Consider the following 50,411-nt stretch of genomic DNA (forward strand, 5'->3'; position numbering starts at 1 on the left):
CGCCCACGAACAACTGGGACGAGTTCTTCACCGGCGACGACACGCTGCTGTGCACGCTGGACCGCCTGTTCGACCGAGCGTCGGTGTTCGTGATGAAGGGCGCCAGCTTCCGCGGCGCCGAACTTGAGATATTCTCGGTGGAGACGACGCCGATGGCGATCAAGGCGACTTCCTAGGGTGGCAGCAAGCGGAGATAGATCGCAATCGCAACACACTGGCGTATTGGCGAAATTACTTTGACCAGGATTGGCGATTTATCTCCGACTTAGGTGTGGTTGAATTAACCCGACTCTAACAACAATTCGAATATGTAGGCTCGGATAATAGCTGGCAGAGTGGTACCAAGCTTGGACAATTCCGTGCCTTCTAAAGGAAAAACGTGAATACGCTCAACGCTGAGCCTTCCACGTCGGTAGGGCATGGAGCCGGTTGAGTGGCGATGCTGCGCGATTGAAGAACGCCTATCGAGATGAGAGGGGCGATAGCTCAAGAGAGCATGCCTCTAGCGGCCTCTTCACGAAAATGCGAGTTTTCCTTTCCGGTGTTCAACTCTGACAGTAGGCAGCACGGCGATCTTAGGGTACGTGAAATGGTCGACGATACGCTGACGGGCGATCTCGTGGATCGGGAGGCGCTCTTAGCGAAGACAAATGACGCAGCAGTTTCAACGATACGACGATCATTGAGAGGCTAACTCAGCGCTTTGCCAATGGGTCGATGCCCAATGTCGCGACGGTGAGGTTTGATTTGATTCAAATCTCATGATTGAGGTCCCGATCCCATACTTTTCGACATGGAGAGTTGGGTGCAGCGACATGGGAACTATCAGAAAACGTCCTTCTTGGGAAAAGCGAGAAAGCAAAGCGTTGTGGAAGCCGAAATGATCGTAAGGCATAGTATGGGACAAAACAGAAACTCATTAAACGGTGCTTCTATCATAGTGAAACGTTCGCTCATAGCAAAATTGCCAAGTAGGAGTGCATTGCAAGAATAGGAGGATAGCACGGCGTATAGAATGTTTGCCACTACGCCGATAAGAGGAGAAAGCAGCAGCGAAAATGCAAACGAACAGAATCCGAATGTAAAAAGGACAAGAACTGTGTTCAGGATAAATGACAAATTGCGGCATGTTTCCATTTGACAGTTGCCATCGAGAAAAGACAGCACCGAGAGACCTTCAGCAACACTCAGGTAAGCGACAACGTCCAAAGAGAGCACTGAAGTGACCCAGAGCATTTTTGCAATGAGCCAAGAAAGCCAAGAGCTGGCGCGTGTTACGGATTGCGAACCCTGTTTTTTCAAGTCGAAGCTTGGGTAGAAGGCCACCGAAAAAACAGGGCACATAAGCAGTCCGAGCCAGTCGAGGGGGACATGAAATGGGGTGTTTGGCGTAGGGAGAGCGGCGCCAAAAAAAAGCAACGAGAAAGCTCCACCAAACGATTGAGTTGGCGCAGATGCGACTGCAGAAACCGCTATTGCGAGAGTGAAAGCAGCTATAATCGAGAGAGCCATGTGCTGGCTCCCTGCTTTCAGATCTCTTATGAAGCAGCCAATAATCGTGCTCAAGATAAATAGTCCTTCCGAGATGCCAAGAGAAGGCCAAAGCCTATTACGCCTATGGCTAGTCCGCAAAAGATCAATGCCTGATCGGGTACTAGGGGTCCAAAATCTTGTCCTGCGCGTATAAACGAGGTGGGTGCTAGGGAGTACCAAGAAGTGCGGCTTGTAAAACTTGCAAGAATGGTGCACAGAACGAACGGAAAGCAAATAACGACGTACTTATTAGACAGTAAAAGCGATGCGGGAAAGCACAGGCATCCCATAAGGCCGGCGGCAATAAACGAGATGGTGAGATACGTGCCGAGATAGGCAAGCGGATTTTCGAAGAAAAGGTCGCCCATAAAGTACATCGGGAGAACCATGAAGCTGCCGATACCCGTTACGTGGGGCGTTATGAGGGGAAGAACGCAAGCGGTTCCCAGGAAATTAATGATCAAGGGCGCGATGACAGCGACGCCCGCACTTGCAAAGGACGCAAGCACCTTTGCAAGGAAGAACTGCCATCGTCTCGCTCTGGTAAAAACTTGATTCGCGTAGCCCGAGTTCCAGTCAGTCGAGAATGACCAGCCAAACGGCAGAGCAGCGAGAAGGGGGGAGACAAGATAGAAGAGATCGGGATGCACGGGATAGCTCCAACCTCCTATCCATCTGGTGAAAGCGCTCGCCGGAAAGTCGTAGATGTAGGCTGATTCCTCGATAGAGGTAGGGATTACGAATTGAAAGATATGAGCGACAGCAATGCCAATCCCCAGTGCAAGCGACAGAAAGAAGAATTTGTTGCCGAACGCTCGGTAAAGTTCTGCTCGAAGCATTAGCAGCCTTCAATCAAGTTCAACGGTTTTGTGTACAGATTCGGGAAATCGACGACAACTAAACTGAATCGGCCTTGACTGAATGCATCCCAGTCAGAGCTTTTTGGATATCCGCTACGAAGAGCTCGGAATGCAACTGAAATTGTCTTTGTCTCTCCCGGTTCGATATAGTAGTCCTCCTCGCCGTGTTCGTTGTAGAGCGGCGTAAGATACGAGGCAAATCTCTGAGGGATCGAGTTGCGATAGATCTCAAATTCGAAAAGCTCAATGCCGACGGTTTTGTCGCCATGGTTCTGGAATGTCATAGGTAAAAAGAGAATTCGAGTATTCTGTTGATTGTCGAACTCGGCATATTCTTCAGGATAAGTAACCTCGGATGCTACCTGATCGTAGGACTTTATGGCCAAGTCGCCGAATGATACTGTAAGGTTATCAGCTATCTGGCCAGGGAAAAGAGTGCTAGGAACGCGCCAAGACTCTGATGGAAGGGTCGTTTCGTTGAGAGTCCAGACAAATGGGACGCCAGAAGGCGCGTAGGTACTTTCGCATTGAGCGCTAACACTCGCAATGCGGCTGGTTGTCGCGATGAGTGCGCAAGCAGCAACTAAGGTGATGACCAGAAATCTGTTCATGAGGTCAATCCTTTGCTAAAGGTGAGCGGGTTGGCGGTAGCTGCGCCGCCGCCAACCCAGAGAACGCTATCGAGTGTCAGGACGCCATATTCCTCTGCAGGTGACGCTTTTGCTTCCGCCGGAGTCGAATGCAAGTTTGGCGTAGGAGTAGCCCCGCTCGTTGATGTAATTGACGATGCTCTTCTCGGTTCCGGTCCAATTCACGTACGTGCGATTTCCGCAATGGATTGCCGTTCCACTTTGAGGAATGTATGCATTGGGCGACACGTAATAGCCCGTCGTGCTTGGGGTCACTCCGATAGAGGAGTCAGTTGTTTTTGCGCGATGGTCATTGGTGAAGACTGTACCACCATTGGCAGTAACATTATAGGCATACGGAGAGTTAGCCGAATTGCCCGCATAGGCAAGCGTTGTTAAGCCGAAGGAGGCAACAGCGATTGCGCAAATGAATGCAATCGCTCCTCCTTTCAATATATGTCGTCTTTGATTCATGATAGGCCTTTCCCTTTTCGTGATATACAGTGCAGCAGCGGCGCCTGCTGTCGTGATTATTTTGCTAAAATTATTATAATATAACAAGTATTGAAGTAGAGAGAAAATTATTATATTATGATAAGGTCATGGAAGAAGGAAGAAGATGGAAATAGACATACGAGAGTATACAAAACGGATAGGAAACACCGTTGTTCTAGACACGGTGTCGCTGTCTCTTGTTTCCGGTCGAATCTACGGTCTCCGAGGGGCCAATGGTTCAGGCAAGACGATGCTCATGCGCGCCATATCTGGTCTTATCCATCCTGATGGGGGGTTTGTCAGCATTGACGGGAAGGTTGTCGGGAAAGATATCGCTTTTCCTCAGAGTCTTGGATTGCTTTTAGAGACTCCGTCCTTTCTGGATCCATATAGCGGAATAGAAAACCTCCGTCTGCTTGCCCGGATAAAAGGAGTGCGCGACGAAAGGTCCGTCCGGAGCGTCATGGAACGAGTTGGCTTGGATCCGAATGATAAACGTCCGTTTAGAAAGTACTCGCTAGGAATGCGTCAACGGCTGGGGGTAGCTTGCGCTTTCATGGAGGATCCTCGCGTTGTGCTTCTCGACGAGCCGTTTAATGGACTCGATCCTGATGGCGTCAATCTGGTTGGGAGTGCGATCCTGGAATATCGCCGCAGCGATCGGGTGATGGTGATAGCATGCCATGATGCTTCAGAATTGAATAGTATTGCCGATGAAATCATAGTGATGGAAAAGGGGAGAGCATACGTTCGTCAGTGACAAGCCGGTGCCTCGGATGGCTCTGGAGCGGGCAAGCATGGGGTTGTCAGCGGTTTTGTGACGCGAAAGCTAGTAGACTGTTGCTTCCTGCCGCTCTCTTTGCCTTTGTTGCGATATGTACGTTAGTGATATTGTCCTGCGGGATGCCTTGAGTCGGCCTCGAAGCCATTGCGAAAGGCCGCTCCTGCGGTTGCTTTCTCGCGCTCATTGTGTTTTGGGTATGGGCAAAACGTCGTGTTGCGGCCATCGGCTTGGCGCTCGCTACTCTTTTCAAGGGCATTGCGCTCTTCTTGCATGCAATAGTGGTTCGGGCGGATCTTCAAGAATGGAGCGTTTGTTTTCTTTTGGGTTTCTGCTCTTTCCGGGTTTCGCGAACATGGGGTCAAGAGCGCAAATTCCCTCTTCTCATTCTCCAGCAGTGACGAGAACCTCTGCCTCGGATAGCAGTTCTTGGCAAGCCTCCGCAATTGATTGCTAATCCTATTCAGGGAAAGAGCACGAAATCGAGCTGCTCTGATTCGGTGAGCCTTTAAGGCTCATAGCCATGTGGAGCGGCAGGTAGTTTATCTTTCCGTCGATCCCCGTGTTGCGTCGGCAGAGCGCGATGCCCCGTTCGCCTGCGACTCCTTGTTCTGTCGCGCCTTTTCGCAATGCGTGTTATTCGTAGCAGAAGCTTGGTAAGTGCAGCTGTAACAAAATCGGGCGATTCGCAATTCAAATTAATGTTTTCGCTGTACTAGAAGAAGATCATGAGCATGCCGAGCGCCAGGCCGACCATGACGGCGAAGGCGGGCAGCTTGCTGCGGTAGATGAGATAACTCTCGGGCATGATCTCGCCGAACACCACGTACAGCATGGCACCCGAGGCGAAGCCGAGCGACAGGGTGAGGCCCAAGGGCCCGATATCGCCGAGCCAGAAGCCGAGCCACGCGCCGAGCAGCGTTGGCAGGCCGCAGGCCGCCGTGATGAGCGTGGCCTTCACGCGCCCGGTGCCGCCCGAGATAAGCGGCACGGCCACGGCCATGCCCTCAGGGATGTTGTGCAGGCCGATGAGCACGGCCATGATCATGCCGGTGCCCCACATGAGGTTGTCGGACACGGCGAAGCTCGCGCCGATAGTCATGCCCTCGGGAATGTTGTGCAGGGCGATGGCGCAGGCCATGACGACGCCGGCCACGAACAGCGACAGCTTGGAATCGTTGTGGCGCTTGTGCATGTTCAGGTGGTCGGCATGCACCAGCTCGTCAATGTTGTCGTGGGTGTCGGGGTGCGTCGCGTCGGCGGTGTGCGACACCTCCGTGCGCGTCTTGCGGTCGATAAGGTGGTTCAGCAGGTACACCACGGCCACGCCCAGAGCCACGGCGAGGATGACCAGAAGCACGCCGTGCTCGTACACCTGGTTGGCGGCCTCCTCGGCCTCGGCGAGCAGGTCGAAACACACCATGGCGGTCATGACGCCGCCGGCAAAGGCCAGAAGCAGGCTGATGGTGCGGTTGCTCTCGCTCTTGAACAGCGCGCCGATAAGGCCGCCGAGCCCCGTTCCCCCGGCACCGGAGATGAGCGTGACCAACGTAATGAACGCGAACGGCGATAGTGCTTCCATGATTTGCAGGCTTCCTTACACCCCAAGGTTTCACACAGTGCCGCCTATTGTGCGCCAACTCCGGTGCGCGAAATGGCGCTGGCCGTGCAAACGTTAGTCGAAGGTAACATTTCCCACGGCAACGGCGCACCCACGAATGGTCCGCCGGCGAGGATGCTAAAGGTTGTCGGTGTCTAGGCAGAGGGTGAAGGGACCGCGGTTTACCAGCTCCACGTCCATCATGGCGCCGAAGATGCCCGTGCCCACCTGCGGCACATCGCGCCGTGCGAGGGAGACGAAATACTCGTAGAGCCGCTTTGCCTCGGCAGGCGCGGCAGCATCGGTGAACGAGGGGCGGTTGCCCTTTTTGCAGTTGGCGAAGAGCGTGAACTGGCTGACCACGAGCACATCGCCTCCGATATCGGCTAGACTTAGATTGGTCTTGCCGTTTTCGTCCTCAAACACGCGCATTTTGCGAATCTTCTCCCACAGCCGTTCTGCCTGGGCCTCGCCATCGCCGTGTCCCACGCCCAAAAGAATCAGATACCCGCGCCCGATGCGGCCGACCTCGGCCCCCTCAACGCTCACGCTCGCTTCACTAACACATTGAACAACGGCTCGCACAGGCTTCCTTTCTGCGGAGGTGGACTGGTAACTTGCATTTCGCGAGTATGGCAAAAAGTGGGAAGAAAAGGGCGCTTTTCGTAGTATTTTGCTGAAAAGAATAGACGATCCCCTGTGTTTGCCCAGGTGAAAATAGAGCAGAAGACGAAAATGGACTTTCAGGACTACGAAAAACGCTCATATCATCCCAGAAAGCGTTTCAGCGATGCGCCGCTTGTCGGTGGAGTTTTGACGATTCTTCGCATTCTGAAAGCAGTTTCGTTGACATATACGCGTGTGCGGGTGAAAATGCAAAAGTTCGCTTTCAAAAGCCCCGTAAACGCATGGCTTCAATGAGGCGCACTCGCCGAGGGAGTCCAGGCCCGAAGCACCGCGCGTCGGCGTAGGAAACCGGCATCGGAGAAGCGTGCACTTTTGAAAACAAACACCTCTGGCGGACGGTTCCGCCCCCGGCTGCGCGGCTGCCACGCCGTCGCGGGGGAGGAGGCTTCACCCGCCCGACAGAACCTGCAATCTATTGGAGGAAAACAGTGAAGACGTATCATGCAAAGCCCGGTGAGGTTGAGCGCGAGTGGGTCATCATCGACGCTGAGGACCAGGTCCTCGGTCGTGTCGCGACCCGCGCTGCTCAGATTCTGAAGGGCAAGCACAAGCCGCAGTACACCCCCCATGTGGACACGGGCGACTTTGTCATCATCATCAATGCTGACAAGATCAAGGTCACCGGTACCAAGGCTGCCACCAAGACCTACTATCGTCACAGCGGGTTCCCGGGTGGGCTCAAGCAGGAGACGTTCACCGAGGCCATGACCAAGCACCCCGAGCGCGTCATCGAGCATGCCGTCAAGGGCATGCTGCCGAAGAACACGCTTGGCCGTGCGATGGGCAAGAAGCTGAAGGTGTACGTCGGCTCTGAGCATCCCCATGCCGCTCAGCAGCCCCGCAAGATCGATCTGGAGGGTTAATCATGGCAGATGAGGCTTTGTACTACGGCACTGGCCGCCGCAAGAACGCGGTGGCGCGCGTCCGTCTCGTTCCCGGCACCGGCAAGGTGACCATCAATGGTCGCGACGGCCAGGAGTACTTCGGTCGCGAGGCGCTGTTCAACTACGCGATGACCCCCTTCAAGGTGACCGACACCGCTGGTCACTTCGACGTGAAGGCCAACATCGACGGTGGCGGCGTGTCCGGCCAGGCCGGCGCTCTGCGTCACGGCATCTCCCGTGCGCTGCTCGAGGCTGGCGACTATCGCGCCGAGCTGAAGAAGGCCGGTTACCTCACCCGCGACGCCCGTATGGTGGAGCGCAAGAAGTACGGTCTGAAGAAGGCCCGCAAGCGCCCGCAGTTCTCCAAGCGCTAAGTTCAAAGGCGCGCATCGGATACCGATGCAGCGAGATATTGCATGCAGAAAGCCCGCTGTTCGCAGCGGGCTTTTTCGTGCGCGGAGGCAGGGGGTCGGCGGGGCTCGCGGCAAAGAGCGCGGGTTGGCGCGCGGAACCCATGGAGCGGCGGGTTGGCGCGCGAGCCCCGTGACGCGAGGTGCGGCTAGGCGTACGAGACCCGCGCCACAGGTCGCGAGAGCTGGCGGCTAGCGGCGGCTCCTACAGGAGACGGCGCGGGTGGGACAGTGCTCGGTGCAATCGAGGCACAGCGTGCAGTCCTCCAAGTCGCGGGCGTCGGCGGTGGCGGCGCTGATGTTCTCGGGGCACACGGTGGCGCAGACGTTGCAGCCCTGGTCGTGGATGCAACGGTTCCTGCGTACGCGTGGGCCGGGCAGAAACGGCAGGCGTTTGCGCGCGCTTGCGAGAACACCGAAGAAGAAGCCGAGCGGGCAGATGGCCGCGCACCAGCGTCGGAGCAGGAACACCTCTGCCAGCAGCATGAGGGGGAACACGATAAGCTCCCAGCCCGGCTGCCATGTGACGAACAGGCGGCTTACGGCGAAGAGCGATCCGAAGACAAGCCCGATGGGGCAGACGAGGCAGAACACGGGGAAGTGCACGATGAGCGAGACCGCCAGAAGGGCGGCCAGCACGATGCCCTGAGCCCTTAAGTTGCTGTGCTCGCGGGCGTCGTTGGGGTTGACGGTATTCGGCCTGTCCGCCGCATCGTCAGCGCCTGGGGCTTTCCCCTGTTGCGCGTCGGCAGCTTCAGGCTCTCCGCAGCCCGCGCTGCAGCCAGCGCAAACACCCGTGCGACCCGTGAGGCCGCGGGGCGCACGTCCGCCGAAGATATTGCGCAGAAGGCTCGTCGGGCACACCCAGGAGCAGAACGCGCGACCCAAGAGGAACACGATGGCAAGCAGCACCAGCACGCCGGGCAGCAGCGCCCACGGGACGCCGCCGCCGGCCGCGACGATCTCGGCGAAGCCCACCGGGCACAGCGCGCACAAGGTGCCGATGGGGATGTGGAGGGCGACACCGCCCGCCACGAGCGCGATCGCGCCGGCGGCCACCCCTATGCGAAGATAGCGCATCTTATTCACGGCCGGCCTCCTTTCCCGCGGCGCTCTCGAACTGGGCCGAGGTGAGGGCGCCGGATGCAACCGCCGCCTCGCTGGCGCGGCTCGCCACGTAAATGCCCTTGGGCAGCGTGGCCGGGTCGTAGGCGCGCAGCGACGGCGCGGGACACACGAGCTCGCAGAGCCCGCAGCCGTCGCAGAGGTCCTCGCTCACATGGGGTCGCCCGCGCTCGTCCAGCGTAATGGCGCCCTCGACGGGGCATTCGTCGGCGCAGACGGTGCATCCGCCCCAATCCCAGGCAACGCAGGAGTCGCTGATCACTTTGGCCACGCCGATGTTGTCGGCGGTGGGCGCCTCGAACGAGAGCGCCCCGGTGGGGCAGACCTCCACGCACTTCATGCAGAAATCGCAGTAGCCGTTCTTGAACAGCAGTTCGGGCGTCCCCGTGGTGGGGAAATCCACGGTGAGCGGCCGTGGCTGCACCAGGTCGTAGGGGCAGGCCTGCACACAGCGCTGGCAGCGGTCGCAGTGCGCCAGCAGGTGCGTCTCGCTGACGGCTCCCGGTGGTCGCAGATACACGGTGCCCTGGGCGTTTTGGAACGCGCCGGCTCCGGCCAGGCCTACGAGCACGGCCGCCGTGCCACCCGCAGCGCAGAACTGCCGACGTGTTATCCCCTCGCCACTCACAGCATCTCCTCCAAAAGCGCGGCGTCGCCGGCGACGAAGGCTGCCGTGAAGCGCGCGAGGGCGGCGTAGAAGCCCTCTTCCCCATCGGGCGCGGCGGCTGCCTCCAGCTCGGCGCAGAAGCGATCGATCCAGTTCAGCAGGTGCGCGCGGGCGAAGGCGAGGGATTGGCGCACCGTCTCCTCGGCGGCCTCATCGGCCGCCCCGTCGCCCGTGCCCAGGAAGGCCACGGTCCGGTCGGCAAGCGTGGCCATGAAGGCCAGCTCCACGGCCAGGTGGTCCTCGGGCTCGGTGAAGGAGGCGTCTTTGGCCAGCGCCTGCTCGCGGTAGGTGCGGGCGACTTGGGTGTAGGCTTCCTGCATCATGATGCCGCGGTCGGAGGTATACACCGACTCGTAGGGGAAGGCGTGGCGCGCGGTGAGCGGTCCCATGCCGAAGAAGACGCGGTCGAAGGTGACGGCCAGAAGCTCAAGGGCCTGCTCGTCGCCGGCCGCGACGGCCGCGGCGCGCTTCATGGCCGCGAGAGCCTCCATCAAGGCCGCATCGTCGCTTTCGAACGCAAACGCTTCGGCGATATCGCAGGCCAAAGCCTCATCGACTTCGCTGCGGAAACAGCGCGAGAGCAGACGATACACATTGGCGCGGCTTTCCATGAGGGCCGCAAGGCCGCTGCGGGTCTCCTCGTCCAAAAGAACATCCGACATAGGTTCTCCTCTCCTCGAATCGAGCGCTTCGACTACGTTGGAAGGGCTCGGAGGAGGCGACTTCAGTGGCTGGCGGCTGAAGTCGCCTCCTCCGAGCCCGCCGGACCTTCATTAAGAGGGAAGGGAAGGCCCGGCGGGATGCGGAAGAAAGGAATTGCTCCTCGAAGATTGCTAGTAAATCAGCGACTCAACCGAGGTGGCGACGGCGTACATGATGGTGCGCAGCACCACGCTGCCCACGACGAGGCAGGCAAGCGCGACCCACAGGTAGCCGGCGGTCTGCTTGAGCGTCGCCGCTCCCTCGGCGGTGGCGCCGGCCAGGGCCGGCTTGTTGCCGCCCTTCTTCACGGCCAGACCCACGAGCACGGCGGGAAGCAGAATGCCCGCGACCACCACCCCAAGCCAGAACTCCATAGCCAGGCTGCCGCTGAACAGACGGTCGATGGAGCGGCTCTCGTGAGCGAAGGGCGCAAAAGCAATCCAGGCCACGTAAGCCACCACCGTTACGATGGAGAGCACCACGCCGATGAGCGCCACCTTAAGCGCCAGCGGCGCTTCCTTGGCATCGCCCATGACGCACGCGAGTGCCGCAGCGAGCACGAATCCCATGCCCAGGCCAGTACCCAGGTACATGAGCGGCAGGGTGAGGCTGTCCCAGGCGGGGCGGGCAGGCATCATGAACGAGGCGCCGGCCACAAGCGGCAGCACGATGCCGGCGATAAGGGCGAGGATGCCCACCACCTTCGAGGCGCCGGGGTAGTCCTTGCGGGCCAAAATGGCGCTCGCCAGAGCCACGATGCCGGCGAAGGCCACGGCGAACAGCTCGCGGGAAAGCCCCGAGCTCATGTTGCCCAGAATGTGGAACGCGCGGTCGATGTGTCCCAAATGGAACGTGGAGGCGACACCTCCCACGCCCAAAAGAACGAGGGCCGTGAGCGCCAGGGCGAACCGCACCTTGTGGAACGTGCCCTTAATCTCGCCGATGCCGACGAAGACGAGCAGGCCGGAGCCCATTCCCAGAAGTATGCTGAAAATCAGCAGGGGCCACTGTGTTTCCATGGTTACTTACCGCCCTTCCACTCGCACTTGTCCAGCCCATAGGTCACCGAAGGCGCGTTGCCCACGTCGGTGAGCTTGTGGGTCTGCTTCTTCGCGATCATCTTGCTCACGTCGCTTTCCGGGTCGTCCGCGTCGCCGAACAGGCGCGCCTGGCCCGGGCAGTGCCGCACGCAGGCCGGCACCTTCCCGTCGTCCACCAGATGCGCGCACAGGGTGCACTTCTCGATGACGCCCTTGTCGCGGTCGTTGTCGTAGGCGCGCACGCCGTAGGGGCACGCCATCACGCAGTACTGGCAGCCGATGCACTTGGCGTGGTCCACGAGCACGATGCCGTCCTCGCGCTTGTAGCTGGCGCCGGTGGGGCAGACGGTCACGCACTGAGGGTTGTCGCAGTGCTGGCAGGCCACGGGCAGGTAGTACATCTCCAGGTCGGGGTAGGTGCCCGACGGGCCGATGGTGAGCACCTTGCTGTAGAAGGTGCCCAGGCCCACGTTGTTCTCCTGCTTGCACACGACGGCGCAGGAGTGGCAGCCGATGCAGCTGTCCAAATCGATGGCCATGGTGTAACGGGTCATGTTAGTTCCCTCCCTTCACGGGCATGGCCACGCCGTCGTTCTGGCCGTCTTGGGCCAGCTCCTCGCGGGTCAGCGGCAGGAAGATGCGCAGATCTTCGCTGGTCATGCAGATATTGTCGGGCGCGCCCTCTTCGGCTTTGTACACCTTGCACAGGCCGCCGAAGTTGTCAGTGCCCACGGCCGGGTCGTAAGGGCCGTTGTTCTCGAACAGGATGTTGCAGTTGGCATCCAGCGCTCCGTGCAAATCGTCGGTGGCGGCGCGCTCGGGGAACCACCAGTCGTGCTCCACGTGGATGGTGTCGGGCTTGATGGCCTCGGTGAGGTTCGCGCGCTGGCGGATGCGGTCCACATAGGTCTCGATCCAGCACCAGTCGTCCTGCTCGATGCCCAGCTTGGCGGCGGTGGCGGGGTTGATGTCCATGGTGGGGAACATGTGCACCTCGCGCATCCACGGCGAGTTGCGGTACTCGGTGTGGAAGAAGGCGTGGCTGCGGCCGCCGGTGATGAGGGTGAAGGGGTACTCGCTGGTCAGATCCTCGCGGGACTTCTTCGTGATGGGCGGCTCGATGTACATGGGCAGAGGCCCGTTGCCGTACAGCAGCAAGTCCTCGCTCCACAGCTCCATCTTGCCGTTGTCCGACTGCGGATGCGGCGGAATCACGGTGCCGTCGGGCAGCTCGGTGCCGGGGAAGCGGTAGACCGAGCCCATCTTGTTGCCGCGGTACATCGTGTTGAAGCCGGGGCGGAAGTCGCTCGTCTTGCGCATGAAGCCGGTCTCGTACTTCGGGGCGTTGCGCACGGTGGTCATCTCCACGCCGGTGACGGAGATGCGCTCGCGGAACTCCTCGAAGCTTGAGCAGGACAGCTCGGCCGGCAGGGTCTCGGGGCCCTTTACCATGTAGTCGAAGAACTCGTACTTGTCCTTCCAGTACATGTCCACGCCCATGTACTCGGCGAACTCGAAGCAGATGTCCATGTCGTCTTTGGCCTCGCCGAGCGGCGCGTGGAAGGGCTGGCGGATGAGGTAGGTGTGGCTCGTGGGGTAGCCGTGGCCCGAGTGGGCCCATTCCACGCGGTCCACCTCGTTGGGGTGCGCGGCCGGCAGGATGATGTCGGCCAGCTCGCCGGAGGGCGTCATGAAGATGTCCACGTTCACGAAGAAGTCCAGGTTCTTGAAGCCCTCGATGATCTCCTTGCCGCCCTCGATGGACAGGATGGGCTCGCTCGTCTGCTGCCAGTAGCCGTGAATCTGGAAGGGGTCGCCCTTCGCCATGGCCTTGGTGGTCACGGCGCCGAAGCCGCCCTGCTGGCCGTAGATGACCTGGCCGCCGGAGTTCTGGGTGACCTCCACGAGCTCGCCGGTGGCGTTGTCGGCCTGGAGGATCTGCTGGTAGCCGGTGTTCTGGCACACCGACAGCTGCTTGATGTTCATGGCCGTCTGCTTGCGGCGCTCGCCCATGCGGCCTTCCTTATTCGGCACGACGTCGAACATGAAGGAGTCGTACCCGGTGGCGGGCTCGCGGCCGATGTTCTGGCCGCCCTTCGAATCGAAGTTGCCGGCCAGGGCCATCATGATGGTGAAGGCCTGGGAGATGCCCGAGGTGTTGATGGAGAACTCCACCTTCTGGCCGCGGGTGAAGCAGGCGTGCGGGCTCGCGGCGATGTAGATGTCGATGGCCTCGCGGATCTTGTCGGCGGGCAGCTCGCAGAACTCGGCGGCGCGCTCCACGGTCCAGGGGGTCACGTGCTCGAGCAGGATGTCCCACACGGTGCGGTAGGTCTTGCCCTCGATCTCGCGGCCCGCCCCGTCGGGCGTGGTGAGCGCCGGCTTCGCGTCGGGCACGATGTTGCCGGCCTCGTCGAGCCACTGGAAGGCCTTCGGACCACCCACGCCGGCGGTGTTCTGCCAGTCGCCGGACCAGTAGATGAGCTGGTCGTGGGCCTCGTCCCAGGCGGGGTAGAGCTCCACGTTGCCGCCCTCGCGCATGATGGACTGGCGCAGCTGGTAGCCGGTGCCCTCCTCGTCGATGAAGAACGGCGCGTTGGTGTACTGGCGGGCGAAGTCGGTGGCGCACTTCTCGGAGTGCATGATCTCGTTGATGAAGGCCAGCACGAGCGCCATGTCCGAGCCGGGGCGGATGGGCAGCCACAGGTCGGCCTTGCTGGCGGTGCAGGTGAAGCGCGGATCGACGCAGACCACCTTGGCGCCCCGCTCCTGGGCGCGCTTCACGGTCAGCCAGTCGTAGTAGCCACGGCTGCGCTCCTGGCGGCACCAGATGACGATGCAGTCGGTGTTGTTGCCGTCCCAGCCGGTGTACTGGGTCTCGTCGCCGTAGAGGCGCTGGCTCGTGAAGTAGCTGCCCACCCAGCACAGGTTGCCCACGCCGAAGGTGGCGGTGCTTCCCAGCTCGAGCCACAGCTTGTTGATGGCCTGGAACTGTAGCATGTCGCGGCCGGTGCCGTACTGGTGGGCGATGGTGTGCCAGCCGTACTGCTCGCCAATCTCGGTGAACTTCTTCGCGGCCTCCTCGTAGGCCTCTTCCCAGGTAATGCGCTTCCACTGCCCGGAGCCTTTCTCGCCCACGCGGCGCTGGGGGTAGCGCACGCGGGTGGGGTTGTACATCTCCTGGGGAATGGCGAACGCTCGGCCGCACAGCGTTCCCTCGCTGAACAGATCGGGGTTGCCCTCGATCTTCGTCAGGCGCCCGTTCTCCACGGTACCGAACAGGGCGCAGCGCCCGTAGCACTGGCGGCAGGCGCTGGGAATGACCTTGACGTCGTCGCCCGCGGTCGCGCCATCGGCGGCCTCGTCGGCGAAGGACGCCTCGGCGGCTCCCAGCACCATGGCCGATGCCGAAGCCACGGCCGTGGCCTTCACGAAGTCGCGGCGGCTCAGCTTCAATGACATGGTCCTCTCCTCCTCTTTCGTTGTCGTCCTCTTCTTCTCTCTCGCAAGTTGTTAGCTAACCAATAATTAGCTATGCAACTATTGATGTTGCAATAGTAACACCTGTAACAAATATTGCAAGGGGGTGGGAAAAGAAAGAAGCGCCCCGTAGGGCGCATGCAAGAAGGTGCTGGCTGGGGCTCGGCGGGCCCGCGAGGGGAGGAGCCGCTTCGGGCGGGCCTAGGCGCGCCGCTGACCGTGCTCGGCGAGCAGCCGCTGGGCGTTTGCCTCCACCTGTTCCAGTACGTCGAAGAAAGTGTCCAGATCGCTTTCGGAAATGCCCTCGGCAATCTGCTCGTGGCGGCGGGTGACGGCAGGCTCAATCTCGGAGAGCAGGCTTGAGGCCGCTGGCGTTACCTCCACGATGTTGGCGCGGCGGTCGCTGGGGCTCGGCGTGCGCTTCACCAGGCCGCGCTGCACGAGCCGCTCGATGGAGCGCGCGATGGTGGCGGGCTCCTTCTGCAGGCGCTCGGCCAGCTGCTTTTGGGTCATGGCGCCGTGCTCCTCCAGCTGGTTTAAGGCGTTCCATTGGCCGGGAGTCAGGTTGAAGGGGGCCAGGCCCATTTCCAGGCTGCGGTACAGGGCGCGCTGGGTGGAGTACACGCGGTACCCGATGTATTCGCGGTGCCGGTGCTTCTGGGGCATGGTCCCTTCCTTTCGGGCGGTACAGAGTTGAGCGGATTTGTCAAGGCGATCATACCGCTTCCAGGGGCCCGGAAGGTCCGTTGTTCGCCAAAGTTGACATATTGTCCGCCACTGGCGCCGCAGGGCGACGGCTCGCGGCTGCGTGACGCTTCGCAGAGGAGGTGCTCGACTGCGGCGAAGCGACAGGGCGGACGTGCGTGACTTTGTTCCTTACCCATGAGGTCATTGTTGTTGATTTGTTACAGCCGCGCACCTCTTTTGGAGTGTGGGCTCGCGTGGAGCAAACAGCTGTTACACTGTGCGGCGCATTGTTCGTCGATTGAGTATTTCCCCCGTTCAACGCTGAGAAATACTCTCATAGATAGGAATGGGATATGGCGCAGGAAGCGCTTGGTGTGAGAGCCGACTGCTACGCGGCCGTGGATATCGGGGCCTCGTCGGGGCGCGTGGTCGTGGGCTATGTGGAGGACGGCCGCATCCGACTTGAGGAGGTGCACCGGTTCGACAACCGTCAGGTGCGCCGGGGCGGCCACGACTGCTGGGACTTGGAGCTGCTTTCCAGCGAGCTCGTGCGCGGATTGGCCCGCTGCAGGGACGAGGGCTTTGCGCCCAAGTCGGTGGGCATCGATACCTGGGGCGTCGATTTCGTGCTGCTCGATGCCGAGGACAACCTGGTGGGCGATGCGGTGGCCTATCGCGATGCGCGCACGGGCGGCATGTACGAGGTGGCCGACGCCATCATGGCTCCCGAGGAGCTGTACCGCCGCACTGGCATTCAGCGCCAGCCCTTCAATACAATCTATCAGCTCCTGGCCCTGCAGCGGGAAAACCCCGAGCAGCTGGAGACAGCCGATGCGTTCCTGATGATTCCCGACTACCTGAACTTCCTGCTCACAGGCGTGAAGGCTGTGGAATACACCAACGCGTCCACCACGGGGCTGTTGAACGCGGAAACCGGCGCCTGGGACGAGACGGTGATGGAAGCCTTCGGCATCCCGCGGCGGCTGTTCCCGAACGTGACCCACGCCGGCGCGTGCCTGGGTCCCGTGCGGCCCGAGGTGGCCCAGGCCATCGGGTATGACACCCGCGTGGTGTTGCCGGCCACCCACGACACCGGCAGTGCATATCTGGCCGTGCCCGCGTGCGAGCCGCCGGCGGTGTTCCTGTCGTCGGGCACATGGAGCCTGCTGGGCGTCGAGAACCGCAGCCCCATCTGCGCGGAAGGCGCCTTCCGCGCGAACTTCACCAATGAGGGCGGCTACCATTTCCGCTATCGCTTCCTGAAGAACATCATGGGCTTGTGGATGATCCAGTCCATCCGCCGCGAGTTGAACGGCATCACCTACGTGGTGGACGAGAAGGCCATCCGCAAGGGGCGCCTGCACCAGTACATGCGTGTGGAGGGCCTGGGGCATGAGATCGATTTTCCTGATCTCATCAAGGCTGCCGACGAGGCCGAGGCCGCCGGGGTGGTGGCGTCCATCGTGAACGTGAACGACGACCGATTCCTGGCGCCTGACTCCATGATCGAGGAGATCTGCGCGGCGTGCGAGGAGTCGGGCCAGCCGGTGCCCGAGACGCTGGGCGAGCTCATGCTCTGCGTGTACGAGAGCCTGGCGCGCTGCTATCGCGACGCCGTCGAGGGGCTCACGGCGCTCGCGGGCCACGGCTACGCCTCCGTCAACATCGTGGGCGGCGGCTGCCGTGACGACCACCTGAACCGCCGCACCGCCGAGTTGTGCGGGCTGCCGGTGTACGCCGGTCCCGTGGAGGGCACGGCGCTGGGCAACCTGGCGGTGCAGATGCTCGCCGACGGCGTGTTTCCGCATTTAAGAGCCGTGCGCGCCGCCATTGCGGAATCCTTCGACGTGCAGAAGGTGGAGCCGTGATGCGATTCCCTGCATCCGACATGCTCGCGCGTGGCGGCTTGCGCTTGATCGGTGACAGAAAGTGATGTTGAAATGCAGAAAAGTCGAGATATATAGACAAAGGAGGACGCGAAAGAATGCGGAAAAGCCTATATAAGTCGAGAAATATGCAGGAACGTTCAACGAGTGTCTATATATCTCGACTTTTCTGCACGAACGAGTAGTTTCTTGGCACGGCAACCGAATTAATGGATCCAGCCCGACAGAACGAACCAAGCAACGGAAGCAACAGAAAGGAAGCCTGATGACTACTATGTACGATTTGGCCCGCGAGGAGTACGCCGCCCTCGGTATCGACACCGAGGCTGTCATGGAAAAGCTGGCCGCCAAGCCGATTTCCGTGCACTGCTGGCAGGGCGATGATGTGCTCGGCTTCGACCAGGAGGGCGGCCTGTCCGGTGGCATTCAGGCCACCGGCGATTACCCGGGTCGCGCCCGCACCTTCGAGGAGCTCACCGCCGACTTCGAGGCCGCCATGGCGCTCGTGCCCGGTGCCAAGCGCATCAACCTGCACGCCTCTTATGCCGTATTTACCGACGAGAACCCTTGGGTCGACCGCGACGCGCTGGAGTACAAGCACTTCGAGCCCTGGGTGATATGGGCGCGTGAGCACGGCTTCGGCATCGACTTCAATCCCACCATCTTCGGTCATCCCATGATGAACAACGAGCTGTCGCTGTCCTCGCCCGATAAGGCCACGCGCGACTTCTGGATCCGCCACTGCAAGGCCTGCCGCAAGATCTCCCAGCAGATTGCCGAGGCGCTCGACGACCAGACGTTGTGCAACATCTGGATTCCCGACGGCTTGAAGGACGTGCCCGCCGACCGTTTTGGCCTGCGCGAGCGTCTGCGCGACTCGCTCGACGAGATTTATGCCGAGAAGTACGACCGCGTCATCGACTGCTGCGAGTCGAAGGTGTTCGGCATCGGCCTTGAGTCCATGACCGTGGGCTCCAACGAGTTCTACCTGGCCTATGCCGCCACGCACCCGGGGGTGTACGACCTGCTGGATCTGGGCCATTTCCATCCGACGGAGAACGTGGCCGACAAGCTTTCGGCGCTGCTGCTGTTCTTCGACAAAGTGCCGCTGCACGTGACCCGTCCCGTGCGCTGGGACTCCGACCATGTGATTCTGTTTGATGACCCCACCAAGGAGATGGCCATGGAAATCGCCCATGCCCCCGGCGCTTGGGAGAAGGTCATCATCGGCCTGGACTTCTTCGACGCCTCCATCAACCGCGTGGGTGCCTGGGCCACGGGCACGCGCGCCATGGAGAAGAGCCTGCTGTACGCGCTGCTGCAGCCGGCCGCCCGCCTGAAGGAGCTGCAGGACACCTACCAGTTCACCGAGAAGATGATTCTCGGCGAGCAGGCGAAGTCGATGCCCTTCGGCGCCGTGTGGGACGAGTACTGCCGCCGCCAGGGTTGCCCGCTCGACGGTGGCCTTTTCGCCGAAGTAGCCGCCTACGAAGCCAAGGTGCTGCCCCAGCGCCAGTAGGGCTTTGTCCGGCGGGGGCCAGGAGGCATACCTCCATGCTCAGACAGTCCTCGCTCGGCGGAACAGTCCACTGGACTGTTCCGTTCGCTGCGGAACTGCGCGTGGAGGCACACCTCCTGTCCCCCGCCTGCTCAACCATGGTTGAGTGAAGCGGAAACGGCGGGTGCCTTGACCGAGCGAGTTCCGCAGCGACTGAAACAGCCCAGTGGGCTGTTTCACAAAGCGAGGACTGTCTGAGCGAATCAAGGTACCCGGCGGTTCCGCCCCCGGAGAGTTTCAAACAAGGAGTAAAGATATGGCATTTTTAGATCAAGCACAGGAGATACTCTCGCAGGGCTTCGATACGGCCCGCGGGGCGGTGTCGGGCGTGGCGGTGGAGCAGCTCGGCTTCGTGCGCGGCTTCGTGCGCCTGTGCGACGACGGCTGGGGCCAGGGCTGGCACGAGCGCAACGGCGGCAACCTCACCTACCGCATGCGCGACGAGGACGTGGCGGCCGCCCGCCCCTTCTTCAATCCCGAGCCCGGCCCATGGGCGCCCATGGGAGTGCAGGCGGCTGACCTGGGCAGGGCCTTCTTCCTGACCACCGGCTCGGGCCGCTACATGCGCAACGTGGCGGGCGATCCGGCCCATAACATCGGCATCGTGGAGATCAACCCCGAAGGCGACGCCTGGCGTATCGTATGGGGCCTCACCGACGGCGGCAAGCCCACCTCCGAGTTCCCGAGCCACTTCATGTGCCATGCCGTGCGCATGCGCGCCACCGATGGCGCGTCGCGGGTGCTCTACCATGCGCATCCCAACAACGTCATTGCCATGACCTTCGTGCTGCCCCTGGAATCGCGCACCTTCACCCGGGCGCTGTGGAAGGCCATGACCGAGTGCGTGGTGGTGTTCCCGGCCGGCGTGGGCGTGGTGCCCTGGATGGTGCCGGGCGGCGCCGACATCGCGCGTGAGACGGCGGCTATGATGGAAACCTTCGACGCCGTCATCTGGGCGCAGCACGGCCTGTTCGCGGCCGGCCCCGATTTCGACACCACCTTCGGACTCATGCACACCGTGGAGAAGGCCGCCGACATCTACGTGCGCGCCCGCGCCATCAACGGCGGCTCCGACGAGTTTTTGAACACTATCACCGACGAGGGCCTGCGTGCCATCGGCCGCGAGTTCGGCATCAAGGTGAACGAGGCCATGCTCGGCTTCCCCGTGGCTTTGGAAAACGATTAGGCGCGGTTTGCGGGCGGGCTGAAGACCGCCCACGCAGGGCATCAACCAAGAAAGGTAACCAAGGGTTATGGCACTGTCACAAGAGAAAAAGGGCACCATTGCGGTCTCCCTCACCAACTTCCTCGACTCGGGCTGCATTGTGGCCTCGTCGGTTGCGCTGGCCGCATGGGCCATCGCCTTCAACTTCAGCAACGTGTGGGTGTCCATCTTGGGCGCCGTGGGCGCGAACGCCTTCGGCGCGGCGGTGGGCGCGCTCATCGGCGGCTTTCTGGCCGACCGCTTCGGGCGCAAGTTCATCTACACCTACAACCTGCTCGTGTACGCCACCGGCGTGTTCCTCATCATGTGCGCGGTGAACCTGCCCATGCTGTGTGCGGGCATCGTCATCTCGGGCCTGTCGGTGGGCGCCGGCGTGCCGTCGTCGTGGAGCTACATCTCGGAGATGTCGTCCTCCACAAGCCGCGCCGCCAACATCGGCATCAGCCAGTTCGCCTGGTCCTGCGGCCCGGCGGTCATCTTCCTCATCGCGCTTTTGTTCTCGTTCGTGTTCCCCACCTTCGGGGCGGACGGCGCGCTTCTGCCCGCGGGCACCTACGGGCCCTTCGACGGCCTGTTCGGCATGAGGCTTCTGTTCCTCATCCTGTTCGTGGTAGCGCTCGTGGCGTGGAACTTGCAGCGCAAGCTGGAGGAGTCGAAGGACTGGACGGAAAAGCAGCAGGCCGGCGCGCCGCGCGACACGTTCGTCCAGATGATGCGCCGTGCGCTTACGAACTCCGTGAACGTGAAGTCCATCGTGTTCCTGGTGGCGGTGTACCTGACCTGGAACATCGTGGCCGGCACCATGGGCCAGTTCATGCCCTACATGTACGCGGCGGCCGGGCATTTGGACGACACCACCATCTCGCTTCTGCAGGCGGTCATGTGGGTGCTCACGGCGGTGGGCTCGCTCGCCATCTTCTCGAAGTTCGGCGACAAGATTCCGCACCGCATTCTTTTCGCGGCCACGGCCGTGATGGCGCTCGCGGCCTGGGTGGTCATGGTGTTCTTCGGCATGCAGCTTAAGGCCGGCGCGGCCGACAGCTGGGGCTGGCTTCTGTGGGTGTTCGTGGCGCTGTGGGGCATCTCGGCCGGCTTCTCGGCCCAGTGCTTCTACGCGCTGTGGTCCACGGAACTGTTCCCGACGCTGTACCGCGGCGGCGTGCAAGGCATCATGTTCTTCCTGGTGCGCGGCGTGCTCGGCATCTGGTCGCTCGTGGCGGTGGCGGGCCTTGGCGTGGAAACGCCCGCGGGCTTCGTGACAGCTGGCATCATCATGTGCGGCTTCCTTTTGGTGTCGCTCGTGGTGGGCGTGGTGTGGTGCCCCAACACCCAGGGCCGCACCCTGGACGAGATCACCGAGGAGCGCTACGGCAAGCATATCGACTAGCGCTGCGGCAAGCGCATCGATTGGATTTGCGACGCGGCCGGTGGCTCCTTCTTCATCGGCGGCCCCTGCTCCGGCGGGGGCCGTTTTCATTTTTTTGCCCGATGATGCAGAAAAAAGTGCGATTGTGCGAGTTCGAACGTTCTTTTTCGGGGCTTCGTGCAACAAAAAGTGCGATTGTGCGAGTTTTGAGTCTTGAAAAACTCGCACACTCGCACTTTTTGTTGCACGAAGCCCCGAAAAAGAACGTTCGAACTCGCACAATCGCACTTTTTGTTGCACGAAGCCCCGAAAAAGAACGTTCGAACTCGCACAATCGCACTTTTCTCTGCAAAAAAGCCCGCTCGAGGAGAATGCGGTTCGTGCCCGGGGCGCCACTTCGGTTATCGACTTCATCTGGAATAGGGTCGCCTCTTTTTCTCGGCCGGAAACCTTCCCGACACAATGCGCCTTTAATTTGGTAAACGCCCGATCATCGGCGGAGGAGCGGCCGCGTCGTGGTATCTTATTCCGATCATCGGCCCGAGTGAGGAGCGAAGCCGTTATGTCGAAAGTGACCGATATCTACGGATCTATGGTGTTCAACGAGCACACGATGCAGGAGCGCCTGCCATCTGCCACCTACAAGCAGCTCATGCGCACCATCAAGGGCGGCGAGCCGCTCGACATCGACGTGGCCAACGTGGTGGCGCACGCCATGAAGGAGTGGGCCATCGAGAAGGGCGCCACGCACTTCACGCACTGGTTCCAGCCGCTGACGGGCATCACCTCCGAGAAGCACGACAGCTTCATCGACCCCACGCCCGACGGCCGCGCCATCATGACCTTCTCGGGCAAGGAGCTCATCCAGGGCGAGCCCGACGCCTCCAGCTTCCCCTCCGGCGGCCTGCGCGCCACCTTCGAGGCCCGCGGCTACACGGCGTGGGACCCCACCTCCTACGCCTTCATCAAGGACGAGGTGCTCTGCATTCCCACCGCCTTCTGCAGCTACACCGGCGAGGCGCTGGACAAGAAGACGCCGCTTTTGCGGTCCATGAAGGCCATCGAGCGCCAGGCAAAGCGCGTGCTGGCCCTGTTCGGCGAGACCGGCGAGCGCGTGACCACCACGCTCGGCGCCGAGCAGGAGTACTTCCTCATCTCCGAGAAGGACTACGAGCAGCGCCTCGACCTCATGCTCACCGGCCGCACGCTCTTCGGCTATTCCCCCTGCAAGGGCCAGGAATTGGAAGAGCACTACTTCGGTGCCATCCGCCCGTCGGTGAACGAGTTCATGAAGGAGCTCGACGACGAGCTGTGGGCGCTCGGCGTGTCGGCCCGCACGAAGCACAACGAGGTGGCCCCGGCCCAGCACGAGCTGGCGCCCATCTTCGCCGAGACGAACCGCGGCGTGGACGAGAACCTGCTCACCATGGAGAAGATGAAGCTTCTGGCCAGCCACTACGGGCTGGTGTGCCTGCAGCACGAGAAGCCCTTCGAGTTCATCAACGGCTCGGGCAAGCACAACAACTGGTCCATTTCCGCCGACGGCAAGAACCTGTTCGACCCGGGCGAGAACCCCATGCAGAACCTGCGCTTTCTGGTGTTCCTCACCTGCGTGATCGAGGCGGTGGACGAGTACCAGGAGCTTTTGCGCATGTCGGCCGCCAGCGCCGGCAACGATCATCGCCTGGGCGCCAACGAGGCCCCGCCGGCCATCGTGTCCATGTTCCTCGGCGACGAGCTGGGTGCCATCGTGGACGCGCTCGTGGACGAGCACGACTATTCGTCGGCCGAGCGCGTGTCCATGGACCTCGGCGTGGACGTGCTGCCCAACTTCATCAAGGACAACACCGACCGCAACCGCACGAGCCCCTTCGCCTTCACCGGCAACAAGTTCGAGTTCCGCATGCCCGGTTCGGCGCAGAACCTGTCGGATGTGAACATGGTGCTGAACACGGCCATGGCGAAATCGCTCAAGGGCTTCGCCGACGCCATGGAGGGGAAGACCGGCGACGACTTCGAGGCGGCCGCCATCGACTACGTGAAGCGCACCCTGCGCGATCACGACCGCATCATCTTCAACGGCGACGGCTACGCTCACGAGTGGGAGGAAGAGGCCGCCCGTCGGGGTCTTGCGAACCACCGCACCACGGCCGATGCGCTGCCCTGCCTGGTGGATCAGAAGTCCATCGAGCTGTTCGCCGAGTTCGGCGTGCTCACCGAGACCGAGGTGCGCAGCCGCTACGAGGTGAAGCTGGAGAAGTACAACAAGATCATGAACATCGAGTGCCGGGTGATGAAGCGCCTGGTGCGCCGCGACTACCTGCCGGCCATCAACCGCTACGCGGCCAAGTTGGCCCACGGCATCACGGCCATCAAGGAGGTGCTGCCTGACGGCGACACCTCGTTCATGGAGGAGAAGCTGCGTCGGCTCGTGTCCGGCGCCGCTGAGATCAACATCCAGCTAGAGAAGCTGAACGAGCTGCACCACGCCTCCCGCGAGGTGGTCGACCAGCAGGAGCGCGCGAACATGAACGCGCACGAGATCGTGCCGGTGATGGATGCGCTGCGCGCCGCCGTGGACGAGATGGAGATCATCGTCGAGCGCGAGGCGTGGCCCGTGCCCACGTATAACGAGATCCTGTTTTACGCCTAGGCGCGGAAGAAACGTTGCAAGCATAAAGCGAGCCCGCTTCGGCGGGCTCGCTTTGCATCAAAGGGTATATTGAATCGCGAGATTACACCCCGTTGCGGAGGCTGGCGGCCACCGCGTGGAGGACGTCGTTGCGCTGGGTGCTCGCCACGAGGCTTGCCAGCGGGGCGGCGGCGAGCGGCATGTTGGCGTCGCACAGCTCGATGAGGGCGCGGCCCACCACTTCCATGACGTCATCGAGCGGCGCGAGCGGCACGCCGGCGGTGCGCAGGCAAGCCGTGGGGTCCCACTCGTTGCCCGGCACGTTGTTGCCCATCTCGCTGACCAGGTCGTTGCGCTCGCGCAGAGCGGCTTCGCCCATGGGGCTCGATTCCGGCACGCGCAGGTAGCAGGCCAGGGCCTCGTTCAAGCGGCCGGTCTGCCAGTAGGCGAAGGCGAGGCGGTAGTACACGTAGGAGATGTCGTTGCCTGTGACGGCCACGCGCAGGGCTTCCTTGGCCACCTCGACGATTTTGTCGTAGTGGTCGCCCTCGGCGAAGCAGGTGATGAGGTCGTTGTAGGCCGGTGCGCTCGTGGGGGCCAGATCGATGCAGATGCGGGCCTGGGCCTCGGCGGCGTCCAAATCGCCCATGTCGCGGTAAATGCGCGACAGCGAGGAGCGGGCCGCCTGGCCGATGTCCGAGGCGCGCGCGTAGCGCACCGACGGGTCGCTTTCCACGAGGCTTGTGAGGTAGCGGGCGAAGACGTTCTCGCAGTAGAGGATGCGGCGCGATTCGGACGGCTTGGCCAGCTCATCGAGCTCTACCTCGCCCAAGGCCAGCTTGTCCGTCTCGGCTACGATGTCCTCCAGCTGTGCCACGGCCAGAAGCAGCGAGTCGTCCTTTTCCTCCATGATGGCGCGGTAGCGGGCGGCCAAATCGGCATCCTGCTCGCTCATGACATCCAGCTCGCGCACCGTGTCGGCATGCAGCAGCGCGCGCAAATCGTCAGGCAGCGGACGGTCGTCGTCGGCTACGGGGGTGTAGGGCACGGTAAGGCTGACGTCCAGCGGGTCGACGGGCTGCATGATGCCGGCATCGTCGATGTTCGCGGCGAACTGGGCCAGATGCAGCATGTCGAAAAGCGCCGCCGGGTCGCATTCCGTGGCCGGCGCGGCGAACTCGCCGCTGCGGATTTTCGTCATAGCGCCCATGGTGAAGGGAATGCGGCCGAACTCCAGCGACAGCACCGTGGCGCCGGCGATGGAGCCCTCCTTCCCGTTCACAACGACGCGGGTCACGCCCACAGACGCGCCGAAGGCGGCAGAGGCGATGAGCGCGGCCAGGCGCAGCGCGTAGGCGGCGGCAGCGGCCGGACGCTGGGCGGTACAGTCGGCCCACTGGCCCGTCGCGGCGTTGAAGCGCGATTTCGGGAACACATCGGGGGTGGGCAGCGATATGTCGGCGATGATGGTGCCGCTGTGAGAGTCGCAGGCAAAGCGGTATTCCAGACGGAAGGGGAGCACCATGGCCTCGCATGCGGAGGCGAAGCGGGTGGAAAGGTCCCAGTTGCCGCCGCGGGTGCCCGTGGTGCCGTACTGGGTGTCCAGCTTGTTGTCGCGGTCGGCGGCGGTCAGGTACTCGTTCGCGTCGTTGGCGATAGAGCGCAGCACCTGCCAATCCAGCTCGCTGCAGGCGCCCTCGGTGGTGGCGCTCACGTAGGCCGTGCCCTCGTCACCTTCCAGAGACTTCGAGATAAGGGCCAAACGATCGAGGACGGACTCGATGCGCAAGATGGTGCTGCGGTTGCCAGCGGAGATGGTACTGTCGTCGAAGATGGACCAGAACAGCCCTGTGGTGTTCAGGCGGCGCAGCTCCACCGGGTGCTCGACGGCGATAGCGCGCAGATTGGGCGCTTCGGCATCCGACAGCAGGCGCGCGGCGTAGGCGTCGAAGCCCGACGATGAGGCCGGGTCGGCGGGATCGGCCATAGAGACGCGGAACAGCAGTCCGTCGATGGCGTCGGGAAGTGGTGTGGCGGTGAACTCCGTCAGCACGTCGCGCGTGGTGCGGCCGACCGCGGCGCCTTCGGAGCTCTGCGGCGCATTGGAATCGGCGGAATCGTCGGAGTTGTTGCCCTTCTTGCGGAAGAAATCAAACACGGTGGGACCTTTCACCGGGGTCGTCGAACAAGTTTTGCCATTGTCTCACAGCGCCTGAAGTTTCACCACCTCAACTTAGGAGAAATTGCCAGACCATCATAGGCATCCAGGGCTTTTGGCGCTCTTGTTGACTAAGCGGCGCTCTGGTCAATAACAAATCTAAGCATTTTGGTCATCAATGAGGCGGCCGCCTCCCTCCTCGCGCTTATTTCTGCAGTTTGTAGCCCATGCCCCAGACAGTTTGCAAGTAGCCGTCGGTGCCGGTGGGCTTCAGCTTGCGGCGCAAGTTCGACACGTGCACGTTCACGGTGGAGTCCTCCACGGAATAGGGCTCGCCCCAGGCCAGCTCGAAGAGCTCCTGCTTGGTGAACACCTTCGACGGGCGCCTCATGAGCAGCTCCAGGATGTTGAACTCGGTGCGCGTGAGAGCCACCTCGGCGCCGGCCGCGCGGAAGGTGCGCCCCTCGGGGTCGAGCTCCCAGGTGCGGAAGGTGAGGAGAGCCGAACGTGTGGGGTTGCCGAGCGTCTCGTCGGGCGCAGGGCCGTATTGCGCGTCCGCGTTTTCCGCACGCGAGGCACCGGGCGCGTTCGGGCGGCACGGCCTGCTCGCGCGGTGGCGCATCTGCACCTCGATGCGGGCGGTCAGCTCGTCTAAGTCGAAGGGCTTGGTGAGGTAGTCGTCGGCGCCCAGGCGCAGGAGCATGGTCTTGTCAGCGGGGGTGATGCGCGCCGAGATGACGATGATGGGCTGCTCGGCATCGGTGCGACGGATGGCCTCCACGACGTTCTCGCCGGCGGCGCCCGGCAGCATGAGGTCGGTGATGACCAGGCTGAACGGCGTGCTGCGCGCAGCCTCATCGAGCCGCAGCAGCCCCTCCGTTCCCGAGAAGGCGGCCGTGCAGCGGTGGCCCAAGCGCTCCAGGTGGGTGCAGACCACTTCGTTGATGGAGGGGTCGTCCTCGATGACGAGTATGTTCAGCGACGTTGCCATGGGGCCAGCATAATACGCCCGCGCGGGTCGCGGCGCCATCTTCAAACTTTCTTAATGCTTCGGCAGAAGTTCCTTCAACGTTTCTGCCCACACTGGGATGCGCTAACGATAAGGTATACCCGACACGAGAGGAGCACAACGTGAGACGATCGGGCGAGAGGAGCGCATCGTGTACGCGATAGAGACGCGCGGACTCACCAAAGTATATGGTGGTCGACGAGTGGTGGACGATTTCGCCATGACGGTGCAGCCGGGCGACATCTACGGGTTCGTGGGGAGAAACGGCGCCGGCAAGTCCACGGTAATGAAGATGATCTGCGGCGATGTGGCGCCCACGGCCGGCGAGGTGGTGCTGTTCGGGTGCGAGGCCGACGGAGAGGCGCCTGCGTCGACGGGCGCGTCGGCGCCCCGCGGCAAGGGGGAGGGGGCGCGCCGCATCGGCGTGCTCATCGAGGAGCCGGGGCTTCTGCCCGGGCTTTCGGCCTATCGTAATCTTATGGCAAAGGCGCTGGCCTGGGGCATTGTGGATGCGCCGGCCCGCTGCGAGGAGACGCTGCGCCTGGTGGGGCTTGCCGGCGCGGGCTCGCGGAAGGTGCGCGGCTTCTCCCTCGGGATGAAGCAGCGGCTGGGGCTTGCCCTGGCGCTTCTGGGCAATCCCGACGTGCTGCTTTTGGATGAGCCCTTCAACGGGCTCGATCCCGAGGCCACGCGCGCCATGCGCAACCTTATTGTGCGTCTGAACCAGAGTCTGGGCATTACCGTGGTGGTGAGCTCGCATGTGCTCGACCAGCTCGATCGCATGGTCACGCGTTACGGTGTGATTGCCGAAGGGCGCCTCGTGCGTCAGATGAGTGCCGCCGAGGTGGCGGCCGAGTGCGGTAGCAGCCTGCGCGTGCGCACGGCCGATACCGCCTGTGCTCTGGCTCTTCTGCAAGAGGCGTTTCCCGCGCTGACGTTTCGGGCCGAGCCCGACGGCTCGCTGGCGATATCGGGCGATTGCGATGCCGCGGCCGTAGCCCAGGCGCTGCGCGACAACGAACAGGTGGTGCTGGAGTTTACCCAGGACCACCGCGATATCGAGGACTACTTCGTCGAGCTGATGGAAGGGGGCGCATCCCATGTTTAACCTGTTGAAATCCGATGTGTACCGGCTTGTGCACGGCAAGATGCTCTGGGTGGCCACGGCGGTGCTGGCCGGGTGCATCGTGCTGTGCGCGGCGATGATGCACTGGGTGTCCGACCCGCAGTTCCTCTGCGATGCGGCGCAGATGAGCGCCACGGTGACGGTGGGGGAGGCCGACGAGCTGGACGCCGCGGCCGACGAGGCTGCGCGCGAGATGGCCGAGGCCGCCGCAGAGGGCGGCGAGGGCGAAGACGACGGCGCCACCGTCGGCGGTAGCGCCAGCTTCGAGGCGCTGCTGGAATTCGGGGACCCCTCGAGTTTGTCTGCCGCCGACTTCGAGGAGACCTCGCGCGAGATGCGCACTATTGAAGCACCTACGTTTATGTTCGGCGACATGCTTGTGAGCGGGGGATTCCTCGGCGCGTTGGTGTCCGTGGTGGTGGCGTTGCTGCTTGCGAGCGACTTCTCCACGAAGTTCGTGCGGAACCTGCCCATGGATCGGCGTGGACGGGTGGCCTACTATGGGGGCCGCCTGGTGCTGGTGGCCGTGGTGGCCCTGTACTTCCTTGCGGTGGGATGCGTGCTTAGCCTGGCGGCGTTCACAGCGGCCGGGTTCACCTTTGCCGCGCTTGACGGAGCGGCTGAGCTGCTGGTGTTCCTCGGCTTGAGCTGGCTGTGCCTTGCGGCCTACGGCTGCCTGACGGCGGTGCTCGTGTGGCTCACGCGCAGCGCCCAAGCAGGTGTCGCCTTCGCGCTCGTGGTGGCCACGGGCATTGCGGGCACCGTGGCGGGAGGCTTGCTGCAGAACCTCGGTGCGGCCGTGCCGGCGTTGGCGGCGGTGCAGCCCTGGTTGCTGTCTACGTGCATGAACCACGACCTGGCGCTGCCGGCGACCTCCTTGCTGCTGCCCGCGGAAGGGGCCGTGTGGGCCATCCCCGTGGGCGCGCAAGTCGCTCTTGTCGGTGCGTTCTGGGTAACGGCGAGCGCGGTGCTGGCGCTTTCAGTGCTGCGCCGTCGCGATGTGTAGGCGGCCGGGGGACGTGCTGCGAGGAAGACGGGAAAGGACGAGGCTATGACATTGGCGGTGTGCTTCGGCGGCTTGGCGCTGTGCGCGTTTGTCGTGCTGGTGCTGTATGGGCGCGAACTCGGGCGCATGGCGACGTGGCTGCGCACGCACGATGCGCAGTCGAACAGCCGCATGACCACCGAGATGCCCGGCCCGGGTTTCGCCGCCATGGCGCGAGCCGTGAACGAGGCGTTAGACGCGGCGGACGACGAGCGCCAGAGGGCGGCGTCTGAGCGACGGCAGTTCCAGCGTGACCTGGCGAGTTTGTCTCACGACGTTCGCACACCGCTCATGGGCGCGTCGGGCTATGTGGCACTGGCCGCCGACGAGCCTGATGCCGCGCGGCGCACCTATTATCTAGAGGAGGCCCGCACGCGCCTGGGCGACATGGAAAGACTGCTGAATGCCTTGTTCGCCTATGCGCGGGCCAATGACCCCGCCGCCGATTTCGATCTGCGGCCCGTTGCGGTCCTGCCCGTGCTCGCCGAGGTGCTCACCGGCCAGTTTCCTGCCTTTGAGGAGCGCGGCTGGGAACCCGAGGTGCGCTTTTGCGACGAGGCCTTTACGGTTGAGGCCGACCAGGAGGCCCTCAAGCGCATCTTCGAGAACCTCGTCAGCAACGCTCTGCGCTACGGCAGCGCGGCGCCCGCCATGGCGCAGAACGGTCGGCAGCTCGTGTTTTCCAACACTGTGGCCGAACCCGACGCCATCGATGTCGGCCGCTTGTTCGAGCGCTTCTACCGTGCCGACGTGGCCCGCGCCCAAGGCGGCACGGGGCTGGGGCTTGCCGTGGTAGCGAGCCTTGCGAAGGCGCAGGGCATCGAAGTCTCGGCGGCAATCAATGGAAGCGAGCTGGCTATCGCCCTTGGTTTTCCTGACGTGAGCTAGCGCGGCAGGTGCTGGAGGCAGGACGCGTGCGGGGGCTCGGTTGACGCCGAGCCCCCGCATGTTTTTGCAGCTCTCTAAACTACAGTGCTGCGATTTCCCGGTAGGCGTTCATGGCCGTCTTGCGGCTGATCTTAGAGGTATCGCCCTTCAGGAAGGCGTAGAAGTTGCCTTTGTTCAAGTTGGCGATACGGCAGGCCTCGGCACGGGTCATGTTCTTGTCGGAGAGCAGGTCGCTGAAGGCCGTGGAAACGTACTTCAAAATCTTGCGATCGGCGGCCAGGCGCGACGAGTCGGTGCGCCACTCAATGAGGACGGTTTTGAAGCGGTCCTGGTCGGGGAGGGTTCCCAGATACACCTCGAGCGGACGGCCCGATGCTTGCCAGTCGTTGATGAACTGGTTGAAAATCACCGCTGCTTTTGTGCCTTCTGCGCGTCTGAGCAGGTAGTCTTCGCGCCCATCGCAGATAGCCAGAAGAAGAAGCGGCTCGAACGCCTCAGGGTGCGCATCCTCGGCGGCGGCGAAGAACTTCTTCGTGCTCGTTGTGTTTAAACCGGTCAAACCTTGGCAGCGTTTAAGTAGGAAATAGCGGAATGAACAGGCCATACTTCTCCTTTCTCTTTGGGTTGAAAAGTATTAATAGAATCTAATAATACTTTTGATGAGTCGTTGAATCAAGGTTGAATTCGCCATCGACACAAATGCGCCATCAACGGCCGGCTGGCGGAAAGCGTGCGAAACGAGAGGTTTCGGCGATAGCGGCGTGCCCGCTACTTGCTGGGTAAAAAAGAGGAAGCCGCTTTGCGCCTTCCTCTTGCGCAGGGTGGGCTTGCAGGGTTTACGCCTCGTTCAGGTAATTCACCATGGTTCGTGCTGCGATACGGCCCGAAGATTGAGAAAGGCCCGAGCGGGAGTCGCTCTCGATGGGCTGGAGGAACGCCGGGTCTTTGAAAAAGTCGGGATCGGAGCCGGTGGCCATGAAGCCATCGTGTTCGGTCACGGTCTCGGGGAGCGCCGTAAGCCCCGTAACTTCAGCCAGCTCGGTGATAGAGGAAGCCTTGAGGCACCAGCCCTTCTCCTGGGCCGCCTCTCTCATGGGGCTCCCTTAGCCTTCCTTTTTCGATATCTCTTCGAGTCCAAGGCAGAAAGCGGCATAAAGTGGGACGCTTCGGATGCCTGCTTCGAGCCCAAAACCTTTCGTTGAGAAACGATAGACAAGAGGTGGTTTGTAGGCTTTTCGGTAGGCTTCGAGGCTTCGCGCGCCGACGTTCTTTCCCGATTTAACCTCAAGAGGAAGGGCGTTTCCGCCAATTTGCACGATGAAATCAACCTCTGATTTGCTCGTCGTTCCCCAGTAGAAAGGCTCCAGGCCGCAAGCGACAAGTTGCTGCATCAAGTAGTTTTCAGCTATGCCTCCTCGCAAACGCGCACCCTTTCCCGCGTTAGGGATTAGGTCGGTGGCCTCTATCCCCTGAAGTGCTCCGAGGAGCCCCGTATCAAGTAGATAGAGCTTAAAGAAATCGCGTTGGGCAAAAGCTTGCAACGGTGTCGTGCCTTCGCTGACGCGATAGCAAAACGACACGAGTCCTGCCGCGTGAAGCCAATTAATGGGAGCTTCGTATTGATGGGCGCGCGCTGATGAGGCTATGGTCGCGTACTGGAATTTGTGGTTTTCTTTCGCCAGCTGCTCGGGTATGCTGCGCCACACATTGAGAATCTTCGAAGAGTCGATGGGCGAGGCGTATTTGGTCATATCGGCGAGGTAGGCGTCGGTTAAAGCGCGTTGAATGCCACGCACTTCGTTAAAGTCGGCGCCGGAGACGTGCGCTGCTACCGCTTCGGGCATGCCACCCACAAGGAGATAGGAGCGGTACAGCTCCAAGGCGTGTTCGTGAAGGCCCAGCGGGGCGTTGCTTCGATAGGCGAAGGTGATGAGGTCGACGAGTTGCTTTTCGCCTATGGCCCAGAGAAACTCCTCGAAGTCAAGCGGATGCATTTCAAGGGTGTCTACTTTCCCCACAGGGAAGGAGTATTCCTCGCGACCGAGGGCGACGCCTAACAAGCTACCGGCGGCGATTACGTGGTATTCCGGCGCACGCTCGCAGAAATACTTAAGCGAGGTGAGGGCACGCGGGCATGCCTGTATTTCGTCGAAGAAGATAAGAGTGTGTTCAGGCGAGATCTCCGCATGCTCTAAGACTTCGATTTGCGGCAGAAGTGCGCTCGGCGTGATATCCCCTTCGAAGATGCACGCGTAATTTTGCTGGGCAGAAAAGTCGATGTAGACGAGATTGTCGAAGGCCTCGTTGGCGAAATCCAGCACCGAATAGGTTTTTCCCACTTGTCGAGCGCCCTGCAAAACGAGCGGTTTGCGTCTTGGGGAATCTTTCCATTGGGAGAGGGCTGAGGTGATTTTACGCTGCATCAGTAAGCTCCTAAGTAGAAATAATGTCGCTAGTCTAACATTTTTTCCGGAAAAAATGTTCGGATGATAACAAAATTTCTACTTGTAGGGAGTGACGGAGGCCCTAGGCTAGCTACCGCGGAGGGATGGGCCGAAGTGTTTACAGCTCCACTTCGTCGATGAGGTGGATGAGGTCTTGCTGGCTGTGGATGTTCAGCTTGCGGTAGATGTGGCGGATGTGGGTTTTCGCCGTGCCCTCGGAAATATAGAGCTGCTGCTGGATGAACGACGATTTGTAGCCGCGGGCCAGGTAGTACATGACCTCGCTCTCGCGGCGGGACAGCAGGTAGGTGTTGGCGACGACCTCGCAGCGCTCGCGGAAGCGACCGCGGCTGGCGGGGGTGTCATCTATGACGGGCGCGGTATCGGCGGCCTCTTCGGCGAAGATGGAGCGCGAGAAATCCATGGCCTGGCGGGCCGCGGAGGCGGCTTGAGCCGGAGCCTCCGCCATCGTTTCTTCCAGCGCTTGCTCAGTGTCATCCGATTCGCTGGGCGCGTTGCCGTCGCTGCGCTCGGGGCTCTCGATTGCTTCGCTTACGGAGGCTTGCATCGGGGCGCTCTCGCGCTGCGGCTCGCTGACGGCCGGCGCAGACGAGGCGACATCGCCCTCGTTTACGACGATGAGAGGCGTGCGCGAAGCGGCTTGCGTCGCGTCGATCTTCTTGGGACCCACAAGCACGATGGAGGCCATTTCGCGCTCATCGGGAAGCAGGGCGTAGGCGACCATCATGGCGACGAGCACGATGAGCACAATGCCCATCTCGCCGAATCCGGCCGGGAGCGCGAAGGCGCCCGAGAACAGCGGCAAGGTAGAGCCGCCCAGGGCCGCTAGGGCCATGGTTCCGCGCCCAAGTCCGAACACGAAGATGGGAGAGAGGCGGAAGCGCTGGGAGAGCTCGGAGAAGAAGATCCACATGAGCGCTTCGAAGGACATGTAGCCGACAAGCACGACGGAGGTGCCCCAGAACGACGATGCGCCCGCGGTGAAGGGGATGAACACGGCCGTCACCGCGATAAAGGGGATGAGCGGGCGGAAGAACGTGTGCCAGCGCTCGTCGCCGCCCAGGGCCAAGAACGTCACCATGATGAGCACGGTGGCGCAGCAGGCGGTAACAAAGAGCAGCGCTTGGTCATCGAAGGCCGCGCCGGGCAGGACGGTCTCGATGGAGGTTTGGCGCATGATACCCAAAGCGACGCCCAAGAAGAACACCGGCAGCCCGAAGCGCAGGACGAAGCGGGCGTGGTTGATGGGCAAAGGCTGGAAGATGAGTTGGCGATTGTCGAAATCGAGGCTCACATGACGGCGCAGGATAAGAAGCAGAGCCACTTCCGCGAAAGGGATGAGGGCGCTGGCCGCGCCGCCCCAGGGGAAGGGAATCTGGTGCAGCACCAAGCCGTATATGCCAAAGCCGATGGCGATGGAGATGGCCCCGTTGATAATGATGGAAGCCGAGTCGCGCCTTGAGAAGGCGATGCCCCAGGCAAGGAGCAGCACCGAAGAGCCCACGCCCGTGAGCACGCCGGAAAGCAGCTGCAGCATCCCCGCGTCGACCACCGAGTTGCCAGGCAAGAGCAAAAGCAGCGTTCCCGCAGCGCCGAGCAGGGCCGAAATCACCAAGGTAGGCGTGGCGTGCAGGAAACGCACGAGCTTCGTATCGAGAATGCTCGCGATGAGCAGCAGCAGTCCGTAGGTGAGAATGGAGGCGAAATAGGCGAGCGAAAGCTGGTCGTTGAAGGGGCCGGCCTCAAGACCGCCCGTTCCGAAGATGCCGCCCTTGTCGAACATGGAGCTGTAAATCCAGGCCTGATGCAGGCCGTAGCCGAGGGATATGAGGCTCAACTCGCCGAAAGAGGTGCCCTCTTTGAAATCGATATTGATGGTGACGCGCGGAACCTGAAAGCCCATGATCCCCCTTCCGGCCTGCAATCCTGTCGTTTTCCCAGAATGCCTGCCACTTTAACGCTAAGTCAGCGGATTATAGATACCCCCTGACTTAGCGTCAAGTATTCCCCCAGGTGCCGCTTGGGACAAGCGGCCTTGTCTTTGGCGTGCGCCAACTGCGCACGCAGGGCCACCGCTGGTCGACGATGGCCCTGCATCTTAGTGGCGACCTACTTGGTCACCGTGATCACCACGTTGTCGTAGCGATCGAGAACGGTCGAGCCGTCGCCCTTGGAAGGGGCGGTGTAGGCTTCGCTCACGTTCTGAGACGTGGCGGCGTAAGCGCCCTCCGCGTCCTTGTAGGCCTGCTGCTCGCCGGTAGCGAAAACGCTGATCTCAGCGTTGTAGCCGTTGGCGGCGAGGTAGTCGGCCACCGACTGAACGTCATAGTTGTGGATGGCGTCCAGACCGTTCTGGTTCTCGCTGGAGATGATGCCCTCGTTGAGAACAACATCCGCCGTGCTGCCCGCCGGAACGAACATCAAATCGGAGTGCACGTCGCCTCCCACGGCGGTCTCGTCGACCACCATGAAGACCTCGTAGCTCCCCAGACCCTTCGATCCGTCCGACACGCTGTCGTCGTGCACGTAATAGAAGCCGTACGCCGGGACAGCGATCAGGGCTGCGCACAGGCAGGCCAGAACCGCGATGGCAAGAACCTTCTTGCCGAATGCTGCGTTGGTCATAAGTGCTCCCTAAATCGTGGTCGCCCCGCAGATTCGCAACGCAGTGCCCATTATGACGCGCACACGGGAAAGGTCAAGGGAAAAACCCCTGGTGCAGGCCATAATCATCCCGGATATACCCGCAAATCATCACGGGAGGATGATGCCGTTTTCCCTAAAGAACGGCCTGGCCGTATGAGTTTGTCGGCGGGCTGCTCCCTAGAATGGAACGCGAAGAGGATAGGAAGCGGCACGGCCGCGGCGGGTCGAGAGAGCCCGCAGCGCGCAGGGCCGCGATGAGAAACGAGAGAGGAACCTTTATGGCCTACCAGCTTCAGGGTTCTGGCGCGAGTGCCGAGGACACCCTCGAGCTCCTCGCCTTCGATGACGAGTTCGATCCGCTGGCGGTGGACAACTCGGAAATCGACCAGGAATGGATGGACGACGAGAACCCCTACGACACCATCGATTATCCCACCATGCGCAACATGCCGGAGACGGTGCACCACGACCCGGTGTATTCCCCGGAGCGCCAGGGCAGTGTCACAGCGGCCCTGCAGGCGCTCATCGTGAGGAACCCCAACCGCCGCCCCGTGCTCTTGGGCATTGTCGGGCTGTGCGAGAACGGCTGCGCCTCCAGCGTCATCTCCGAGAAGGTGGAGCAGTGGCAGCGCGACAATTGGTCGGTGTACGCTCCCATGACGCTTTGCCGCATGCTCGAGCGCGCCGGGGCCTTGGTGCTGGAGATGCCCGAGACTGCCGAAGAGCAGGAAAGCGCCGAGGAGGGCGTGGCGTATCTGGAGATCAAGGAAGCGGTGGACCCGGTGTGGCGCGCTACCCCCGAGGCGCTGGCTCTGCGCGAGGAGTACCTGTCCGGCAAGCACTTCCGCTCTATCGTGATGGAATCCGACGAGTCCCGCTACGCCGAGGTGTACGAGGCGGTCATGGAGGCGCTCGCCGAGGCGCCCCGCAAGCTTGCGGCCATCGAGGAGCTGACCGACCAGATGGATATCACCAAGTCGCCGCGCCGTTTCGGCCAGCATTTCATCGACGTTCTGGAGACCACCGACTGCGTCATCTGGGGCGACGGTGCCTGGAATCTGACCGAGTTGGGACGCGCGATGCTCGCCGAGCTGAAAGATCGTAAGGAGGCTTAGAGCCATGGCTGTTATCGAAGAAGTAGCCGTCGCCGAGGACGTGGACCTCGTCGAGCTGATGAATACCCGCGCCCGTTCCTACGGCATGCTGGCGCGGCTGTTTCGCGAGGAAGTGGACCTGGATACGCTGCGCGAGCTGCGCCAGATGCGCTTTCCCCAGGCCACGGGCAACGCCGCCGTGGACGAGGGCTATCACCAGCTGTACGACTATCTGAAGCGCGCCTGGGACGACTCGGTGACCGAGCTGGCCATCGACTACGTGAGCACGTTCATTGGCCACGGCGTGAACGGTTACTCGGCCGCGTACCCCTATGAGTCGGTCTACACCTCCGAGCGCCGCCTGCTCATGCAGGAGGCCCGCGCCGAGGTGCTCGCCACCCTGCGCGAGAACGAGCTGAAGCGCGGCAACTGGAACGAGGCCGAAGATCATATCGCCTTGGAGCTCGAGTTCATGCAGCGCATGGCCCTGCGCGCCGCCGAGGCCCTTTCCGACGACGCCGAGGACGAGGCCGTCGCCTACCTGCGCACCTCCTACGAGTTCTTGCAGAACCACCTGCTCAACTGGGTCCCCATGATGGTGACCGACATGCGCATGCACGCCCGTACGCTCTTCTACCAGGGCCTGGGCCAGCTGACGCTCGGCACGCTTCAGGAAGACGAGGCCGTCTTGCGCGAGCTGCTCGACTCCGTGGAGGCCTAAGCGCCCTTATTTACCAACTCCCTCCCTTCTTTCCCCTCCTTGCTCGACCCCGCTTCCCTCCCTTTTAAGCGGGGTCGACGCATATCTAGGGACAGTTTCTGGGCTCGCGCAAGGTTCGGTTGATTTCCGCACAAGAGATGGCGGCGCACGGGCTGGGCAGAGGAAGGGTGCTGAAAAAGGGCAAAAGAAAAGGCCTCATATGAGGCCTTTTCGCGTTGTTGCGGGGCTTGCGTCTTAGTCGATGCCCATGTCGGCGAGGAGGGCCTGTCCGCCGAGCGTGATGGGGGCGGCGGCACCGGCCTGCTCAAGGAAGCAGGTGGGGCGCAAAGTGGCGATGCGCTCGCCGGCCTCCATGCGCACGCGGGAGACCTGCATCTTCGTGCGCTCGGCCAGCTCCAGTGGGGCTTTGCTGAAGGTGGAGAACATGAGCGTGTCTGAGGCCTTGGACACGCCGGCGACGAAGGCGCGACGGCTGTCCTCAAGCACGCGGGCCCGATCGGCGTCGGTGGAAACCACCTCGAAGGCGTCGCGGGCCGGCACGTAGCCGTCCACGCAGCCCACTGCGTACACGGCACGGTAGCTGCAGCCGCACATCTGCTCATAGGAGCTGACGCGCACAGTGCGGGGATCGTCCTCGTGCACGGGGTTGAACTGGGTTTCGCGCATAAGGGCGTAGAGCGTGGCGGCGTCCTCATCGCCCACGATGCGGGCGGAAAGGGCGGCGAAATCGCGCAGGCCCTCGGCGCCGACGGCGGCAAGCAGGGCATGGCCGCGACGGGCGCTATGGGCGGCGATAAGCTCGCGGCCGGCGTCGTAGCGCTCGGCCAAACGCTCGCCGCGGGGGAAGGGCTCGGCGTCACCCGCATCGCGGGCGGCGCTGGCAGCCTCCAGGGCGTCGAAGATGCCCTTCTTATGCTCGTCGCACCAGTTCAAGAGGAAATTCCAGCCATCGGAGTAGGTCAGGTAGTTGCCGAAGCCGAGCCAGGCGCGCCAGGCGAACAGATCCTCTGGATCGGCAAGCAGGTTCAGCGAAGTGTAGGCCACAAGGGCACGGGCACGGCTCATGTCGCGCGGATCGCCGGTCAGGCGCTCGAAGCCTAAGGAGGACACGGCAAAGCCGCGCTTGACGAGCATCTGGGAGAAGGCGTGGGCCCACTGCTTGGTAGGCGCCACCAGGCAGATGCCGGACTGCGGGGCCTCGGGGTTCTCGGCATTCACGGCGAACAGGTAGCGGGTTACGCCGTTGAACTCGTCGTCGGGGGTGTTCCACTTCACCGTGGCGATGTCGCGGATAACGCCCTCGCGCGTCATGGCGGTGAGGGCGTTCTCGTTGCCCGCGGCGGCAACGCTGTCACAGAAGTCGGTGATGTTAGGGTTGCCGAAGGCCGTCTCAAGGGTAAAGGTGGTCACGCCGCGGCGCAGCGTGTCGAAGGTGTCGAAGCCCTCGGGTGCGGGGAAATCCGTCGCGCAGGCCACGGTCTCGTCGCTGTTGCCGGCCACGATGACCTGGTCGCGGGCGAGCAGGCACAGACAGGTCTGCTGGGCGAGGGAAAGGTTCTGGAAGTCATCGGCCAGCACGTGGGCGAACTGCTGGCGGGCGCAGGCGCCGGCGTCGCTTTGCAGGTAGGTGCCGCACAGGTAGGCCGCCTCGTCGGCGAGCATGGCGCCGGTGGTCGTGAGCAGGCGACGGGCATGGTCGAGCGTCTCACGCTCTTCGCCGGGGGTGACCCACTCGTCTTCGGGGGCCAGGGCGCACCACTGGACTTTGAAGTGGTTGAGCACCGAGCGCAGGCGGCGGATGGGGGTGCCCAGGGTCTTCATGTCCTCGAGGAAGAAGTTGTACTCGAAGGGGGTAAGCACGCGGGGCGCGCGTCCCGTGGCCTCGCGGGCCTCAGGCGTCTCCAGCACGGCCAGGCAGATTTGCTGGGCCGTGGCGATGACCACCGCTTCGGAGGCCGCTTTGGCATCGGCCACGCCGGCCGCCTCCAGGGCGGCGGCCAGGCGGCGGCGCGCCAGGCGGGCGGCCTCGGCCGTGGAGGTCTCGATAAGGATGTCCTCAGGAGCGCAGCCTTCGGCCACGCAGGCGGCGGCGCGGCGAATAAGGGCCTCGGTCTTGCCGGAGCGCACCGGTCCGGCTACCTTGGCGATGCGGCCGCTGAAGGCGGCAATCTCGTTCACAAGCTCGGTCATGGCTGCCTCCTAGTCGGCCAGAACGCCGCTGGTGGCGTCGAAATCGCGGGTCGAGCCGTCGGCGTAGGTGACGGTCCATTGGTCGAAGGCGAGGGGGAAGTCGGCCTCGGGCAGGGCGTACTTCTTCTGAATGTCCTCGCCCAGGTGCGCCTCTTCGGCGATGCGCTCGGCCACGATCTGCTCGGGAGTCTTCTCCAGCTCGCCGCGCTCGACCGCCTCCAGATCCTTCTGAATGCGGGCCTTCACGACGATGTCGCTGGCTTCCTTGGCCGCAAGGGCCGCCTCTTCGGCCTCGGCCACCAGGGCCGGGGAGGTCATGAAGGAGGCCTCGGCGGCTTCTTCAGCGGCCTCGGCAGCCTCAGCGGCGGCCTCGGCAGCGGCGCGCTCGGCCTCTTGCTCGGCCAGTTTGCGGGCGGCCAGCGCCGCCATGCCCGCGGCGTACTGCTCTTTATAGGAGGCCTCGGAGGGCAACGTCACGGTCACCACGCCTTGGCCGAGCGCGCCGGCGTTCAGGGCCTCGCGCACGCGGGACACCCAAATGCTCTCCTTAGGGTCGATGCCGCAGGAGGAATCGAGGCGCATGCGCACCATGAGGCGGCCGCCCTGCAGCTCGATCTCGAGCCAAGTGAAGATGAGCTCGGGCTTGTTCTCCTCGCGCTGGCGGCGATTGAAAATCTTCATCTGATTGTCCACGGCGTGAACCTGGTTCAAAAGCCAGTGTTCGATATAGTCGTTCCACAGCGCATCGGCTCCCTCGACAGAGGAATCCAGATACTCGCGCGCTCCCACGCGCACCATCATGCGGATGCTGTTGACCGGCTCGCCCTCGCTCGCCTCATGGGTGCGCACGACCGGCGTTCCCAAGTAAGAGTAGCAGCGGTCGATTTCCAGGCGAAGGTCGTTGCTTACAATGCGCTCGTCCAAATCGAGCAGCAGGGCGCAGGAAGGATGGGGCTTGCTCATCCGTCTCTCCTTTCTGATTGGCAGTTTCCGCATCGTGCCCCCGTGGCACATCTCTGGTGCGGGCACAACTGCCGCCTATCCTCTTCGCCAACCAGTATAGAAGGGGTTCTAGCAGGGAAATCATCCCGTAAAGATGACCAAGGGGGATGATTGCTGGGGCCTAAATCGGCCTGCTCTTATGATTGCGGAATGTAACCGCTTCGTATCATTTCTCGCCGTTGGGCAACAAAACATCGGTGGCCGCTCGACAGCTTCGAAGGCGCTCCACCCCCTCCACTTGCGGAGCGCCGATGCGGCCGCCGAGGGCCTCCGGTGTTTTGTTGGAAAGCTATCTACTCTAAGAGAGAGGAGGGACCCATGGCTAAACTTTCACTGACTCGTCGCAGCTTCCTGAAGGCCGCCGCCGTCACGGGCGCTGCGAGCAGCTTGAGCTTCGCCGCTGCTCCGTCTGCGGCTCTGGCCGAGGGCGTCGACGAATCAGCTGGTGAGGTCAAGCGCATCCGTTCCTGCTGCCGTGCATGCGGTAAGGTGGAATGCGGTGTGTGGGTCACCGTGCAGGACAACAAGGTCATCAAGGTTGAGGGTGACGAGTCCAATGCACACAGCCGCGGACATTGCTGCGCCAAGTCGCAGTCGTCCATGCTGGCTTTGTATCATCCCGATCGTTTGCGCTACACCATGAAGCGCACCAACCCCAAGGGCGAGGACGATCCGGGCTGGGTCCGCGTGAACTTCGCGGAGGCCATGGACGAGATCGGCGCCAAGTACAACGAGCTGATCGACAAGTACGGTGGAAAGTCGATCTTCTCCATGGGCGGCACCTCGCGCGTGTGGGCGCAGCCGCCTTACGGCACCCTGAAGTCCGTGTTCGGCACCCACAACTTCCATTCCGCCTACGAGATCTGCAAGGGCCCCCGCCACTTCGGCGGCGTGCTCACCGATGAGAAGGGCTCGCCCTGGATGGAAGTGGAGCAGGGCCCGATCGTCTATGTGCAGTGGGGTACCGCTTCCGAGTATTCCAACTACGACTCTACGAACCGTACCGTCGTGGACTGCTCCCAGCGTGCTTACAAGCACATCCTCGTCGACCCCCGCATGAGCCCGCTGGGCAAGGAGGCCGACATCTGGCTGCCCATCCGCGTCGGCACCGACCTGGCGCTGTCGCTGGGCTGGCTGAAGTGGATCGTGGACAACGACGCCTATGACAAGAACTTCGTGAAGCGCTGGTCCAACGGCCCGTTCCTCTACAACCCCGAGGCAGACGGCAAGACCTACAAGGGCTACTTCCTCGAGATGAACGGCGGCATCCACATGACCAGCCGCCTGCTCACCGAGGCCGATCTGGACCGCGAGTGGGTTTCCCAGTTCTGGGAGCCGGCGCCGGAGCAGTACTCCTACCGCCGCTTCATCTGCTGGGACGCCGCCAACGAGAAGCCGACCTACTGGGACGCCGAGGAGTGCCAGTGGGAGGGCGAGAAGCACAAGATCCCGACCACCGGCACCTGGATCGAGCATCCCTACAAGCCGATCATCGCCGACGCGTGGCTTCCCGATCCCTCCAAGTTCGCCGACCCGGCCGACCCGGCCTACGACGCCTACTGGACCGGCGAGGGCAACGAGAAGGGCAAGAAGTCCAATCCGAAGGGCCTGCCGAAGGACCCGGAGCTGTGGCCCGACGGCGTTCAGGTCAAGCTTGCGAATGGCAAGATGATCGAGGCCAAGTCCGTGTGGCAGGAGTGGGAGCACAACCTCGAGGAGTACACGCTCGACCGCGTCTCCGAGATCACCGAGGTGCCCGCTGACAAGATCGAGGAGGCCGTCCGCACCTACACGACGCGCCTGAACCCGCTTCACGGCAACGGCGGCATCCACTACCAGCTGGCTCCCGACCAGACGGGACACGCCGTGCAGAACACCCGCGCCCTGCAGCTCATCGCCTGCCTGACCGGCAACTCCGACGAGCCCGCCGGCAACCGCGGTTCCTCCAAGGCCCAGGTCGACGGCTGCTGCGGCCGCGCCAACATGATTAAGACCGATCACGATCCGGTCGACTGGGGCATTCGCGAGGGCATCGGCACCATGGAGCTCGGCAACACGCCGCGCGACCTCACCATCGAGGACCAGATTCCGCTGATCCAGAACTTCGTGAAGTACCTGCAGGCCGAGAACTCCCCGCTCATGGAGCGCTACGGCAACCACATCCCCACGGATGAGGAAGCCCGCATCATCGCCATGCGCAAGGGCGGCGACTACAAGAGCTCTCGTTCTTACCCCGGCCTGAAGACCCCGTTCGAGAACAACGCCGACCAGATTTCCGCCGAGCGCTTCCCGCTGCTGCGCTTCTGGAACTCTTGGACCGACGCTTCCTCCATCTGGGACGCCATCCGCGAGATCGACTCCCCCTACAAGCTCTACGGCGGCATCTGCATGTCCGGCGACTTCATGAACCAGTCGAACCTGCTCGAGGCCTGGGACGCTCTCACGCAGCTCGACTTCTGGGTGGACATCAACCTGTGGTCCTGCCCGAACAACGGCACTGCCGACTACGTCTTCCCCTGCACCCATTGGCTGGAGACCAACACCGGCCGTGTGTCCCAGGGCGCCGGCGGCATCTTCGGTGCCGGCCAGCGCTGCGTGGAGCCCATCGGCGATGTCGTGTTCGACCCGACCTTCGTCGTGTGCCTCCACAAGTCCATGGGCGTGCCGTTCAACGACCGCGACCCCGAATACGACGAGTGGCTGAACCTCGACTACCATGACTTCATCCAGGCCGGCGGTAGCGTGGGCTACGAGGAGCAGGAGTACCGCGTGCTCAAGGACGCCACCGACTGGTGGAAGACCGAGGAGTACCCGGATGGCCCCGACTTCCCGCAGTACGCTGCGAAGTTCCAGGAAGAGGGCTGGTTCGACTGCCGCAAGTGGCATCCCGAGCGTTGGGGCACCTATCGCCGCTGGGAGATGGGCTACCGTCGCCAGCAGGCCGGCTACAACCTGTACGCCGCCGTGGACGAGAAGTGCGCCTTCGGCACCCCCACCGGCAAGGTCGAAATCTGGTCGACCATCTGCGAGTCCTACATCGGCGACACGGTGAGCGAGTCCTACGTGCTCGAGACGCCGGGCACCACGGCGAAGGTGGGCGACAAGACCCCGTACTTCGCCGACGTGTGCTCGCCGGACCGCGACGCCTATGCCGGCGACATCCCGGACATCGACAAGTTCCCGCACTGGTTCGAGCCCAAGAACTCCCGCGTCCAGGCGCCCGAGTGGTACGATGCCAGCCTGGTGGATTCCGCTTCTTACAACAGCGACAACTACCTGAACAAGCCCTACCACGGCATTGCCGGCGTGGGCAACGGCCAGGCCACCGACAACGGCGATACCGACAACCTCGAGGCCTACAAGAAGGCCGTCAAGGAGAACCCGGAGGCCACCTTCATCTGCACCTCCGGCGCTCGCCAGCCTGTCTACTTCCACTCCGAGCACCGTCAGCTGCCCTGGTGCCGCGAGCTGTGGCCGTCCCCGCGCTTCGAGATGAACCCGAACGACGCTGCCCGCCTCGGCATCGAGCAGGGCGACTGGATCTGGGTGCGCACCCCCTGGGGCGCCATCCGCGAGGTCGCCGATCTGTACTACGGCATCAAGGAAGGCACCACCAACGCCAACCATGCCTGGTGGTACCCCGAGATGGACCACTCCGCCCATGGCTTCGAGCTCGTCGGCATCAACTGCACCATGGACAAGTACGCCCAGTGCTGGATCTGCGGTGCCTCCCAGCTGCGCGGCAACCCGATGGTCGTCTACAAGGCCACCCCGGAGAACTCGCCGTTCGGCAACCCCGTGCCGTGCGACCCGTGGGGCAACGAGGCCATCACCAACGCCAACGACCCGCGTCTGAAGGAATGGCTGGCCAACGACCCGCGTCTGGCCGATTCCAAGGTCGAGCTCACCTACGCAAGCTCTGATGCCAAGGGCCTGCAGACCATCAGCCTCATCAAGGAATAAAGGAAGGAGGAACAAGCGATGTCCAATTACGCAATCATCACGGACCTCAACCGCTGCACGGGATGTCTCGCCTGCACGGTGGCCTGCAAGGCCATCAACGGTGTGGACGTGGGCAACTTCTGGATCAAGACCCTGCGCGTCGGTCCGCACCCCATCGAGGGCGGTTCGGGCACCTACCCGGACGTGGAGATGTACTTCCTCCCCGTTCAGTGCCAGCACTGCGAGAACCCCGAGTGCGTGAAGGTGTGCCCCACCGAGGCCTCCCACGTGGCCGAGGACGGCACCATCCAGATCGACAAGGACAAGTGCATCGGCTGCCAGTTCTGCGCCATGGCCTGCCCCTACGGCGTGCGCTACCTGAACCAGACCGAGCGCGTCGTCGAGAAGTGCACGCTGTGCGAGCAGCGCACGAGCCAGGGCGAGCTGCCCCAGTGCGTGTCGCAGTGCGGCGCCCGCGCCCGCTTCTTCGGCGATCTCGACAATGGCGTTGAGAACTTCGAGGCTCCGGCTCATCCGGATTCCCCCGGCTGCCAGTACGACGAGATGACCAAGACCCGCGTCAAGCTCAAGGACTACGTGGAAGCCTTTACCGAGAACGATATTCACCACCTCACCAACAAGGGCAATGATCCCAAGCTCATGTACCTGTTGCGCGAGGGTCGAAAGTGGAGGGAGTAATAACCAATGGAGATTCAGTGGCCCCTTATTCTCTTCACCTTCTTTAACTGCCTGGCCGGCGGCATCTTCCTGATGCAGGGTATTCTCACCCTGTCCGGCAAGGGCAAGCAGATGCAGCTCGCCTCCTGCGTGTCTGCCATCGTGGCTCTGTGCATCGGCGGCCTGGCGGTGTTCTTCCACCTCCAGCACCCGCTGCGCATGCTGAACGGCTTCGGCCACATCACCTCCGGCATTACCATCGAGCTGATCTTCGTGATTGTGTTCGCCATCGCCGTGGTGCTGTACTTCCTGATGATGCGCCGCTCCGAGGAGGGCGTGGCCCCTGCGTGGTGCGCCATCCTGGCCATCGTCGTGTCCGTGGCCCTGCCGTTCGCGACCGGCGATTCCTACCTCATGAGCGCCATCCCGGTGTGGGACACCATGCTGCTGCCTCTGTACTACGTGGTTGCCACGGTGATGCTCGGTGGCCTGGCCGCCATGATCATCGCCGGCGCCACCAAGTGCGAGGACGCCGTGAAGCTGTCCTCCACCGTGGCCCTCATCGGATCTGTCGTCTGCGCCGTGGTCACCGTGATCTACGCGGTCGCCATCTCCGGCATGGGCGAGCACTTCACCGAGATGGAGTACTACTTCGACCCGACGCTGCCTGACGTGGCCATGCGCCAGACCGAAGAGGTCACCGGCGCCATCCTGGCCGGCGAGCATGCCGTGGCCTTCTGGCTGGGCTGCATCGCGATCGGCTGCGCGGTGCCCGCCGTGCTCTCCGCCCTGGTGATGTGCGGCAAGATCGCCGCCGACAAGGCGCTCATCGTGGCCGTGGTCGCCATCGCGTGCGCCATCATCGGCACTATCGTGTGGCGCGTGCTGCTCTACGAAGTAGCCGTGAACGCCCTCATCCAGTTCCAGTGGGCGCTTCAGTAAGAAGTTGAACGCAGGGCTGCCGTCCGTCTCTGGTCGGTCGGACGGCGCCCTTTTGAGAACCTAAGCGAGGCGGGCTTTTCTAACAGACAAGCCCCGCAGGCAACGCCCGAGCCCGCTTCGCTTAATACGGACGAGAGCGAGTTGCTTTCAAAATGACGGATGGCGTACCCCAAAACTACGCTACCCGTCATTTTGAAAGCGCGGGAAGCGAGAAATCGCGCCGAAAACTACGCTACCCGTCATTTTGAAAGCAATTCGCGGGTTGCGGACGCGAATTTCGGCGCGACGGGAGTCGTTGCCTCTCTTCAAGCATTTTCTCCGAAAGTGCTTGAAGAGGAGCAAGCTCTCAGATGATTCTTGAAGAGGAGGAATCAATGACCGAGGAGAAGAAAGAGGGAGTTGCCGCCGAGACGACGGCGGCTGAAGCTGCGGCCGACGCGGCTGCTCCCGGGGCTGCGGCCGGCGTGGAGACGGCGGCCGAGCCCAAGCGCGCGGGAGCGGGCAACATCTCGCGGCGCGGCCTGTTCATCGGCGTGGGGTCCACGGTGGCCCTACTGGGCTTGGGCGGTCTGCGCTACGCGGGTCACAACCCCATCAATCGCCCGCCGGGAGGAACCGATGAGGCCCATCTGGTGAGCGGCTGCATCCGCTGCGAGCGCTGCTACGAGGCATGCCCGCGCCAGGCCATCGTGCCGGCAAAGATCGAGGACGGCCTGCTGGGCATGCGTAGCCCCATGCTCGACTTCAACACGGGCAACTACTGCGACTTCTGCTACGAGGAGAACGGCGGCGTGCCCCTGTGCGTGCAGGTGTGTCCCACCAGCGCTCTTGAGCTTCCCGCCGACTACACCGTGGGCAACCCCGAGACCGGCGAGACCGGTGACATCATCATCGGCACCGCAGAAATTGACCCGCGCACCTGCCTGGCCTACCGCCTGACCGGCTGCCGCGACTGCTACGACGCCTGCAACTACGGCGCCATCGAGCTAAAGGACGAGGGAGGCGCGAACCCCATTCCCTACGTCGTCGAGGACAAGTGCAACGGCTGCGGCGCCTGCCAGGCCGTGTGCCTGTCGCTGTCCTCCGGCTCCATCAAGTCCAGCGAGCGCGCCATTGTCGTGCGCCCCATCCAGGGTTAAAGGGGGTAGGTTGTGAAAGAGACCAAGAACGCCGCGGCTGTCGAGGCCGCTTCGAAGAAAGACAGCCTGAAAGCCATGGATGCCAAGCTGAAGACCCGCAAGCTGCGCACGGTCGTTGGCGCGGTGGTTTTCGTCGGCATGGCCGCGGGCCTCATTGCCGGCGTGTCCATGGGCACCCTGTCCGGCTTCGGCTGGGACACGTTCTCGCTTCTGTGCCCCTTGGGCGCTCTCGGCACCATGATCGCCACCAAGACCATGATTCCCCGCGCCGTGGTGTCGCTTCTGCTCATCGCCGCGCTCGTGCTCGTGTTCGGCCGCGCCTTCTGCTCGTGGCTGTGCCCGACCATGCTCGTCGACCGCGTGCGCGATTTCTTCCGTTCGCCGCGCAAGCGCCGCGAGCTCGCCGAGAAGAAGAACTCCGAGATCAAAGCTATTTCCCAGCAGGAGATCGAGAGCCTGAAGGCTGCCAAGGCCGGCCACGCTTGCGGCGCCTGCGGCAAGTGCCAGCCGGTGAAGCACGGCAAGGTGGATTCCCGCCACGCGGTGCTCGGCGGCGCGCTGCTCTCCACGGCCCTCTTCGGATTCCCGGTGTTCTGCCTCGTGTGCCCCGTGGGTCTCACGTTTGCTACGGTGCTTGTTATCTGGCGCGCCTTCGCCCATGGCGACGCCACCATCGGACTCATTCTCATCCCGGCCATGCTCGTCATCGAGCTGGTGGTTCTGCGCAAGTGGTGCTCGAACTTCTGCCCGCTCTCGGCGCTCATGAACCTGGTCGGCCGCTTCTCGCGCACTTTCGTGCCCACCATCAACGACGAGAAATGCCTGGAGACCGCTCGCGCCACCTCTTGCAGCAAATGCGCCGAGGCTTGTGAGGCCGATATCAACATCCGTCATCCGGAATTCGGCTTGCGTACCATGGCCGACTGCACCCGCTGCCGCAACTGCGTGGATGTGTGTCCGACCAAGGCCATCACCATGCCGGTGTTCGTCGGCAAGAAGGCGGGCAAGACGGTTGTGGAGATTCCCGATCCGGTTATGGACGACGATTTGAAGCCGTCGCTGGATTAAGGGTCGCTCGCCGCTGGGCGCGGCATCATCGTCTGAGCCCCCGCTTCGCTGTTCGCCTTCGGCTCAGGCGCTCCGCTCCTTCATGCTTTTAAGGAGCGACCTGCGGTCGCAGATAGGCAGTGTTCAGAGGTCTCGGCCGACGATGCCCCGCCCAGCGTAAGGAAGATTTCTGGGCGATGCGCGTTCTCCGAGGGGCGCGCAGAGGTCATCGACCACGGGCGGCGGAGCCCAGCGTAAGGAAGATTACTCTTGTTATTACTTTAGTTGTAAGAGCGGGAGGGCTTTGGGAGAGGCCTTGCCGCCTTTGAAGAGGAGCAACTATGGTTGAGACGATTGATGCGGCGGCCCATGCTCATGTGGGTGCCGCCTTTACGGCCGTGGAGAGCGCGGCCATCCGTGTTCACCGCGAGCGGTGTGCCAAGGTGCGCAATCGCAACGTGGACTGTCTGAAGTGCGCCGCCGCCTGCACATCGGGCTGCATCTCTCTCGAAGAGGGCGAGCTTTCCATCGATGCCTCGAAGTGCGTCGGCTGTGGCACCTGCGCTACGGTGTGTCCCACCTGCGCGTTGGAATCTCTGAACCCGACCGATGCCCAGTTGAAGGCCGCCTGCGCGGCCGCCGTTCGCGATGGGGAAGTGGTCATCGCCTGCAGTCAGATGGAAGAGGCATTGGGCAATTTGGCGATTTCTGAATCGATGGCTCCGGTGGTGTGCGCCGGACGGGTGGATGAATCGCTGCTGGCGGGACTTGCGGCCGAAGGCGTGCAGCGCGTCACGGTGCTGTGCGGAATGTGCGACCGGTGCGCCCAGCGCCACGGCCGCAACACGGCCGAACTGGTGGCCGCGACGGCCCGAACGCTGCTGGACGCCTGGGGCTCTTCCATGGACATCGTCGTGACCGACGAGGCGCCCGAGGGCGTGCTCGCTGACGGCGTGTCGGCCGAGGCGGCCCGCGCGGCCTGCGATGTCTATTTCGCCGAAGAGCGCGCCTGCGAGCCCCTCCCGTGCCACGCCGAGCGGAACGCTCCGGAAGCCTCCGCATCGCCAGTGTGTCATCCTGAGCACAGCGCCGCAGGCGCGGAGCCGAAGGATCTCCCCGAGGCTGCCGAGGATACGGCCGCCTACGCGCCCGCTGTGCCGGCATCCCTCTCATCCCCCGAGGCCGAGGCGGCCGATTCGACGGCGGGTCCGGGCATGCGCTTCTACTGGAACTCGGGCCATACGCGCAAGGTGGCGGCCCATTCCATGCATGTTATGAAGGACGGCACGCTGCCCCACTTCCTCCCCGATCGCCGCGAGCGCCTGTTGGATGCCCTTGCGCGCATCGGCGAGCCGACGGAAGGCAAGCTGGAGAGTCGCCTGTGGGGCGCGGTCGTCATCGACGGCACCAAGTGCGTCTCGTGCCGCATGTGCGCGACGTTCTGCCCCACGGGGGCCATCGCCAAGTTCGACGAGGCTGACGGCGCCATGGGCGTGACCCACGCCCCTGCCGACTGCGTGAAATGCGGCAGCTGCCAGGACGTGTGTCCGGCTGATGCCATCACGCTGCTCGACGCGGTTCCCACGACGTGGCTTTCCGACGGTAGCCACCATCGCTACGCCATGACTCCGCGTCCGGTGAGTCTCGTCGATAACCCGCATCAAATTCTTGACACCTTCCGCCTCGATTTCAACGGAGACATCTTCGAACGCTAAGGAGGCATCACCGCGAAGCATCGCTTACATGATGCTTCGCCCGCAAAGTTGGAACCCCTTCGTAAGGCAGGCGAGGCCGCATCTCCCGTCCGCGCAAGCGGTCACCCCGGTCTCAATCTGCTCGCCCCCGGCGCCACTATCCTCTTCACGGCGCCGGGGGCTACTTTTTGGGGTGAGACAATCTAAGACAGTTGAATTGATTACGGCCTCAGGCAGCCCAAGGGGACGACGTAGACGCCGTCGGAGCGGCGGTAGGCGTAGCCGGTAGCGGTGACGACCATGAGGAAGCTAGGGGGCTTCATCTTGGCAGTGTCGATATCGGCGGCGAAGGCGAGTAGGTTTCGGGCCGCCTCCTCG

At 62.7% G+C, this 50,411-nt stretch carries 41 protein-coding genes; 19 read left to right on the top strand and 22 right to left on the bottom strand.

Annotation, left to right across the window (positions count from 1 at the left end; genetic code table 11):
- Positions 1-825: 825 nt before the first annotated feature.
- The 4 genes from VJ923_RS10385 to VJ923_RS10400 form a co-directional block, all read right to left on the bottom strand.
- Positions 826-1,566, bottom strand: coding sequence for a hypothetical protein (locus tag VJ923_RS10385; RefSeq protein ID WP_326441200.1), 741 nt, complete (start codon positions 1,564-1,566; stop codon positions 826-828).
- A complete protein-coding gene (locus tag VJ923_RS10390; RefSeq protein WP_326441202.1) occupies positions 1,563-2,372 on the bottom strand; it encodes a hypothetical protein in 810 nt (269 codons plus the stop codon). Before VJ923_RS10390 ends, VJ923_RS10385 begins: the two co-directional genes overlap by 4 nt.
- Entirely contained in the window at positions 2,372-3,004 is a 633-nt protein-coding gene (locus tag VJ923_RS10395) for a hypothetical protein (RefSeq protein ID WP_326441204.1), read from the bottom strand. Before VJ923_RS10395 ends, VJ923_RS10390 begins: the two co-directional genes overlap by 1 nt.
- Positions 3,005-3,070: 66 nt before the next feature.
- Entirely contained in the window at positions 3,071-3,496 is a 426-nt protein-coding gene (locus VJ923_RS10400) for a hypothetical protein (protein WP_326441206.1), read from the bottom strand.
- A gap of 145 nt (positions 3,497-3,641) precedes the next feature.
- Between VJ923_RS10400 and VJ923_RS10405 the strand changes: the two genes are divergently transcribed.
- Entirely contained in the window at positions 3,642-4,277 is a 636-nt protein-coding gene (locus VJ923_RS10405; RefSeq protein ID WP_326441208.1) for an ATP-binding cassette domain-containing protein, read from the top strand.
- Between the two features lie 736 nt (positions 4,278-5,013).
- Here the strand turns inward: VJ923_RS10405 and VJ923_RS10410 are convergent.
- A complete protein-coding gene (locus tag VJ923_RS10410; RefSeq protein WP_326441210.1) occupies positions 5,014-5,880 on the bottom strand; it encodes a ZIP family metal transporter in 867 nt (288 codons plus the stop codon).
- A gap of 156 nt (positions 5,881-6,036) precedes the next feature.
- Positions 6,037-6,483: a D-aminoacyl-tRNA deacylase gene (gene dtd / locus VJ923_RS10415; RefSeq protein WP_326441212.1), complete on the bottom strand. Its 447-nt coding sequence runs from the start codon at positions 6,481-6,483 to the stop codon at positions 6,037-6,039.
- Positions 6,484-7,013: 530 nt separating this feature from the next.
- On the opposite strand from dtd, the gene rplM reads away from it, so the two are divergent.
- Both rplM and rpsI read left to right on the top strand, forming a co-directional pair.
- Entirely contained in the window at positions 7,014-7,448 is a 435-nt protein-coding gene (rplM, locus tag VJ923_RS10420; RefSeq protein WP_326441214.1) for a 50S ribosomal protein L13, read from the top strand.
- Positions 7,449-7,450: 2 nt separating this feature from the next.
- The gene (gene rpsI / locus VJ923_RS10425) at positions 7,451-7,843 is read left to right on the top strand and encodes a 30S ribosomal protein S9 (protein ID WP_326441216.1); all 393 of its coding nucleotides are present in this window, start codon (positions 7,451-7,453) and stop codon (positions 7,841-7,843) included.
- A gap of 228 nt (positions 7,844-8,071) precedes the next feature.
- On the opposite strand, the gene VJ923_RS10430 is transcribed toward rpsI, so the two are convergent.
- The 7 genes from VJ923_RS10430 to VJ923_RS10460 form a co-directional block, all read right to left on the bottom strand.
- Entirely contained in the window at positions 8,072-8,959 is an 888-nt protein-coding gene (locus tag VJ923_RS10430) for a 4Fe-4S binding protein (protein WP_326441279.1), read from the bottom strand.
- Position 8,960: 1 nt separating this feature from the next.
- Complete coding sequence (locus VJ923_RS10435) at positions 8,961-9,632, bottom strand: 4Fe-4S dicluster domain-containing protein (protein ID WP_326441218.1); 672 nt, start codon at positions 9,630-9,632, stop codon at positions 8,961-8,963.
- Positions 9,629-10,333: a TorD/DmsD family molecular chaperone gene (locus tag VJ923_RS10440; protein WP_326441220.1), complete on the bottom strand. Its 705-nt coding sequence runs from the start codon at positions 10,331-10,333 to the stop codon at positions 9,629-9,631. The genes VJ923_RS10435 and VJ923_RS10440 overlap by 4 nt, the downstream gene beginning before the upstream one ends.
- 171 nt (positions 10,334-10,504) lie before the next feature.
- Positions 10,505-11,392 (bottom strand): dimethyl sulfoxide reductase anchor subunit family protein, encoded by an 888-nt coding sequence (locus VJ923_RS10445; RefSeq protein ID WP_326441222.1) that lies wholly within the window; start codon positions 11,390-11,392, stop codon positions 10,505-10,507.
- Positions 11,393-11,394: 2 nt separating this feature from the next.
- Complete coding sequence (locus VJ923_RS10450) at positions 11,395-11,967, bottom strand: 4Fe-4S dicluster domain-containing protein (RefSeq protein ID WP_326441224.1); 573 nt, start codon at positions 11,965-11,967, stop codon at positions 11,395-11,397.
- 1 nt (position 11,968) lies between these two features.
- Positions 11,969-14,875, bottom strand: a complete 2,907-nt coding sequence (locus VJ923_RS10455) for a molybdopterin-dependent oxidoreductase (RefSeq protein WP_326441226.1) — start codon at positions 14,873-14,875, stop codon at positions 11,969-11,971.
- Between the two features lie 219 nt (positions 14,876-15,094).
- Positions 15,095-15,559: a MarR family winged helix-turn-helix transcriptional regulator gene (locus VJ923_RS10460; protein ID WP_326441228.1), complete on the bottom strand. Its 465-nt coding sequence runs from the start codon at positions 15,557-15,559 to the stop codon at positions 15,095-15,097.
- A gap of 374 nt (positions 15,560-15,933) precedes the next feature.
- On the opposite strand from VJ923_RS10460, the gene VJ923_RS10465 reads away from it, so the two are divergent.
- From VJ923_RS10465 to VJ923_RS10485, 5 genes are all read left to right on the top strand, one after another.
- Entirely contained in the window at positions 15,934-17,448 is a 1,515-nt protein-coding gene (locus VJ923_RS10465; protein WP_326441230.1) for a rhamnulokinase, read from the top strand.
- 283 nt (positions 17,449-17,731) lie between these two features.
- The gene (locus VJ923_RS10470) at positions 17,732-18,985 is read left to right on the top strand and encodes an L-rhamnose isomerase (protein ID WP_326441233.1); all 1,254 of its coding nucleotides are present in this window, start codon (positions 17,732-17,734) and stop codon (positions 18,983-18,985) included.
- A 295-nt stretch (positions 18,986-19,280) separates the two neighbouring features.
- Positions 19,281-20,210, top strand: a complete 930-nt coding sequence (gene rhaD / locus VJ923_RS10475; RefSeq protein WP_326441235.1) for a rhamnulose-1-phosphate aldolase — start codon at positions 19,281-19,283, stop codon at positions 20,208-20,210.
- Between the two features lie 67 nt (positions 20,211-20,277).
- Positions 20,278-21,636 carry an MFS transporter gene (locus VJ923_RS10480; RefSeq protein ID WP_326441237.1) on the top strand — a complete coding sequence of 453 codons (1,359 nt, stop codon included), beginning with the start codon at positions 20,278-20,280 and terminating at the stop codon, positions 21,634-21,636.
- A gap of 541 nt (positions 21,637-22,177) precedes the next feature.
- Positions 22,178-24,268: a glutamine synthetase III family protein gene (locus VJ923_RS10485; RefSeq protein ID WP_326441239.1), complete on the top strand. Its 2,091-nt coding sequence runs from the start codon at positions 22,178-22,180 to the stop codon at positions 24,266-24,268.
- An 82-nt stretch (positions 24,269-24,350) separates the two neighbouring features.
- Here VJ923_RS10485 and VJ923_RS10490 read toward each other — a convergent pair whose 3' ends face one another.
- Positions 24,351-26,405 carry a tetratricopeptide repeat protein gene (locus VJ923_RS10490; RefSeq protein WP_326441241.1) on the bottom strand — a complete coding sequence of 685 codons (2,055 nt, stop codon included), beginning with the start codon at positions 26,403-26,405 and terminating at the stop codon, positions 24,351-24,353.
- 205 nt (positions 26,406-26,610) lie between these two features.
- A complete protein-coding gene (locus tag VJ923_RS10495) occupies positions 26,611-27,435 on the bottom strand; it encodes a response regulator transcription factor (RefSeq protein WP_326441243.1) in 825 nt (274 codons plus the stop codon).
- 130 nt (positions 27,436-27,565) lie between these two features.
- Between VJ923_RS10495 and VJ923_RS10500 the strand changes: the two genes are divergently transcribed.
- From VJ923_RS10500 to VJ923_RS10510, 3 genes are read left to right on the top strand one after another with little or no spacing between them, the layout of a single operon-like run.
- Positions 27,566-28,522, top strand: a complete 957-nt coding sequence (locus tag VJ923_RS10500; RefSeq protein WP_326441245.1) for an ATP-binding cassette domain-containing protein — start codon at positions 27,566-27,568, stop codon at positions 28,520-28,522.
- Entirely contained in the window at positions 28,515-29,546 is a 1,032-nt protein-coding gene (locus tag VJ923_RS10505) for a hypothetical protein (protein WP_326441247.1), read from the top strand. Before VJ923_RS10500 ends, VJ923_RS10505 begins: the two co-directional genes overlap by 8 nt.
- Before the next feature lie 45 nt (positions 29,547-29,591).
- Entirely contained in the window at positions 29,592-30,473 is an 882-nt protein-coding gene (locus VJ923_RS10510) for a sensor histidine kinase (protein WP_326441249.1), read from the top strand.
- A 79-nt stretch (positions 30,474-30,552) separates the two neighbouring features.
- Here VJ923_RS10510 and VJ923_RS10515 read toward each other — a convergent pair whose 3' ends face one another.
- From VJ923_RS10515 to VJ923_RS10535, 5 genes are all read right to left on the bottom strand, one after another.
- Positions 30,553-31,032, bottom strand: a complete 480-nt coding sequence (locus VJ923_RS10515) for a hypothetical protein (RefSeq protein WP_326441251.1) — start codon at positions 31,030-31,032, stop codon at positions 30,553-30,555.
- 277 nt (positions 31,033-31,309) lie between these two features.
- Positions 31,310-31,567: a hypothetical protein gene (locus VJ923_RS10520; RefSeq protein WP_326441252.1), complete on the bottom strand. Its 258-nt coding sequence runs from the start codon at positions 31,565-31,567 to the stop codon at positions 31,310-31,312.
- A 9-nt stretch (positions 31,568-31,576) separates the two neighbouring features.
- The gene (locus VJ923_RS10525) at positions 31,577-32,896 is read right to left on the bottom strand and encodes an ATP-binding protein (RefSeq protein WP_326441254.1); all 1,320 of its coding nucleotides are present in this window, start codon (positions 32,894-32,896) and stop codon (positions 31,577-31,579) included.
- Positions 32,897-33,035: 139 nt separating this feature from the next.
- Positions 33,036-34,841, bottom strand: a complete 1,806-nt coding sequence (locus tag VJ923_RS10530; RefSeq protein ID WP_326441256.1) for a helix-turn-helix transcriptional regulator — start codon at positions 34,839-34,841, stop codon at positions 33,036-33,038.
- Positions 34,842-35,047: 206 nt separating this feature from the next.
- On the bottom strand, positions 35,048-35,563 hold the full coding sequence (locus tag VJ923_RS10535) for a hypothetical protein (protein ID WP_326441258.1): 516 nt from the start codon (positions 35,561-35,563) through the stop codon (positions 35,048-35,050).
- 299 nt (positions 35,564-35,862) lie between these two features.
- On the opposite strand from VJ923_RS10535, the gene VJ923_RS10540 reads away from it, so the two are divergent.
- Positions 35,863-36,699, top strand: coding sequence for a hypothetical protein (locus tag VJ923_RS10540; RefSeq protein WP_326441259.1), 837 nt, complete (start codon positions 35,863-35,865; stop codon positions 36,697-36,699).
- A gap of 4 nt (positions 36,700-36,703) precedes the next feature.
- On the top strand, positions 36,704-37,399 hold the full coding sequence (locus VJ923_RS10545; protein ID WP_326441261.1) for a TorD/DmsD family molecular chaperone: 696 nt from the start codon (positions 36,704-36,706) through the stop codon (positions 37,397-37,399).
- 234 nt (positions 37,400-37,633) lie between these two features.
- Here VJ923_RS10545 and VJ923_RS10550 read toward each other — a convergent pair whose 3' ends face one another.
- Positions 37,634-39,589, bottom strand: a complete 1,956-nt coding sequence (locus VJ923_RS10550; RefSeq protein WP_326441263.1) for a UvrD-helicase domain-containing protein — start codon at positions 39,587-39,589, stop codon at positions 37,634-37,636.
- Positions 39,590-39,598: 9 nt separating this feature from the next.
- Positions 39,599-40,552: a hypothetical protein gene (locus tag VJ923_RS10555; RefSeq protein ID WP_326441265.1), complete on the bottom strand. Its 954-nt coding sequence runs from the start codon at positions 40,550-40,552 to the stop codon at positions 39,599-39,601.
- A 357-nt stretch (positions 40,553-40,909) separates the two neighbouring features.
- On the opposite strand from VJ923_RS10555, the gene VJ923_RS10560 reads away from it, so the two are divergent.
- From VJ923_RS10560 to VJ923_RS10585, 6 genes are all read left to right on the top strand, one after another.
- Positions 40,910-44,554, top strand: a complete 3,645-nt coding sequence (locus VJ923_RS10560; protein WP_326441267.1) for a molybdopterin dinucleotide binding domain-containing protein — start codon at positions 40,910-40,912, stop codon at positions 44,552-44,554.
- 18 nt (positions 44,555-44,572) lie between these two features.
- Positions 44,573-45,232 (top strand): 4Fe-4S dicluster domain-containing protein, encoded by a 660-nt coding sequence (locus tag VJ923_RS10565; RefSeq protein WP_326441269.1) that lies wholly within the window; start codon positions 44,573-44,575, stop codon positions 45,230-45,232.
- A gap of 6 nt (positions 45,233-45,238) precedes the next feature.
- Positions 45,239-46,153 carry a dimethyl sulfoxide reductase anchor subunit family protein gene (locus tag VJ923_RS10570; RefSeq protein ID WP_326441271.1) on the top strand — a complete coding sequence of 305 codons (915 nt, stop codon included), beginning with the start codon at positions 45,239-45,241 and terminating at the stop codon, positions 46,151-46,153.
- Between the two features lie 350 nt (positions 46,154-46,503).
- Positions 46,504-47,292, top strand: coding sequence for a 4Fe-4S dicluster domain-containing protein (locus tag VJ923_RS10575; RefSeq protein WP_326441273.1), 789 nt, complete (start codon positions 46,504-46,506; stop codon positions 47,290-47,292).
- A gap of 12 nt (positions 47,293-47,304) precedes the next feature.
- Complete coding sequence (locus VJ923_RS10580; protein ID WP_326441275.1) at positions 47,305-48,360, top strand: 4Fe-4S binding protein; 1,056 nt, start codon at positions 47,305-47,307, stop codon at positions 48,358-48,360.
- Between the two features lie 320 nt (positions 48,361-48,680).
- A complete protein-coding gene (locus VJ923_RS10585) occupies positions 48,681-50,054 on the top strand; it encodes a 4Fe-4S binding protein (RefSeq protein ID WP_326441277.1) in 1,374 nt (457 codons plus the stop codon).
- Positions 50,055-50,411 lie beyond the last annotated feature (357 nt).

Origin of the sequence: Adlercreutzia shanghongiae, assembly GCF_035830635.1 — a bacterium.
Taxonomy (GTDB): Bacteria; Actinomycetota; Coriobacteriia; order Coriobacteriales; family Eggerthellaceae; genus Adlercreutzia; species Adlercreutzia shanghongiae.

Coding starts and splice junctions, on each gene's coding strand:
- VJ923_RS10390 (WP_326441202.1), bottom strand. CDS start 2,372: ATGCTTCGAGCAGAACTTTACCGAGCGTTCGGCAACAAATTCTTCTTT.
- VJ923_RS10395 (WP_326441204.1), bottom strand. CDS start 3,004: ATGAACAGATTTCTGGTCATCACCTTAGTTGCTGCTTGCGCACTCATC.
- VJ923_RS10400 (WP_326441206.1), bottom strand. CDS start 3,496: ATGAATCAAAGACGACATATATTGAAAGGAGGAGCGATTGCATTCATT.
- VJ923_RS10405 (WP_326441208.1), top strand. CDS start 3,642: ATGGAAATAGACATACGAGAGTATACAAAACGGATAGGAAACACCGTT.
- VJ923_RS10410 (WP_326441210.1), bottom strand. CDS start 5,880: ATGGAAGCACTATCGCCGTTCGCGTTCATTACGTTGGTCACGCTCATC.
- rpsI (WP_326441216.1), top strand. CDS start 7,451: ATGGCAGATGAGGCTTTGTACTACGGCACTGGCCGCCGCAAGAACGCG.
- VJ923_RS10430 (WP_326441279.1), bottom strand. CDS start 8,959: ATGCGCTATCTTCGCATAGGGGTGGCCGCCGGCGCGATCGCGCTCGTG.
- VJ923_RS10440 (WP_326441220.1), bottom strand. CDS start 10,333: ATGTCGGATGTTCTTTTGGACGAGGAGACCCGCAGCGGCCTTGCGGCC.
- VJ923_RS10445 (WP_326441222.1), bottom strand. CDS start 11,392: ATGGAAACACAGTGGCCCCTGCTGATTTTCAGCATACTTCTGGGAATG.
- VJ923_RS10450 (WP_326441224.1), bottom strand. CDS start 11,967: ATGACCCGTTACACCATGGCCATCGATTTGGACAGCTGCATCGGCTGC.
- VJ923_RS10455 (WP_326441226.1), bottom strand. CDS start 14,875: ATGTCATTGAAGCTGAGCCGCCGCGACTTCGTGAAGGCCACGGCCGTG.
- VJ923_RS10460 (WP_326441228.1), bottom strand. CDS start 15,559: ATGCCCCAGAAGCACCGGCACCGCGAATACATCGGGTACCGCGTGTAC.
- VJ923_RS10465 (WP_326441230.1), top strand. CDS start 15,934: ATGGCGCAGGAAGCGCTTGGTGTGAGAGCCGACTGCTACGCGGCCGTG.
- VJ923_RS10470 (WP_326441233.1), top strand. CDS start 17,732: ATGACTACTATGTACGATTTGGCCCGCGAGGAGTACGCCGCCCTCGGT.
- rhaD (WP_326441235.1), top strand. CDS start 19,281: ATGGCATTTTTAGATCAAGCACAGGAGATACTCTCGCAGGGCTTCGAT.
- VJ923_RS10480 (WP_326441237.1), top strand. CDS start 20,278: ATGGCACTGTCACAAGAGAAAAAGGGCACCATTGCGGTCTCCCTCACC.
- VJ923_RS10485 (WP_326441239.1), top strand. CDS start 22,178: ATGTCGAAAGTGACCGATATCTACGGATCTATGGTGTTCAACGAGCAC.
- VJ923_RS10495 (WP_326441243.1), bottom strand. CDS start 27,435: ATGGCGCCGCGACCCGCGCGGGCGTATTATGCTGGCCCCATGGCAACG.
- VJ923_RS10505 (WP_326441247.1), top strand. CDS start 28,515: ATGTTTAACCTGTTGAAATCCGATGTGTACCGGCTTGTGCACGGCAAG.
- VJ923_RS10510 (WP_326441249.1), top strand. CDS start 29,592: ATGACATTGGCGGTGTGCTTCGGCGGCTTGGCGCTGTGCGCGTTTGTC.
- VJ923_RS10520 (WP_326441252.1), bottom strand. CDS start 31,567: ATGAGAGAGGCGGCCCAGGAGAAGGGCTGGTGCCTCAAGGCTTCCTCT.
- VJ923_RS10525 (WP_326441254.1), bottom strand. CDS start 32,896: ATGCAGCGTAAAATCACCTCAGCCCTCTCCCAATGGAAAGATTCCCCA.
- VJ923_RS10530 (WP_326441256.1), bottom strand. CDS start 34,841: ATGGGCTTTCAGGTTCCGCGCGTCACCATCAATATCGATTTCAAAGAG.
- VJ923_RS10535 (WP_326441258.1), bottom strand. CDS start 35,563: ATGACCAACGCAGCATTCGGCAAGAAGGTTCTTGCCATCGCGGTTCTG.
- VJ923_RS10540 (WP_326441259.1), top strand. CDS start 35,863: ATGGCCTACCAGCTTCAGGGTTCTGGCGCGAGTGCCGAGGACACCCTC.
- VJ923_RS10545 (WP_326441261.1), top strand. CDS start 36,704: ATGGCTGTTATCGAAGAAGTAGCCGTCGCCGAGGACGTGGACCTCGTC.
- VJ923_RS10550 (WP_326441263.1), bottom strand. CDS start 39,589: ATGACCGAGCTTGTGAACGAGATTGCCGCCTTCAGCGGCCGCATCGCC.
- VJ923_RS10555 (WP_326441265.1), bottom strand. CDS start 40,552: ATGAGCAAGCCCCATCCTTCCTGCGCCCTGCTGCTCGATTTGGACGAG.
- VJ923_RS10560 (WP_326441267.1), top strand. CDS start 40,910: ATGGCTAAACTTTCACTGACTCGTCGCAGCTTCCTGAAGGCCGCCGCC.
- VJ923_RS10565 (WP_326441269.1), top strand. CDS start 44,573: ATGTCCAATTACGCAATCATCACGGACCTCAACCGCTGCACGGGATGT.
- VJ923_RS10570 (WP_326441271.1), top strand. CDS start 45,239: ATGGAGATTCAGTGGCCCCTTATTCTCTTCACCTTCTTTAACTGCCTG.
- VJ923_RS10575 (WP_326441273.1), top strand. CDS start 46,504: ATGATTCTTGAAGAGGAGGAATCAATGACCGAGGAGAAGAAAGAGGGA.
- VJ923_RS10585 (WP_326441277.1), top strand. CDS start 48,681: ATGGTTGAGACGATTGATGCGGCGGCCCATGCTCATGTGGGTGCCGCC.